The 57525-nt window shown below is 73.3% G+C and carries 48 protein-coding genes, 1 rRNA gene and 2 riboswitches (1 of these 51 only partly in view); of the genes, 21 read left to right on the top strand and 28 right to left on the bottom strand.

Features of this window, described 5'->3' with window-relative positions; genetic code table 11:
- Nucleotides 1-373 carry the start of a pseudouridine-5'-phosphate glycosidase gene (locus ACIRD3_RS17935; protein ID WP_402217194.1) on the bottom strand. It extends 635 nt beyond the left edge of the window, so only the first 373 of its 1008 coding nucleotides appear in the window; its start codon is at nt 371-373; its stop codon lies off the left edge, out of view.
- A 148-nt stretch (nt 374-521) separates the two neighbouring features.
- Between ACIRD3_RS17935 and ACIRD3_RS17930 the strand changes: the two genes are divergently transcribed.
- The 5 genes from ACIRD3_RS17930 to ACIRD3_RS17910 all read left to right on the top strand — a co-directional run bounded on the left by ACIRD3_RS17930 (nt 522) and on the right by ACIRD3_RS17910 (nt 7546).
- Entirely contained in the window at nt 522-1424 is a 903-nt protein-coding gene (locus ACIRD3_RS17930; protein ID WP_402217192.1) for a LysR family transcriptional regulator, read from the top strand.
- Between the two features lie 183 nt (nt 1425-1607).
- Nucleotides 1608-3269 carry a peptide-N4-asparagine amidase gene (locus ACIRD3_RS17925; RefSeq protein WP_402217189.1) on the top strand — a complete coding sequence of 554 codons (1662 nt, stop codon included), beginning with the start codon at nt 1608-1610 and terminating at the stop codon, nt 3267-3269.
- A 686-nt stretch (nt 3270-3955) separates the two neighbouring features.
- Nucleotides 3956-5551 (top strand): purple acid phosphatase family protein, encoded by a 1596-nt coding sequence (locus tag ACIRD3_RS17920; RefSeq protein ID WP_402217187.1) that lies wholly within the window; start codon nt 3956-3958, stop codon nt 5549-5551.
- A gap of 307 nt (nt 5552-5858) precedes the next feature.
- On the top strand, nt 5859-6455 hold the full coding sequence (locus ACIRD3_RS17915) for a hypothetical protein (protein WP_402217185.1): 597 nt from the start codon (nt 5859-5861) through the stop codon (nt 6453-6455).
- A gap of 356 nt (nt 6456-6811) precedes the next feature.
- On the top strand, nt 6812-7546 hold the full coding sequence (locus ACIRD3_RS17910; protein WP_402217182.1) for a (2Fe-2S)-binding protein: 735 nt from the start codon (nt 6812-6814) through the stop codon (nt 7544-7546).
- A 123-nt stretch (nt 7547-7669) separates the two neighbouring features.
- Here ACIRD3_RS17910 and ACIRD3_RS17905 read toward each other — a convergent pair whose 3' ends face one another.
- From ACIRD3_RS17905 to ACIRD3_RS17885, 5 genes are all read right to left on the bottom strand, one after another.
- Nucleotides 7670-8722: a hypothetical protein gene (locus ACIRD3_RS17905; RefSeq protein WP_402217180.1), complete on the bottom strand. Its 1053-nt coding sequence runs from the start codon at nt 8720-8722 to the stop codon at nt 7670-7672.
- Nucleotides 8723-8880: 158 nt separating this feature from the next.
- Nucleotides 8881-10497 carry an alpha-amylase family glycosyl hydrolase gene (locus ACIRD3_RS17900; protein WP_402217177.1) on the bottom strand — a complete coding sequence of 539 codons (1617 nt, stop codon included), beginning with the start codon at nt 10495-10497 and terminating at the stop codon, nt 8881-8883.
- Nucleotides 10498-10733: 236 nt separating this feature from the next.
- Nucleotides 10734-11354 (bottom strand): bifunctional 4-hydroxy-2-oxoglutarate aldolase/2-dehydro-3-deoxy-phosphogluconate aldolase, encoded by a 621-nt coding sequence (locus tag ACIRD3_RS17895; RefSeq protein ID WP_402217175.1) that lies wholly within the window; start codon nt 11352-11354, stop codon nt 10734-10736.
- Nucleotides 11351-13114, bottom strand: coding sequence for an amidohydrolase family protein (locus ACIRD3_RS17890; RefSeq protein ID WP_402217172.1), 1764 nt, complete (start codon nt 13112-13114; stop codon nt 11351-11353). Before ACIRD3_RS17890 ends, ACIRD3_RS17895 begins: the two co-directional genes overlap by 4 nt.
- Nucleotides 13114-14415, bottom strand: coding sequence for an amino acid deaminase (locus ACIRD3_RS17885; RefSeq protein ID WP_402217170.1), 1302 nt, complete (start codon nt 14413-14415; stop codon nt 13114-13116). The genes ACIRD3_RS17890 and ACIRD3_RS17885 overlap by 1 nt, the downstream gene beginning before the upstream one ends.
- A gap of 293 nt (nt 14416-14708) precedes the next feature.
- Between ACIRD3_RS17885 and ACIRD3_RS17880 the strand changes: the two genes are divergently transcribed.
- The 4 genes from ACIRD3_RS17880 to ACIRD3_RS17865 all read left to right on the top strand — a co-directional run bounded on the left by ACIRD3_RS17880 (nt 14709) and on the right by ACIRD3_RS17865 (nt 17992).
- Nucleotides 14709-15860, top strand: a complete 1152-nt coding sequence (locus ACIRD3_RS17880; RefSeq protein ID WP_402217167.1) for a sugar kinase — start codon at nt 14709-14711, stop codon at nt 15858-15860.
- On the top strand, nt 15857-16606 hold the full coding sequence (locus tag ACIRD3_RS17875; protein ID WP_402217164.1) for an IclR family transcriptional regulator: 750 nt from the start codon (nt 15857-15859) through the stop codon (nt 16604-16606). The genes ACIRD3_RS17880 and ACIRD3_RS17875 overlap by 4 nt, the downstream gene beginning before the upstream one ends.
- A gap of 26 nt (nt 16607-16632) precedes the next feature.
- The gene (locus tag ACIRD3_RS17870; protein WP_402217162.1) at nt 16633-17061 is read left to right on the top strand and encodes a RidA family protein; all 429 of its coding nucleotides are present in this window, start codon (nt 16633-16635) and stop codon (nt 17059-17061) included.
- Between the two features lie 211 nt (nt 17062-17272).
- Entirely contained in the window at nt 17273-17992 is a 720-nt protein-coding gene (locus ACIRD3_RS17865; RefSeq protein WP_402217161.1) for a DUF2470 domain-containing protein, read from the top strand.
- Nucleotides 17993-18460: 468 nt separating this feature from the next.
- Here the strand turns inward: ACIRD3_RS17865 and ACIRD3_RS17860 are convergent, their stop codons facing one another.
- Entirely contained in the window at nt 18461-19411 is a 951-nt protein-coding gene (locus tag ACIRD3_RS17860; protein ID WP_402217159.1) for a peptidoglycan DD-metalloendopeptidase family protein, read from the bottom strand.
- A gap of 2 nt (nt 19412-19413) precedes the next feature.
- A riboswitch (cyclic di-AMP (ydaO/yuaA leader) is annotated at nt 19414-19594 on the bottom strand.
- 396 nt (nt 19595-19990) lie between these two features.
- Between ACIRD3_RS17860 and ACIRD3_RS17855 the strand changes: the two genes are divergently transcribed.
- Complete coding sequence (locus ACIRD3_RS17855) at nt 19991-21445, top strand: MFS transporter (protein ID WP_402217706.1); 1455 nt, start codon at nt 19991-19993, stop codon at nt 21443-21445.
- A gap of 41 nt (nt 21446-21486) precedes the next feature.
- On the opposite strand, the gene purB is transcribed toward ACIRD3_RS17855, so the two are convergent.
- The 4 genes from purB to ACIRD3_RS17835 form a co-directional block, all read right to left on the bottom strand.
- Complete coding sequence (purB, locus tag ACIRD3_RS17850; RefSeq protein ID WP_402217156.1) at nt 21487-22917, bottom strand: adenylosuccinate lyase; 1431 nt, start codon at nt 22915-22917, stop codon at nt 21487-21489.
- 95 nt (nt 22918-23012) lie between these two features.
- Nucleotides 23013-23468 carry a MarR family winged helix-turn-helix transcriptional regulator gene (locus ACIRD3_RS17845; protein ID WP_402217153.1) on the bottom strand — a complete coding sequence of 152 codons (456 nt, stop codon included), beginning with the start codon at nt 23466-23468 and terminating at the stop codon, nt 23013-23015.
- Between the two features lie 102 nt (nt 23469-23570).
- Complete coding sequence (locus ACIRD3_RS17840; protein WP_402217150.1) at nt 23571-23987, bottom strand: DUF3037 domain-containing protein; 417 nt, start codon at nt 23985-23987, stop codon at nt 23571-23573.
- A complete protein-coding gene (locus tag ACIRD3_RS17835) occupies nt 23984-24739 on the bottom strand; it encodes a HipA family kinase (RefSeq protein WP_402217148.1) in 756 nt (251 codons plus the stop codon). Before ACIRD3_RS17835 ends, ACIRD3_RS17840 begins: the two co-directional genes overlap by 4 nt.
- Nucleotides 24740-25020: 281 nt before the next feature.
- Here ACIRD3_RS17835 and ACIRD3_RS17830 point away from each other — a divergent pair, with 281 nt between their 5' ends.
- The gene (locus ACIRD3_RS17830; RefSeq protein WP_402217146.1) at nt 25021-26379 is read left to right on the top strand and encodes an NAD(P)/FAD-dependent oxidoreductase; all 1359 of its coding nucleotides are present in this window, start codon (nt 25021-25023) and stop codon (nt 26377-26379) included.
- A 139-nt stretch (nt 26380-26518) separates the two neighbouring features.
- On the opposite strand, the gene ACIRD3_RS17825 is transcribed toward ACIRD3_RS17830, so the two are convergent.
- A complete protein-coding gene (locus ACIRD3_RS17825) occupies nt 26519-27721 on the bottom strand; it encodes a GDSL-type esterase/lipase family protein (protein WP_402217143.1) in 1203 nt (400 codons plus the stop codon).
- A gap of 311 nt (nt 27722-28032) precedes the next feature.
- Nucleotides 28033-29370, bottom strand: a complete 1338-nt coding sequence (locus ACIRD3_RS17820) for an aminotransferase class I/II-fold pyridoxal phosphate-dependent enzyme (RefSeq protein WP_402217140.1) — start codon at nt 29368-29370, stop codon at nt 28033-28035.
- Nucleotides 29371-29404: 34 nt separating this feature from the next.
- Here ACIRD3_RS17820 and ACIRD3_RS17815 point away from each other — a divergent pair, with 34 nt between their 5' ends.
- The 6 genes from ACIRD3_RS17815 to ACIRD3_RS17790 all read left to right on the top strand — a co-directional run bounded on the left by ACIRD3_RS17815 (nt 29405) and on the right by ACIRD3_RS17790 (nt 35050).
- Nucleotides 29405-30076 carry a pyridoxamine 5'-phosphate oxidase family protein gene (locus ACIRD3_RS17815; protein WP_402217137.1) on the top strand — a complete coding sequence of 224 codons (672 nt, stop codon included), beginning with the start codon at nt 29405-29407 and terminating at the stop codon, nt 30074-30076.
- A 12-nt stretch (nt 30077-30088) separates the two neighbouring features.
- Complete coding sequence (locus ACIRD3_RS17810) at nt 30089-30748, top strand: FMN-binding negative transcriptional regulator (protein ID WP_402217134.1); 660 nt, start codon at nt 30089-30091, stop codon at nt 30746-30748.
- Between the two features lie 160 nt (nt 30749-30908).
- On the top strand, nt 30909-32321 hold the full coding sequence (locus tag ACIRD3_RS17805) for a sugar porter family MFS transporter (protein ID WP_402217131.1): 1413 nt from the start codon (nt 30909-30911) through the stop codon (nt 32319-32321).
- Between the two features lie 57 nt (nt 32322-32378).
- Nucleotides 32379-33080 carry a dienelactone hydrolase family protein gene (locus tag ACIRD3_RS17800; RefSeq protein WP_402217128.1) on the top strand — a complete coding sequence of 234 codons (702 nt, stop codon included), beginning with the start codon at nt 32379-32381 and terminating at the stop codon, nt 33078-33080.
- A 65-nt stretch (nt 33081-33145) separates the two neighbouring features.
- Entirely contained in the window at nt 33146-34414 is a 1269-nt protein-coding gene (locus ACIRD3_RS17795; protein ID WP_402217125.1) for an MFS transporter, read from the top strand.
- A gap of 99 nt (nt 34415-34513) precedes the next feature.
- Complete coding sequence (locus tag ACIRD3_RS17790) at nt 34514-35050, top strand: HAD domain-containing protein (RefSeq protein ID WP_402217122.1); 537 nt, start codon at nt 34514-34516, stop codon at nt 35048-35050.
- Here the strand turns inward: ACIRD3_RS17790 and ACIRD3_RS17785 are convergent.
- Together ACIRD3_RS17785 and ACIRD3_RS17780 are read right to left on the bottom strand one after the other, a co-directional pair.
- The gene (locus ACIRD3_RS17785) at nt 35028-35816 is read right to left on the bottom strand and encodes a CPBP family intramembrane glutamic endopeptidase (RefSeq protein ID WP_402217119.1); all 789 of its coding nucleotides are present in this window, start codon (nt 35814-35816) and stop codon (nt 35028-35030) included. The genes ACIRD3_RS17790 and ACIRD3_RS17785 overlap by 23 nt on opposite strands.
- Nucleotides 35817-35926: 110 nt before the next feature.
- On the bottom strand, nt 35927-37432 hold the full coding sequence (locus ACIRD3_RS17780) for a glutamate--cysteine ligase (protein ID WP_402217117.1): 1506 nt from the start codon (nt 37430-37432) through the stop codon (nt 35927-35929).
- A 379-nt stretch (nt 37433-37811) separates the two neighbouring features.
- On the opposite strand from ACIRD3_RS17780, the gene ACIRD3_RS17775 reads away from it, so the two are divergent.
- Both ACIRD3_RS17775 and ACIRD3_RS17770 read left to right on the top strand, forming a co-directional pair.
- A complete protein-coding gene (locus tag ACIRD3_RS17775) occupies nt 37812-38384 on the top strand; it encodes a hypothetical protein (protein ID WP_402217114.1) in 573 nt (190 codons plus the stop codon).
- Between the two features lie 416 nt (nt 38385-38800).
- Nucleotides 38801-38992, top strand: a complete 192-nt coding sequence (locus tag ACIRD3_RS17770) for a DUF5999 family protein (RefSeq protein ID WP_402217112.1) — start codon at nt 38801-38803, stop codon at nt 38990-38992.
- Nucleotides 38993-39163: 171 nt separating this feature from the next.
- Here ACIRD3_RS17770 and gcvP read toward each other — a convergent pair whose 3' ends face one another.
- On the bottom strand, nt 39164-42064 hold the full coding sequence (gene gcvP, locus ACIRD3_RS17765; RefSeq protein WP_402217110.1) for an aminomethyl-transferring glycine dehydrogenase: 2901 nt from the start codon (nt 42062-42064) through the stop codon (nt 39164-39166).
- Between the two features lie 236 nt (nt 42065-42300).
- Nucleotides 42301-42404: riboswitch (glycine riboswitch) on the bottom strand.
- Between the two features lie 168 nt (nt 42405-42572).
- Between gcvP and ACIRD3_RS17760 the strand changes: the two genes are divergently transcribed.
- The gene (locus ACIRD3_RS17760) at nt 42573-43667 is read left to right on the top strand and encodes a PRC and DUF2382 domain-containing protein (protein ID WP_402217107.1); all 1095 of its coding nucleotides are present in this window, start codon (nt 42573-42575) and stop codon (nt 43665-43667) included.
- Between the two features lie 200 nt (nt 43668-43867).
- A complete protein-coding gene (locus ACIRD3_RS17755; protein WP_402217104.1) occupies nt 43868-45364 on the top strand; it encodes an MFS transporter in 1497 nt (498 codons plus the stop codon).
- A gap of 146 nt (nt 45365-45510) precedes the next feature.
- Here ACIRD3_RS17755 and ACIRD3_RS17750 read toward each other — a convergent pair whose 3' ends face one another.
- From ACIRD3_RS17750 to rrf, 12 genes are all read right to left on the bottom strand, one after another.
- Nucleotides 45511-46953: a DNA polymerase IV gene (locus tag ACIRD3_RS17750; RefSeq protein ID WP_402217101.1), complete on the bottom strand. Its 1443-nt coding sequence runs from the start codon at nt 46951-46953 to the stop codon at nt 45511-45513.
- 98 nt (nt 46954-47051) lie between these two features.
- Entirely contained in the window at nt 47052-47774 is a 723-nt protein-coding gene (locus tag ACIRD3_RS17745) for a vancomycin high temperature exclusion protein (RefSeq protein WP_402217098.1), read from the bottom strand.
- Between the two features lie 93 nt (nt 47775-47867).
- Nucleotides 47868-48512, bottom strand: coding sequence for a MerR family transcriptional regulator (locus ACIRD3_RS17740; RefSeq protein ID WP_402217095.1), 645 nt, complete (start codon nt 48510-48512; stop codon nt 47868-47870).
- A 258-nt stretch (nt 48513-48770) separates the two neighbouring features.
- A complete protein-coding gene (locus ACIRD3_RS17735; protein WP_030062493.1) occupies nt 48771-49247 on the bottom strand; it encodes a bifunctional nuclease family protein in 477 nt (158 codons plus the stop codon).
- Nucleotides 49248-49344: 97 nt separating this feature from the next.
- Nucleotides 49345-50040 carry a MerR family transcriptional regulator gene (locus tag ACIRD3_RS17730; RefSeq protein WP_402217704.1) on the bottom strand — a complete coding sequence of 232 codons (696 nt, stop codon included), beginning with the start codon at nt 50038-50040 and terminating at the stop codon, nt 49345-49347.
- A gap of 179 nt (nt 50041-50219) precedes the next feature.
- Nucleotides 50220-50762 carry an FHA domain-containing protein gene (locus tag ACIRD3_RS17725; RefSeq protein ID WP_402217092.1) on the bottom strand — a complete coding sequence of 181 codons (543 nt, stop codon included), beginning with the start codon at nt 50760-50762 and terminating at the stop codon, nt 50220-50222.
- A 565-nt stretch (nt 50763-51327) separates the two neighbouring features.
- Nucleotides 51328-52509: a DUF881 domain-containing protein gene (locus tag ACIRD3_RS17720; protein ID WP_402217089.1), complete on the bottom strand. Its 1182-nt coding sequence runs from the start codon at nt 52507-52509 to the stop codon at nt 51328-51330.
- The gene (locus tag ACIRD3_RS17715) at nt 52502-52834 is read right to left on the bottom strand and encodes a small basic family protein (RefSeq protein WP_030062488.1); all 333 of its coding nucleotides are present in this window, start codon (nt 52832-52834) and stop codon (nt 52502-52504) included. The genes ACIRD3_RS17720 and ACIRD3_RS17715 overlap by 8 nt, the downstream gene beginning before the upstream one ends.
- Entirely contained in the window at nt 52831-53916 is a 1086-nt protein-coding gene (locus ACIRD3_RS17710; protein WP_402217085.1) for a DUF881 domain-containing protein, read from the bottom strand. Before ACIRD3_RS17710 ends, ACIRD3_RS17715 begins: the two co-directional genes overlap by 4 nt.
- Before the next feature lie 178 nt (nt 53917-54094).
- Nucleotides 54095-56590: a sugar phosphate nucleotidyltransferase gene (locus ACIRD3_RS17705; RefSeq protein WP_402217082.1), complete on the bottom strand. Its 2496-nt coding sequence runs from the start codon at nt 56588-56590 to the stop codon at nt 54095-54097.
- A gap of 124 nt (nt 56591-56714) precedes the next feature.
- Nucleotides 56715-57335, bottom strand: a complete 621-nt coding sequence (gene pgsA / locus ACIRD3_RS17700; RefSeq protein WP_402217079.1) for a CDP-diacylglycerol--glycerol-3-phosphate 3-phosphatidyltransferase — start codon at nt 57333-57335, stop codon at nt 56715-56717.
- Between the two features lie 98 nt (nt 57336-57433).
- A 5S ribosomal RNA gene (gene rrf / locus ACIRD3_RS17695) occupies nt 57434-57525 on the bottom strand; the annotation flags it as partial.

Raw genomic sequence — 57525 nt, 5'->3', positions numbered from 1 at the left:
TGGTGCCGCCGTGCCGGCCGAGCGCGGCGACCACCGGCAGGTCGCGCAGGCTGACCTTGTCCAGGCCGTCGGTGCCGGCGAGTCCGGTGATCTGCTCGGTGCTCAGACCGACCGTCGGCACCCCGGCGTGCACGCCGATGGTGGCCGGGACGACGCCCGCCTCCCGCAGCCGCGCCTCGGCCTCCAGCGCGACGGCCAGGTTGCGCGGACGCGGCAGGCCGTGGGTGAAGATGGTCGACTCCAGCGCGACCACGGGCCGGCCCGCGGCGAGGGCCGCCACGACCTCCTCGGCGACGCGGATCCCGGACGCGGCAGGGCGGCCGGAGGCGGCGGGCGCGGAGGCGGCGGAGGCGCTGGGGGGAAGTCCGGTCATGATGCGAACTCTCTGTGAGATGCCACTGCGGTGGGGCAACGCGCTGATCAGCGTAGGGACGGCTCGCATCGGAAACCAGAATGAGTCCTGGGGCTTCCGATAGGCCGTCACCTATGGGTTCGTCCACCCTTCGTCTACCCTGACGGGCATGGGTCTCACCTTGCGTCAGCTGGAGGTCTTCCTGACCGTCGCCGAGACGCTGCACTTCGGCCGGGCCGCCGAACGGCTGCACATCTCGCAGCCGACGGTCAGCCAGGAGGTCGCCCGGCTGGAGCGGACCGTCGGTGTCGAGCTGTTCGACCGCAGCCGCCGATCCGTCGCGCTCACCGAGGCCGGCGAGGTGATGGCCGCCGAGAGCGCGCGCCTGCTCGGGCAGGCCGAGGCACTGCTGACCCGGGTCCGGCTGCACGAGGAGTCCCGGCTGGGCACGGCCCGGATCGTCGCCTCGCCGAGCGTGGTCAACCGGCTGCTGCCCGCCGTGGTCAGCCGGGCCGAGCAGGAGCTGCCCGCACTCGACACCACCGAACTCGCCGTGGACACCGGCCAGGTCTCCACCACGCTCGCCGCCGAACTCGCCGACGTCGGCCTCGGCCGATTCCTGGACGAGGTGGGCGGCTACCGGCTGGAGCGGATCGCCGACGAGCCGGTGCTGGTCGCGCTCGGCCGGGACCACCCGCTGGCCGGCCGGAGCAGCCTGCACCTGGCCGAACTGCGGGACCTGCCCCTGCTGTTGTGGCCGCGCGAGCAGCACCCCCGCTACTACGACCACGTGCTCGGCCTCTGCGGCGACCACGGCGTGGACCCGCCGGTGCTGGTCAGCCCGCCGCGGATCGTCGGCTCCCGGCTCTACCTGCTCGCCCGCAACCGCGCCTTCTCACTGGTGCCCGGGTCGATGACCGGCCACCTCACCGAGGACGTAACCACCGTACGGCTGGAGGGGCGGGCCACCCTGCCGCTGGAGATGCAGTGGCGGCTGGACGACCGCCGTCCCCGGCTGGCCAGCCTGCGCGACCTCATCCGCCAGGAGGCGGCGGCGCTCGAAGAGCCGTAGGCCGGCAGCGCTCGAAGAGCCGCCGCCCCGCGACGCCCGCACAGCCGTAGCGCTCCCCTTCGGCCGGTACCCGTCCCCGCGCCACCACCGCCCTTGACGCTGGCATGCCACCGCCGGAAGGATGCCGGATCATCCCTCCGGCCCGCGGCAGCGCCACGGGCCGCCCGACCCCGGGGATCCGCCTTGGCCCTACGCCCGCTGCTCCGCCGCGCCGCCGGCTTACTCGGTGCCGCCGTCCTCACCCTGGCCGGCACCCTCACCGCCGCCGGCCCCGCCCGCGCCGACTTCGGCACCGACTACCACGACCCGGTCACCGCCACCCGGCCGCTGACCCGCCCGGACACCCGCTCCTGCACCGTCGAGGCGATGCACCGGCGCGAGTTCCGCAACGGGTACGGCAACCCGCCCGACACCCCGTACACCGCCGCCCTCACCCCGCCCGCCGACTGCGCGGGCCCGTGGTCCGCGGTGGTCCTGGACCTCCACGGGCAGGTCGCCGGGCGGCAGTTCGACCGGATCTTCAGCGTCCGGGTCGGCGGCGTCCAGGTGCTGCTCTCCTCCACCCCCGAGCCGTCCAAGGACGGCATCGAGTGGAACGTCGAGCGCGACGTCACCCGCTACGCCCCGCTGTTCACGGGCGGGCCGCAGGAGTTCTCCTTCGACCTCGCCAACGTCACCGACGCCACCTACACCGGCGTCTTCACGGTCAGCGCGAGCCTCACCTTCTACACCGCGAACGACCGCTGGCCCGCCGCCCGGGGCGCCGACCGGCTGCTCACCACCGGGCCGTTCGGGCTCACCCAGGCCGCCCCCGCCGCCGGGCGCGAACTCACCTTCCCGCAGAACCTCGAACGCCTCACCGCCGAGGTGTACACCCGGGGCGGCGGCGCCTGCGAGGAGTTCGCGTACGCCTCCGCGCCGGACGCCTTCGTCGCCGCCAACCCCGGTCTCGGCCTCTGCGGCAAGGGCCCGTTCCGCGAACTGCGGCTCACCGTGGACGGCCGGGTGGCCGGCGCGGTCTGGCCCTACCCGGTGATCTACACCGGCGGCTGGGACCCGCTGCTCTGGCGGCCCGTCCCCGGGATCTTCGCCTTCGACCTGCCCGCCTACCGACTCGACCTCACGCCGTACGTCGGCCTGCTGCTGGACGGCCGCCCGCACACCGTCGGCGTCACGGTGAACGCGGCCGAGGCGCAGAGCAACGACCTGTGGACCGGCCAGGTCAACCTGTTCGCCGAGGTCGACCACGGCAGCGCCCGCACCACCGGGCAGCTCACCGACCACCGGGTCGCCCCCGAGGCCTCCGTCGGCACCGCGCTCGCCGACCACGGCGGCGGCAGCGGTGATTGGACGGTCACCGCCGCCCGGCACGACCTCGCCAGGGGCTGGGTGCAGACCTCGCACGGCCGGATCACCACCGAGGTGCGCGACGACCTCTCGTTCCGCTCCGGCCAGCAACTGCGCGACAGCGGCAACGACGTGACCCTGCACAACGGCACCGACCTCACCCGCACCACCTCGACCTGGGGCGGCGGACCGCACCGCACCACCACCGTCCACGAGGGCGAACCGCTCGACGTGAGCTACCGGGTGAGCCACGACCCGGCCGGCAACACCGACCAGACCACCGCCATGGACCTCGGCTACCACCGCGAGACCACGGCGGCGACCGGCGGCCACGTCACCGAGCGTTCCACCGTCGACCACACCCTGCACCCGACCGCCCGGCGCCACGACGGCGACCGCACCGTCCGCACCGGCAGCAGCACGGAGGACTACCGCAGCACCGGGCCCCAGGGGCCGTACCACCGGACGCTGAGCTTCGTGGACGGGTGGCCGCAGTGACCGCAGTGGCCGCAATGACCGCACTGGCCGGAGTGGCCGAAGTGGCCGCTTCGGCCCCGCCCCGCGCCCCGGCGACCGACGCGGGTGATCGACTTGCGAAAATTGCCCGAATTCGTGCCGTTCACCCCTGGTGCACCGGACCTACGAGGCGCATCATGGGAGATGGACCTGCGAGGTAGCTGAAGGAAGTTCGACCGCAGGAGGCAGTGGCGACAGATCGAGACGGATCAGGGTCTGCCGCTGGTTTTCTACCTCGGTCGACGATCGAACTACCGGCCGGAGGACGTCAAGTCCGGAGGCCGCCCCCACCTCGCAGGTTCCGCGCGTCCACGGAACGTCCCCTCGGTTCCGTGGACGCGCTGTCCATGTCGGCTTCCCGCACCGGCCACTCGGGCCCGACCCCGGCCGTCCCGGGCCGCTCCGTCCTCGGCCTGCCCGACCGCCTCGATGCCCGCCTGGGCCTCCAGGATCCGCCGCACACCGCGCCGTACGGCCTCCTGGTCGTCCGCGATCAGGGTGCGGATCACCCGCGGGGACTCACCGTTCGCACCCGCCGCACCCGCGCTCGCACTCGTCACCCCGGCAGTCTGACACGCACCCCGCGGGTGCCCCCGCCCGTCGCCCCGGCGGGAAAGTTCACGCGCCGGCCCCGACGCGGTTCACCTCCGTGCGGTGAGCTGACCGCCATGAACGCTTCCCGTGGACGACTCCCCGTCAGCCGGCGCGGACTCCTGGCCGGCGCCTCCGGTCTCGGGCTCGGCAGCGCCGTGTCCCTCTCCGGCCTCGCGGCCACCCCGGCGGCCGCCGATCCCGCCGCCTCCCCGCTGCTGTGGCAGCGGCCCGGTCGTTCCGGCGCGCCTCGGGTCGCCGGTCTGCACCTCCAGTTCGGCTCGGACGCCTCCCGCGAGGTGGCGGTGTCCTGGCACACCACCCGGTCCGTCGCCAACCCCCGGGTGACGTACGGTACTTCGAACGGCGGCTTCGGCCGCACCGTGCAGGCGGCTACCCGCACCTACCGGGACGCCGCCTCCGGCACCGAGGTCCAGGCGCACCACGCCCGGCTGACCGGCCTGCACCCGGACACGGACTACGTCTACGCCGCCCTCCACGACGGCGCCACCCCCGAGCTGGGCACCGTCCGCACCGCCCCGCGCGGCCGCTCCGCGTTCACCTTCACCAGCTTCGGCGACCAGGGCACGCCCACCCTCGGCAAGAAGACCGCCAACGGCTACGCCAACGACAACCTCGGCAGCCCCGCCGCCGGCGACACCACCGCCGGGGTCGAGCGGATCGCCCCGCTGTTCCACCTGCTCAACGGCGACCTCTGCTACGCGAACATCTCCACCGACCGGGTCCGCACCTGGTCCGACTGGTTCGAGAACAACACCCGCTCCGCCCGCCACCGCCCGTGGATGCCCGCGGCCGGCAACCACGAGAACGAGAAGGGCAACGGCCCGATCGGCTACGGCGCGTACCAGGCCTACTTCGAGCTCCCGGCGTCCGGCTCGGACGACGAACTGCACGGCCTCTGGTACGCGTTCACGGCCGGCCCGGTGCGCGTCATCAGCCTCAACAACGACGACGTGGCCCTCCAGGACGGCGGCAACTCCTACGTCCACGGCTACTCCGGCGGCGCCCAGCAGCGCTGGCTGGAGCGGGAGTTGGCGGCCGCCGACGCCGACCCGGGAATCGACTGGATCGTGGTCTGCATGCACCAGGTGGTGATCTCCACCGCCGACAGGTTCAACGGCGCCGACCTCGGCATCCGCGAGGCCTGGGTACCGCTGTTCGACAGGTACGGCGTGGACCTGGTGGTCTGCGGCCACGAGCACCACTACGAGCGCTCCCACCCGATCCGCGGCCAGCAGCCGACCGACACCCGCACGCCGATCCCGGTCGCCACCGGCACGCGGACCATCGACACCACCAAGGGCACCGTCCACATGGTGATCGGCGGCGGCGGCACCTCCGTCCCGTCCAACCAGCTCTTCTTCGACCCCCCGAAGGCCCGCGTCATCACCGGCGTCGGCGCCGTCGACCCGGCCACGGGCAAACGCCCGCCGGTGTACGTGGTCGAGGACGCCCCCTGGTCCGCCTTCCGCGACGCCGACAACCCCTACGGCTTCGCGTCCTTCGACGTCAACCCGGGCGAACGCGGCGGGCAGACCACGATCGACGTCACCTACTACTCCGTCAGCGGACCGTACGGCGACCTCGTCCCCGTCGACCGCTTCACCCTCACCCGTCCGCGTGGCGCCCGCGGCGGCGGCCGGGGCCGCTGATCCCCTGATGCCCCCCTGATCCGGGGCCCGCCGCTCCCCGGCGGATTCGCGCGCCCGCCCCGGCGGGGCGGGGATTCGGTGCGCGCCCGGCCGAGCCTACGGGCAGCCCCGGCGGGGCGGTCGCCGCTCGGGCAACCCCGGCGGAGGGATCCGGTTCCTCGGGCAGCTCTGCCGGGGGAGGCCGGGCTCCTCCCTCCGGGGGAGCGGGTCGCGGCCGACTCCCCTCCCCAGCGGGAGGCCCGCCCGGGGCCGTCCGGAGCAGACTCGTAGCCGTCGGAACGACCACCTCGAAGGAGAACGAACCGCCATGAACCGTCGCCTCGCCACCGTCGCGGCCTCGCTCCTCCTGCTGGCCGCGACGGTCGCCACCGCCGTTCCGGCCTCCGCCGCCGAACCGGCCGCTGCCGAACCGGCCACTGCCAACCCGGCCTTGGGCGCCGAACGGGCCGCCGCCGCAGGAGACTTCGGGGCGGTGAGCGTGCGCGGCACCGCGGACACCGTCCTCACCTCCGCCTTCCGCGACTTCGCCGGCGACCCGGTCCGGATCTCGGTCGACGCCCGCGCCGCCACCAACACCGACCCGGGCGGCACCCGCGGCCACTTCCGCGTCCGCCACGTGCACAACGACGGACGGCTGGTCGCCGAGTTCGAGGGGGACATCACCTGCCTCGGCGCCGGCGGGCGGGAGGCGATCGCCACCGGCGTGATCACCAAGGGCGAGGCGCCCTGGTTCCCGGGCCTGGAGGTGGTCGGCCAGAAGGTCTCGATCTCCGTGGAGGACAACGGCCGGCGCGGGGACCGGCTCGGCTGGGTCTGGGGGGCGCTCGGCCAGCCGGTGCCGGACTGCCAGGGCACGGTACCGTTCATCCGCACGACCGGTGGCGACTTCACCGTGCGCGGCTGACACCCGCCCGACCAGGGTTCTCCGGGCCTCCAGGGGTCCGTACGGAGGTGGCGGCGCCACGGGGTCGCGCGTCACGGGGACTGCGCGCCACGCGGGTGCGCGCCGGCGCCCGGCCGCCGCCGCCCCGAGCACCCGGACCCCCTGGAGGCCCCGATGTCACCCGCCCGCCCGACCGCCCGACCGCTGCCCGGCCATCCGGACGAGGCCCACCCGCGCCGGGGCCGTCAGAACGAGGGCCACCCGAACCAGGGCGCGGGGTCCAACGGCCCCACAGGGGAGGGCCGTTGAACCCCGCGCCCGATCCTCGCCCGTCCGCGGGCGAGGCCACGGGCAAGGACACGGACGGAGCCACGGGCGTGGCCGCAGCCGACGAGCCGCAGCCGCCCGACTACGGCCGACTCGCCGCCGTCGGACCGTACTTCGCGCTGGACACCGGCCCCGGCGGCACCCCGCCCGAGGGCTTCCGCCCGTTGCCCGAGCTGTACGCCACCGGCCCGGACGCGCCGCTGGCCGCCCGCCTGCGCGTGGTGGCCCGGCGGCTCGGCACCGCCGAACCCCGGGTCGCCGCCTCGATCCTGCACCTGGGGCTGGCCGCCCGCTTCTGGTCGGTGGGCCTCGGCTCGGCCGTCCTGCTGGGGACGGTCCCCACGCTGGAACACGCCTGGGCGCGGATCCCGGACCAGGGCCCGCTCGACCTGTGGACGCCTCCGGAGCCGGCCAACCTCTCCTCCGTGCCGCTCGCCGACCAGCTCCACGCGGCCGTCCTGGTGGGCCGCTTGGAGCCGCTGGCGGCCGCCGTCCGGGCCGCCGCCCCGCTCTCCCCGCGCCTGCTGCTCGGCAACGCCGCCTCCGCGCTGGCCGGCACGCTCCGGGTGCTGGACGCCCACGCACCGGGCCGCGCACGGGCGTTGGTCGCGGAGCTGCTGGACCGTCCGCCGCTGGCGGGGGCCGGCACACTGCGCATCGGCCCTCGCGGCACCGCGTTCCGACGGAACAGCTGCTGTCTCTACTACCGGCTCGGGCCGGGCGCCGGGCTCTGCGGGGACTGCTGCTTCACCGAGCCGCCCACCCGCGCCGAGCGCACCGACTGAGGCGGCCGCGTTCCGGCTCGCGTTCCGGCCCGCGTCCGGCTTGTCCAGGGCCGGGCGCGGGCCGCCGATCCCCGCCCGGTGCCGATGCCCGCGGCACCGGGCGGAGTCTTCCCGTGGGGGCGGTCAGACCGCGACCGCCTCCTCCATCTCCTCCTCGGCCTCCGCCGGCGTCTCCACCGGGCGGCGCCCGCGGCCCTCGTACACCGTCGCGGCCAGGACGGCCGCCCCGCCGAGCAGCAGCCAGACCAGCAGGGTCACGACGTGCCCGCCGAGGCCCGCGCCGCCGTCGAAGTAGAGCAGGCTGCGCGCTCCCTCCAGGAAGCCGGCGCCGGTCCAGAACCCGTGCAGGGCGCCGAAGAAGCCGTTCTGCAGCTCGGGGCGGTAGATGCCGCCGGAGGAGGTGAAGTTGAGCATCACGAACAGGACCATCATCGTCAGCGTGGTCCACTTCTTCAGGAAGCTGTGCAGGCCGATGCCGATCAGCAGGATGCCCGCCGAGTAGAGCCAGCCGAGCGCCCAGACCGCGGTGAGGTCGTGGTCGACGACGTGGAACACCGGCCCGGCGGTGACGATCCCGATCAGGCTGACCGCCAGCGAGACCGCCGCCCCGACCAGCACCCGGAGCCTCATGCTCAGCGCGGCTCCGGCGGCGCCGATGACCGCGACGCTCGCGTACGAGCCGATGCTCAATGCGACCAGCAGGAAGAACAGGCCCTGGCCGGTCGGATCGCCCTCGGCCGGAGTGGTCAGGTCGGTGACGCGCAGCGGGACGCCCTGCTGGTCGGTGACGTTGGTGAACACCGCCGTGGCGGCGACCACCGAGGTGTCCGAGTTCCCCTTGGCGACGATCAGCTCGGGACTCCGGGCGTCCGGCACGAAGGCGCCGACCAGGTCGCGGTCGCGCAGCTGCCGTTCGGCGGCGGCGCGGTCGTCGAGGATGCGGACGTCGAGCGCGTCCCCGGCCTTCTGCCGGATCGCCTGCGCCAGTCCGTGCGCCTGCGGCGTGGTGCCGACCACGGCGACCTCGAGGTGGCGCGGCTCCGGCTGGTGGAAGGCGCCCTGGTAGGCGAGCGCCATGCCGAGGCACATCAGCAGCGGGGTGATCAGGTGGACGGCGAGGTGCTTGAGCGAGTGCCCCGGCGTGGGCGCCGCGGCGGGGTTCTGGGGTGTGCTCATGGCGTTCGTACCGTCCTCCGGTGGTGTCTCATCCGCTTCGTAAAGATGGCAAATACAACCAATATGGATGGTAAATGCAACCGTTTACGTATGTAGCTTACAACCATCCTGCGGGCGCGGGGAAGCCGGCCCTGACCGACCGGCCTCCCCGTCCGCGTTCAGACCAGCTCGAACACCCCGTACGAGAACCCGTCCGCCCGCAGCTCCCCGTCCGCCACCCGCACGCCCTGCACCTCCAGCGGCCGCACCTCCAGCGGCCGCGCCCGCTCCGGCCGCACCTGCTCCGGCAAGCCGGACAGGCTCACGGCGCCCGGCTCACGGCGCGGGTTGACCGCCACCAGGTACCGCCCGGCCCGGGTGTACACCAGCGGGTACCCGGCGTTCCGGACCTCCACCCCGCCCCCGGAGCCCAGCCCCGGGTGGGCCCGGCGCAGCGCGATCAGCCGGCGCACGGCGTGCAGCAGCGAGGTCGGGTCCGCCCGCTGGGAGAGCACGTCCGGGCGGTGCGGGTCCGGGTCCACCGGCAGGTACAGCCGCTCGGGCGGCGCGCTGGAGAACCCGGCCGTGGCGCCGGGAGCCCACTGCATCGGCGTGCGCGAACCGGCCCGGTTGAAGCGCGGGCCGAGCGCGCTGCCCTCGGTGTCGGGCAGGCCGGGCAGGTAGCGCATGCCGATCTCGTCGCCGTAGTAGACGGCCGGGAGGGTGGGCCAGGTGAGCAGGAAGGCGAAGGCGGGGGCGAGTTGCTCGGCGGTGCGCGGGCCCGCGGCCAGCCGGGAGAAGTCGTGGTTCGCGGTCGGCAGCACGATGTGCCCGCTGCCCTCGGTGAGTTCGGCGGCCGAGCGCCAGGCGTCCAGGAAGTACTGCGGGGTGCCCCGGCCCTCGGCCTCGAAGTAGCACGCCTCCTGGTGCCAGAACTCCTCGACCGTACCGCCGTTGTTGTTCCAGAGGGAGCGCAGCGGGAGGCCCTGGTCCGCGCCGCCGAAGTGCAGGAAGAAGTCCGCGTGGAAGCCGGCCGCGACGGCGGCGGAGGGATCCCCCCACTCGGCGAGCAGCGCCGCCTGGGGATGGGTGCGGTCCAGCCAGTCGCGCAGCTCGGTCCAGAGCTTGGCCGTCTCGACCTTGCCCGGGTCGTCCTTGACCAGCGAGTAGGCCATGTCCACCCGGAAGCCGGACACGCCGAGGCCGAGCCAGTGCGCCATGATCCCGCGCAGCGCCGCCCGGTTGGCGCGCGGGCCCTCGGCGTCCACCGGCTGGCGCCAGGGCTCGTCCGAACGGCTGCGCGCGTAGCCGAAGTTGAGTGCGGGCTGACAGTCGAAGAAGTTCGGCCGGTACCAGCCGGGGCGGCTGCCGGGCGAGGCCACGAAGCCGTCCACCCGCCGGTCGGACCAGATGTAGCGGTGGTCGGCCGGGTCCTCGGCGGCGGCCAGGAACCACGGGTGGCGGTCCGAGGTGTGCCCGGCGACCAGGTCCAGCAGGATCCGGATGCCCTTGCCGCGGGCGGCCTCGACCAGCGCGACCAGGTCCTCGGTGCTGCCGTAGCGCGGGGCGGGGGTGAGGTAGTCGGTGATGTCGTAGCCGGCGTCGCGGAACGGCGAGGCGAAGCAGGGGTTGAGCCACACCGTGTCGACGCCGAGCCAGGCGAGGTGGTCGAGGTGGTCGGTGATGCCGGCGAAGTCTCCGATGCCGTCGCCGTCGGAGTCGGCGAAGGTCTGCGGGTAGATCTGGTAGAGGACGGCGTCGGCGAGCCAGTCGGGGCCGGGGCGGGTCGAGGTCATGGGCGGGTCCTCCTGCCGGGTCCGGGGCCCGGGGTGCACCGGGCGGGGCTGAGCCGGGCCGGACTCGGCCGGGGCCGAGCCGGGTGCCACCGATTCTCGTCCAATCCCGGCCGTCCCGACAGCCCCCGCCTCGCCCCCCTCACCGCTTCTCCCCGGACGGGCCGCTCGGTCCGGCCGCGTGCCGCTCGACCCGGCCGCGCTCCGTGCGCCCCGGCCGTGCTCCGTGCGTCCCGGCCTCACGCGCTCCCGCAGGCCGCCGTGAACACCCTGGCCCGCCGGGTGATCTCCGCCCAGTCCCCCGCCGCGACCGCCTCCGGCGGCACCACGTCGGTGCCCGCGCAGACCGCGAGCGCGCCCTGCTCCAGGAACTCGGCGGCGTTGCCCGCGTTCACCCCGCCCGAGGCCACCAGCGGGACGTCGGGGTACGGGCCGCGCAGGTCCTTGAAGTAGCCGGGGCCGAACGCCCGGGACGGGAAGATCTTGACGGCGGCGGCGCCGAGGTCGACGGCATGGGCCACCTCGGTCGGGGTGAGCGCACCGAGCACCACCGGCACCCCGGCGGCCTGCGCGGCCTGCGCGACCTCGGGCCGGCAGCCGGGCGTGACCAGGAAGGACGCCCCGACCGCGACCCCGCGCTCGGCCTGGTCCGCGGTCAGCACGGTGCCGACGCCGACCCGGTACCCGGCTTGCGCCGCACTTCGCAGATGCTTCGTCACATCAGGTGTGGTGTACGTGAATTCGGTCCAGCGGATGCCACCGGCGGCGAGCGCGGCGCACAGCGCCGGGGCGTCCGGGATCCGCGGCGCACGGACCACCGCGATCACCCGGTCGCGCCGCAGGGCGGGGAGGGAGTTCATACGGCGCGGACTCCTCGGCCGACGGCCCGGACCCCGCGGTCGGCGGGGCGGATTCCCCGGTCGACGGCCCGGGTTCCCCGGTCGGTGCGGCGCAGCGCGCGTCCGGGCCGGGCGCCGGTGGTGTGGCCCCGCCGGAGGACGGCGACGCCGTTGACGTACACGTCCTCGATGCCCTCGGCCGGCCGCCGGGGGTCCTCGAAGGTGGCGCTGTCCCGGATCCGCTCGGGATCGAACAGCACCAGGTCGGCGTGGTGGCCGGGGGCGATCCGGCCGCGCCGGTGCAGGCCCAGCCGGGCGGCGGGCCGTCCGGTCATCCGGGCGACGGTCTCCTCCAGCGTCAGCACACCCAACTCCCGGCTGTAGTGGCCGAGGTAGCGCGCGAAGGTGCCCCAGGCGCGCGGGTGCGGCCGGGCGCCGACCAGCAGCCCGTCGCTGCCGACGGTGTGCGCCCGGTGGCGCATGATCGCCCGGACGTTCTCCTCGTGCCCGACGTGCTGGAGGATCGTGGTGCCCAACTCGTCCCGGCGCAGTAGGTCCAGGAAGACCTCCGTGCCGGTCCGCCGCTCCTCGAGGGCGAGTTCGGCGACGGTCCGGCCGACGGCGGGTGCCAGTCCGGCCGACCGCACGCCGGAGATCTGGACCGTCGCCCAGTCGGTGACCACGCCGTGGCAGCCGTCGCTGCCCTTCTCCTCCATCTCGTACCGGATCCGGGCGCACTGCGCCGGGTCGGCGAGCCTGGCCAGCGTCGCCGTCGGCCCGCCCTCGGTGGCCCAACTCGGCAGCAGAGCAGCCAGGGTGGTGGAGCCGGGCAGGTAGGGGTAGCTGTCCAGGGTGAGGTCCACGCCGTCCGCGAGCGCCCGGTCGAGCAGGTTCAGCAACTCGCCGGCCCGGCCCCGGTTGACCCCGAAGTTCATCGTGGCGTGGGTCAGGTGCAGCCCGCAGCCGCTCCGCCGGGAGATCTCCACCATCTCCGCGTAGCCCTCCAACGCCCCTTCCCCGTAGGAGCGCTGGTGCGGAGCGTGGAAGCCCCCGTAGGCCGCGACCACGGTGCACAGCTCGACCAGTTCGGCGGTGTCCGCGTACGTCCCGGGGGTGTAGCTGAGTCCGCTGGACATGCCGACCGCGCCGTCCAGCAGGTTCCGCGCCAACACCTGCCGCATCCGGTCGAGTTCGGCCGGGGTGGGCGGGCGGTCGGCCCAGCCCAGGACGAGCGCACGGAGCGTGCCGTGCGGCACGAGGTAGCAGGCGTTGACGGCGACTCCGGTGCGGTCGATCCGGTCCAGGTAGCCGGCGGCGTCGCGCCAGTCCCAGTCGAGGTCGGCCGGATCGCCGTTCCAGCCCGCGAGTTGGCGGCGCAGCTCGGGCAGGGTGGTGTCGTCCACCGGGGCGTAGGACAGACCGTCCTGGCCGAGGACCTCACAGGTGACGCCCTGGGTGACCTTGGCCGGGTGGTCGGGTTCGAGCAGCAGGGCGAGGTCGGAGTGGGCGTGCATGTCGATGAAGCCGGGGGCCAGGACCAGCCCGTCGGCGTCGACCGCCTCGGGGGCGGTGAGGCGGTCGCCGATCTCGGTGATCAGGCCGCCGGCGATCCGCACGTCCGCCCGGTAGCGCTCGGCGCCGGTGCCGTCCACGACGGTGGCGCCCCGGAAGACCGTCGCACCCGTCCCGCCCGCACCTCCGCCCGGAGCGCCCGCACCCGCCCCGACCGCGCCTCCGCCCGGAACGCCCGCACCCGCCCCGCCCGCACCTGCCCCAGCCATCAGAAGAAGGTCCTGACGAGCCCGGTGACCTTCGGTTCGGCCGCGTCCGCCGAGTCCAGCACCGGGATCGCCGTCCACTTGTCGAAGGCCGTGCACGGGTGCGACACCCCCAACCGCAGCACCGCGCCGATCGGCGCCAGGTCGCCCGCGTCCCGCAGGAAGGCGTGCTGGTCGTTGAGCGCGGTGATCCGGGCCGCCGTACCGGTCAACTCCGCACCTCCGCGCACCCGTTGCGGCTCGGGCAGGCCCTCGTCGAAGGGCAGGTCGCGCTTCCCGGCGTCCAGCAGCGCGAGCTGCGGCTCGGGCCGGGAGATCACCCGGGCCCAGCCGTGCAGCGCACCACGGAACGGCGCCTCGCCGCCGGCCCGGGCGAGCGGTGAGATGCCCCGGTAGAAGCCGTCGTCGTGGGCGATGTACGCACCCGAGCGCAGCACCACCAGGGCGTCCGGCAGGTCCGTCAACTCCTCGACCACCAGGTCGAAGTAGGCGCTGCCACCGGCCGTGACCACCGGCGGCGCGTCGTCCGGGTAGGCGCTCGCGAGCCGGCCGTGCAGCCGGGCCAGCGCCCGGAGGTACTCGCGGACGGTGGCCAGTCCGCCGGCCGTGGCGTCGTGCGCGAGCGCGCCCTCGTACCCGCCGACGCCCGCGAGCCGCAGGGTGGGGGCGCGCAGCACGGCGGCCGCGACCTCGACGGCGGCGTCCACTCCGCGGGCGCCGGTCCGCCCGCGCGGGCCACCGAGTTCGACCAGCACCTCGACCGGCCGCGCGGCTCCGGCGGCGCGCAGCGCCTCGTCCATCAGCCGCACGCTCTCGGCGGAGTCGACCCAGGAGAGGAAGGCGAAGGACGGGTCCGCGGCCAACTCGCCGGCGAGCCAGGCGAGTCCGGCCGGGTCGAGCAGGGTGTTGGCGAGCAGGATCCGCTGCACCCCGAAGGCCCGGGCGACCCGCACCTGGGGCAGGTTGGCGAGGGTGATGCCGTGGCTTCCGGCGTCGAGCTGGGCCTGCCAGAGGGCGGGCGCCATGGTGGTCTTGCCGTGCGGGGCGAGCGCGACACCCGCCTTGGCGCACCAGTCGGCCATGGTGCGGACGTTGTGCTCGACCGCGGCACCGTCCAGGGTGAGCAGCGGGGTGCCGAGCGAGGAGAGGGTCGGACCGTCGGCCAGCCACTGCCGTACGGTGCGGCCCCATGACTCCGGCGGCGCGGCCTTGAACCGCCAGTCCAGCGGTTCGTCGGCCAGGGCCGCCACCGCGCCGCGGGCGATGCCCGGCCCGGTGCCACCGCTCGCGAAGGTCTGCTCCACCGTCTTCCTCCATCCACCGTGTTGCAACATGCGCAACGAGGGTTGCACATGCTGGCAGCACGGTTCTAGCATCGGCGCCGGATCACGGTCAACGGAACCGGCTCACACCGAACGGACCCGGCGAGCCCCGACCCGGACCCACCGAACACCGCCCCGGACCCACCGAACCCCGACCCGCCCCGGCCCCGACCCGGCCCCGCCCCGGCCCCAGGCCGGACCGCCCGGAACCGACGCACGCTCGACCGACCGGCCCCCGCACTCGACGGCCCGGCCGCAGACGAGGAGCCCCGCCCATGCCGCGACAGGACACCCAGGGCCCGCTCCGCCCGGGCCCACCCCCCGCAGCCGTGTGCGTGGGCGAGTCGATGGCCGTGCTGCTCCCGGACCGCCCGGGCCCGCTGGAGTCGGTGGAGCACTTCCGGCTCTCCGTCGGCGGCGCCGAGTCCAACGTGGCCGGTACGCTGGCCGCGCTCGGTGTGCCGACCGCCTGGATCAGCCGGGTCGGCGACGACGGCTTCGGCCGCCGGCTGCTCGCCGAGGTCGCGGCGCGCGGCGTGGACGTCTCGGCCGTCAGGGTCGACCCGCACCGCCCGACCGGCCTCTACCTCAAGGAGGTCGGTGGCACCACCGGCCACGACCACGACCTCGGCCCCGGCCGCAGCCGGCTGCACTACCACCGGCGCGGCTCCGCGGCCGCCGCGCTCTCCCCCGCCCTGCTCGCCGACCCGGCTGCCGCCGCCCTGCTGGCCGGCGCCCGCCTGCTGCACCTGTCCGGCATCACCGCCGCGCTCTCCGACGACTGCCTCGCCCTGCTGCGCGCCCTGCTCGCCGACCACCGTCCGGGCCGCTCCGTCAGCTTCGACCTCAACTGGCGCCCCTCGCTGTGGCGGGACCGCGATCCGGCCGTACTGCCGCCCCTGCTGGACGCCGCCGACCTGCTGCTGCTCGGCGCCGACGAGGCGCAGGCCGCCTTCGGCACCGGCCACCCGGCCGCCCTGCGCCGCCGCTTCCCGTCCCCCGCCACCCTGGTGGTCAAGGACGCGGACCGGTACGTCACCGCCGTGGAGCGGGACGGCACGGCGGTCACCGAACCGGCCCTCGCCGTGGAGGTGGTCGAGGCCACGGGCGCGGGGGACGCCTTCGCCGCCGGCTACCTGGCCGGCACCGTCCGCGGCCTGGACCAGCGCCGTCGGCTGCGGCTCGGCCACCTGAGCGCCGCCTGCGCACTGACCTCCCACGGCGACCAGGCCGAACTGCCGCCCGCCGCCGTGGTGTCGGCGCTGCTCGACGCCTCCCCCGACGACTGGGCCGCCACCCGGATCACCGCCGACGGCATCACCGGCCCGGCCCTGCCCACCGGCCGCGCGGCGCCCGCCGCCCCGGGCCGGCCCGGCCGCCCGAACACCATCAGCACGGACCCCAGTCCCCGGAGCGGAGCACGATGAGCCAGACCGTCACCCGCGCCCTGCGCATCCTCGCCGAGCTCGGCGAGGGCGAACGTTCCCTCGACCAGCTCGCCGAGGTGCTCGGCGTCCACAAGACGACCGTGCTCCGGCTGCTCCAGAGCCTCGAAGAGGAGCGGTTCGTCTACCGCGACGCGGCCTACCGCTACCACCTCGGCGCCGGCCTCTTCGCGCTCTCCGGCCTGGCCCTGGAGCAGCGCGGCGTCCGCCGGATCGCCGGCCCGCACCTGGCCGAGCTGAACGCCGCCACCGGCCAGACCGTGCACCTGGCCGCGTACGAGGGCGGCGAGGTGGTCTACATCGACAAGTTCGACTCCCGCCACCCGGTCCGCATGTACTCCCGGATCGGCCTGCGTGCCGCGCTGCACAGCGCCGCCGTCTCCAAGGTGCTGCTGGCCGACCTGCCGCTGCCCGAGCGCCGCCGGGTGGTGGCCGGGATCGACTTCGTCCGGCACACCGAGCGCACCCTCACCACCCCCGAGGCCCTGCTCGCCGAGCTGGAGAAGGTCGCCGCCCAGGGCTGGGCGCAGGACCACGCCGAGCACGAGGCCTTCATCAACTGCGTGGCCGCGCCGATCCGGGACGCCAGCGGACGGGTCGTCGCCGCCGCGTCCATCTCCGTCCCGGACGTCGTCCTCCCGTACGAAGAGGTGCTGGACCTCCTCCCGCAGTTGCTCGCCACCGCTCGCGCCGTCTCGGCCGACTGCGGCCGCCCCGACCACACCTGACGATCCGTCACACCCCAAGGAGATCCATGTCCGCCGAGCACGCCCCGACCGCCGGGAAGACCGAGATCCGCACCGACGGGGCCCCCGCCCCCGCCTGGGTGTTCTCCCAGGGCGTCCGCAAGGGCCCGATCCTCCAGGTCTCCGGCCAGGGCCCGCAGGACCCGGCGACCGGCGAGTACCTCCACCACGGCGACGTGAGGGCGCAGACCCGGCGCACCCTGGAGAACGTCAAGGCCGTCGTCGAGGCCGGCGGAGCGACCATCGAGGACGTGGTGATGTTCCGCGTCTACCTCACCAAGCGCGCCGACTTCCCGCTGATGAACGAGGTCTACGCGGAGTTCATCGAGGAGAACATCGAGCCCGGCGGCGTGAAGCCCTGCCGCACCACCGTCTTCGTCGAGCTCCCGCAGGAGCCGATGCTGGTCGAGATCGACGCCCAGGCCGTCATCGCCTGACGCCGCCCCACCCTCCAGGGCCCGGACGCCTCCCCTCGATGAACCCGCGTCCGGGCCCTCGGCACACCCGGGCTCCCGCCGCGCATCCCCGCCCGCCACACGCCCGCCCGCCGCCCCCTTGCCGGCCACGCCCCTGCCGGCCCCACCCCTGCTTGCCACACCCCACCGCCAACGTTAGGTTAGGCTCACCTAACCAACTGGAGGTCCGTCCATGAGCCTGCCCACCGGCGACACCGAGGTCCCCGAGCCCACCACCGCCGAACGGATCCTCAGCCTGCTCAGCACGACCTCCTCGCTCACCGTCCGCGCCCTGGGCGAGCGGCACGACCTGGACACCCCGGTCTCCGTCCACCGCTCCCGCCTGCGGATGCGCGCCCCGCTGGACGCGCCGCTCACCACGGCCCTCGCCCGCGCCGCCGAGGGCCTCGCCGTCGTCCTCGACGTCACCGACGTCTCCCCCGTCGCCGTCCGCGACCGCGTCCGCGCCCGCCTCACCCTGGCCGGCCGGCTGCGCTTGGCCCACCTCGCCGACGACGGCCTCAGCGTCCACCTGCACGTGGACGTCGCCCACGCCGTCCTCGCCACCCCGTACGGCACCGGCGCGGTCACCGCCGCCGAGCTCGCCCTCGCCGCCCCCGACCCGATGGCCCGCCACGAGGCCGCGATGCTCACCCACGTCGCCGACGAGCACCCCGACGCGCTCGACGCCCTCACCCGGCTGCTCGACCCGGCCCTGCTAGCCCGCAACCCCGACGTCCGCCCGCTCGCCCTGGACCGCCACGGCCTGGTGCTGCGCCTGGACCACCCGGACGGCCACCGCGACGTCCGCCTGGTCTTCCCCGAACCGGCCCGCGACACCGAGGACTTCGGCCGGCGGATGCACGAGCTGCTGTCCGCCGCCCGGTACGGCCTCCCGGCCCACCACAACTGAACCGCCCGGACCAACCGCGCCCCCTTCCCGCCCCCGCGGACGCACCGCTCGACCGCGTCCTCCAGTGCGATCCGACTCCCGCGGACCGCTCGCCGATCGCCACACCACCCCCGGACGGCCATCCGGCCCCCTCGTCTGCCCCGACGCTCCCGCCCGGACGGGCGCTGTCCCGCGACAGCAGCGGAGGCCGCGACCGCCCCGCGCAACGAGCCGACCATCCGACAACCGGCCACCGACCGAGCGAAGTTGACGCCCGCACCCGAAGGCCCCGAGGGCCCGGCACCCCGGAAACGGCAGCGGCCGGCCCGGCTCGCGAGGGAGGTTGGTCCCACGAGCCGGGCCGGCCTGGGCGTGTCCCGCGCCCATGTCCACTGTGCGGCGATCACCCGGTCGAGCGGTCACCCGACATGACCATCCCGGAGGATCGATTCGCTCCGCAGCAGCGGTGGTTCTGAAACCCCGGCAGGGTCAGAGCGCGACGCCGTGCGCGCGCAGGTAGGCGACCGGGTCGATGTCCGAGCCGTACTCCGAACCGGTGCGGATCTCGAAGTGCAGGTGCGGGCCGGTCACGTTGCCGGTGGCGCCGGAGAGGCCGATCTGCTGGCCGACGGTCACGGTCTGACCGATCGACACGCCGATCACGGAGAGGTGCGCGTACTCGGCGTAGTGGCCGTCGGCGAGCTTGATCTCGACCTCGTTGCCGTAGGCGCCGCCGTTGCCGGCCTTGACCACGACACCGTTGGCGACGGCGCGCAGCGGGGTGCCGGTGGAGGCGACGAAGTCCTGGCCGGTGTGGTGGCCGGAGGCCCACATCGAGCCGGCCACGCCGTAGGCGGTGCCGAGCTTCGGGTTGGCCAGCGGCGCGACGTAGCCGGAGGTCGCGGCGACCGGAGCGGCGGTCACGGCCGGGGCCGGAGCGGCGGTCTGAACCTGGGTCTGCACCGGGGCGGACGGCTTGGCGGCCTCGGTCTTGACCTGGACCTTCGCCTGCGGCTTGGGGGCGGGGGCCTGGGTGGCCGGAGCGGCCGGGGCGGCGGCGTGGCCGGTGAGCGCGAGCTGCTGACCCGGGAAGATCAGGTTCGGGTTGGCACCGACGACCGAGCGGTTCTGCTCGTACAGCGCGTGCCAGCCGCCCTCGACGTTCTTGGCGTCGGCGATCTTGGACAGGGTGTCGCCGCTGACGACGCGGTAGCTCTCGGCGGCCTTGGCCGCAGCGGCCGGCTTGGCCTCGGCGGCGGAGTCCGCGGCGGCGGCAGCGCTGGAGGCGGCGACCGGGGCGACCGGGGCGACCGGGGCGGTGTGGGCCTGGGCGCTCATCGCGGTGACGAGCGGAAGGGCGAAGGAAACGCCGGTGACGGCGGTGGCGATGCCGATGCGGGCGGCGCGGGGCAGGGCGATACGACGAGCCTGAGCAGGCATGGAAGTTTCCTCTCCGACGCCTGCGAGGTGAGCTGTCGGGTTCGGGCTGGAGTTGCCCGGCCGCATGCGCGGCTTCACCCCGAGCCGGCCCTGGACGCCCGCGCCTTGAGGCGCGAACTCCGGTCCGGCGACTTACCTGTGGGTCCCCCGCTCCTGCCGTACAGAGTTCAGTTCGAACCTCCGGGCAGCGGCAGGACTCGGCGTTCCACCCGGTGGATCCGTCCGGACTGGCCGGGCGGTCGCTGAACTAAAACCCATCCGTTCGGGTGAAGCAATGTCGATCTCTTGAATCGGCAACGACCCCCCGGCGGACGGTGACCCTCCGAATGGTCCGCTGCACGGTGTGTACACAATCCATTCACCCCGCGCCACTGATCCACGACCCTGCGCCGACGTCGGCGACACCGTGCGACCGTCCGGGCACGGACCGCTCAGCACCAACACGCCCTCCGGTGACCCTTGTCACGTGCGCCCCGCAGGACGCAGGATCGGGCCGTGGCCACCTCCGAAGCCGGCACCCTGCGCCTGGGCAGCGCGCAGGGTCGCTGGGTACTCCTGGCAACCGTGCTCGGCTCCAGCATGGCGATGCTCGACGGCACCGTGGTGAACGTCGCCCTGCCCCGGATCGGCGCCGACCTGGGCGCCTCCCTGGCGTCCCTGCAATGGACGCTGAACGCCTATCTGCTCACCCTGGCGGGCCTGATCCTGCTCGGCGGCGCGCTCGGCGACCGGTACGGGCGGCGCCGGGTCTTCCTGATCGGCGTGGTCTGGTTCGCCGTCGCCTCGGCCGCCTGCGCCGCCGCGCCGAACATCCAGGTGCTGATCGCCGCCCGCGCCGTCCAGGGCATCGGCGGGGCACTGCTCACCCCCGGCTCGCTCGCCATGCTCCAGGCGGTGTTCCACCCTGACGACCGCTCGGCCGCGGTCGGGCTGTGGTCCGGCCTCGGTGGGGTGTCGGCCGCGGTCGGCCCCTTCCTCGGCGGCTGGCTGGTGGACGGCCCCGGCTGGCGCTGGATCTTCCTGCTGAACCTGCCGCTCGCCGCGGCCGTGATCGCGGTCACCACCCGGTCCGTACCGGAGAGCCGGGACGAGAGCGCCACCGGCCGCTTCGACGTGCTCGGCGCGGCGCTCGCCGCCCTCGCCCTCGGCGCGATCACCTACGCGCTGACCGCGGCCGGCGAGGGCGTGTCCCCCGCGGTCTGGGTCAGCGGGGTGATCGGCGTGCTGCTCGGGGTCGCCTTCGTCACCGTCGAACGCCGGGCGCCCGAACCGATGCTGCCGCTCGGCCTGTTCTCCTCCCGGCTGTTCACCGCCGTGAACCTGGTCACCCTCTGCGTGTACGCGGCGTTCAGCGGCGTGTTCTTCCTGCTGGTGGTGCAGCTGCAGATCGTCGCCGGCTTCTCGCCGCTGGTCTCCGGCTTCGCGCTGGTGCCGATCACCATCCTGATGCTGCTGCTGTCGGCGCGGGCCGGACGCCTCGGCAAGCGGATCGGCCCGCGGATCCCGCTCACCGTGGGCCCGATGGTGTGCGCGGTCGGGGTGCTGCTGATGCTCCGCACCGGCCCGGGCTCCTCCTACTGGACGGACGTGCTGCCCGCCGTCACGGTGATGGGCTGCGGGATGACCCTGCTGGTCGCGCCGCTGACGGCCACCGTGCTGGCCGCCGTCGAGGTCCGGCACGCGGGCATCGCCAGCGGGGTCAACAACGCCGCCGCCCGCGCGGCCGGCCTGCTCGCGGTGGCGGCGCTCCCGGCGCTGGCCGGACTGAGCGGCGACGACTACCGGGTGCCGTCCGCCGTCGACTCCGCCTTCCACACCGCGATGCTGATCTGTGCGGGGCTGCTGGCGGGCGGGGGGCTGATCGCCTTCGCCACCGTCCGGGGCAACGTGCTGGCGCCCGAGGAGCAGCCGGTCGCCGAGCCGAACTGCGACTGGCCCTGCGGCACCACCACCCCGCCGTACGACCCGGGCCACGTCCAGACGCGCGAGGGCCCCGCCACCGGTTCGGCGGCGGGGCCCTCGCCCGACAACTGACGCGACGTCACCTCACGGACGCCGCAGGGGAGACCGACCTCTCAGAGGATGTCGCCCGGCGCGTACTTGGCGGCCTCCGGGTAGGCGGCCGCGACGGCCTCCACCTGGCGGACCACCTCGGCGACCTGGGCGCCGGCCGCACCGGTGAAGGAGAGCCGGTCGGCCAGCAGCGCGTCCAGGGCGGCCCGGTCCAGCGGGATCCGCTCGTCGGCGGCCAGGCGGTCCAGCAGCTCGTTCTCCCGGGCGCCCGCGCGCATCGCCAGCGCGGAGGCGACGGCGTGCTCCTTGATGACCTCGTGCCCGGTCTCCCGGCCGACGCCCGCGCGCACCGCGCCCATCAGCACCTTGGTGGTGGCGAGGAACGGCAGGTACCGGTCCAGCTCGGCCTCGACCACGGCGGGGAAGGCACCGAACTCGTCGAGGACGGTCAGGAAGGTCTCCAGCAGGCCGTCGAAGGCGAAGAAGGCGTCCGGCAGCGCGACCCGGCGCACCACCGAGCAGGAGACGTCGCCCTCGTTCCACTGGTCGCCGGCCAGCTCGCCGGTCATCGAGGCGTAGCCCCGCAGGATGACGGCCAGGCCGTTGACGCGCTCGCAGGAGCGGGTGTTCATCTTGTGCGGCATCGCGGAGGAGCCGACCTGGCCCTCCTTGAAGCCCTCCGTGACCAGCTCGTGGCCGGCCATCAGGCGGATGGTCTTGGCCAGGCTGGACGGCGCGGCGGCCAGCTGGACGAGGGCGGTGAGCACCTCGAAGTCCAGCGAGCGCGGGTAGACCTGGCCGACGCTGGTCAGCACGTGGTCGAAACCGAGGTGCCCGGCGACCCGGCGCTCCAGCTCGGCCAGCTTCTCGGTGTCGCCACCGAGCAGGTCCAGCATGTCCTGGGCGGTGCCGACCGGGCCCTTGATCCCGCGCAGCGGGTAGCGGGCGATCAGCTCCTCCAGGCGGCGGAAGGCGACCAGCAGCTCGTCGGCGATCGAGGCGAAGCGCTTGCCCAGGGTGGTGGCCTGCGCGGCCACGTTGTGCGAGCGGCCGGCCATGACCAGCTCGGAGTGCTGGGCGGCCAGCTTGGCCAGGCGGACCAGCACGGCCACCGTACGGTCGCGCACGTGCTCCAGCGACTGGCGGATCTGCAGCTGCTCGACGTTCTCGGTCAGATCCCGGGAGGTCATGCCCTTGTGGATCTGCTCGTGGCCGGCGAGCTCGCTGAACTCCTCGATCCGGGCCTTCACGTCGTGGCGGGTGACCCGCTCACGGGCGGCGATCGAGCCGAGGTCGACCTGGTCGATCACCCGCTCGTAGTCGGCGACGGCGTCCGCCGGAACCTCGACACCGAGGTCCTGCTGGGCCTTCAGGACGGCGAGCCACAGGTGGCGCTCGAGGACCACCTTGTGCTCGGGGGACCACAGCTGGGCCAGGGTCGCCGAGGCGTACCGGGAGGCCAGGACATTGGGGATCTGGGGCTTCGCGCTCACGCTTCGCAAGCCTAACAGCCGAGGTCACGCCGCCTGCAGCCGCCAACGCGCTACGCCCGTAGAGTCTTGGCGCTACTGCGCGCCGGCCGTGCGGGCTACTGCGCGCCGACCGTGCGGCCCGCCAGCACCGGCAGCACCTGCGTGCAGATCGAGTGCAGGGCGATCCGCTGCTCGTCGGTCATCGCCTCGAAGGCCTGGTGGGTGCGGCCCATCTCGCTGCGGATGCGGCTCAGGATCTCCCGGCCCTCGGCCGTGATCACCACGATCTTCACCCGGCGGTCACCGGCCGCCGCCTCCCGGTTGGCCAGGCCCAGCGACTCCAGCCGGTCCACGATCCCGGTGACGTTCGACGCGTCGCAGCCCAGCCGTCCGGCCAGCGCGCGCATCGGCACCGGCTCCTGCACCGCGCCCAGCGCCTTGGCCTGCGAGGAGGAGAGCCCGTGCCGGGCCGCGGCCGCCGCGAAGTCCTGGAAGTACGCGGCGCCGACGGCGGCCAACGCCTCCATCAGCTCGGCGTTGGTCGGTACGGTCGTCGTCGCTGTCGAACCCATGGGCTCAGGGTACGACCAGGTGCTTCAGCAACTCAAGCTTTGACCGGGGCAACCGTCCGCGAGCCGCCTCACGCCGCCGCTCCGGCCGCTTCCCCGTTCGACTCAGAGCACCAGCTGGTCGAACAGCCGCCGCAGCTCCGCGTCCGGGTCCGCGGTCAGCCCGGTGTGCACCGGCCCCGGCTGGACGATCGCACTCCGCGGCGCGGTCAGCCAGCGGAACCGCTGCCCGGGGCTGTCCCCCGCCGCCGGCCCGGCCTGCGGACCGCCCAGGCAGACCGCCTCGATCCCGTGCAGCGCCCGCCGCACCCCCTGCACGTCCACCACCGGGTCCAGCGCCAGCAGCCGCGCCTGGTCCAGGTGGGTGCGCGCCGCCAGCTGCGAACTCTGCCGGCAGTACAGCAGCACCCCGACGTTGACGCACTCCCCGCGCTCGACCCTCGGCACCGCGCGGATCACGGCGTACTCGTAGTCGTGCAGCTCGACCACGGCCGGCAGCGCGGACCTCGACGACTCGCTCATACGGGCACCTCCGGCAGCCAGTCACGCGGACCGGCCAGTCGCTCGGTCAGCTGGGCACGGTACGCGGCGCGCACCTCGTCCGGCGAGTCGAAGCCGAACTCGTCCGCCAGCCAGACCTCGGGGATCTCCGCCACGGCCGCCTCGACCGCCGCCTCCGCGAGGGGCGCGAGCGCCTTGTCGGCGGCGGCCAGGTCCGGCTGGGCGCGCAGCAGCGCGTGGTCGGAGGCGTCGTACGGGCGGCGCACCCAGGCGGCGGCACCCGGCCAGTTGTGGTGGAAGATCAGGCTCGCACCGTGGTCGATCAGCCGCAGCCCGCCGGTCGCCACCAGCAGGTTGGGGTTGCGCCAGGACCGGTCGACGTTGCCGATCAGCGCGTCGAACCAGAGCACCTGGCCGGCGAGTTCGGGATCCACCTCGAAGCAGAGCGGGTCGAAGTTGAGCGCCCCGCTGACGAAGGCCATCCCGAGGTTGGTCCCGCCGCTGGCCCGCATCTGGTCCTGGATCTGGTGGTCCGGCTCGCTGCGCGCGAGCACCGGGTCCAGGTCGACGGTCACCAGCTCCGGCACCGGCAGCCCGAGCCGCCGGCCCAGCTCCCCGGCCAGCACCTCCGCGACCAGCGCCTTGCGCCCCTGCGCCGCACCGACCCATTTCAGCGCGTACAGCCGCCGATCATCGGCCTCGACCAGGCCCGGCATCGAGCCGCCTTCTCGCAGTGGCGTCACGTACCGGATCGCCGTCACCTCGGGTAGCACGCCCCCACCCTATCGGTGCCGCTCCTCCCCTTCCTCCCTCATCCGCCCCACCCCAGTGGCAGCCCCCGGCTGCCCCCACCCACCCCACCCCCCTCATCCGCCCCACCCCAGTGGCAGCCCCCAGCTGCCCCCACCCACCCCACACTCCCCACCCCCCTCATCCACCCCACCCCACCCCCACTCCCCCTCTCCCTCATCCGCCCCACCCCAGTGGCAGCCCCCGCTGCTCCGTGCGAGTGTGGCGGACAGTAATGGGGACCTTCACGGCAAAGGGATGAGCGATGGAACGACCTCGGATCCTGATCGTGGGCGGTGGCTTCGCCGGCCTGGAGTGCGCCCGCCGCCTCGAACGCAAGCTGTCACCCTCGGAGGCCGAGATCTCGCTGGTCACGCCGTTCAGCTACCAGCTCTACCTCCCCCTCCTCCCCCACGTCGCCGCCGGCGTCCTCACCCCGCAGTCCGTCGCCGTCTCCCTGCGCCGCTCCCTGCGCCGCACCCACATCGTCCCCGGCGGTGCCATCGGCGTGGACCCGGCGTCCAAGGTGTGCGTCGTCCGCAAGATCACCGACGAGGTGGTCGCGCAGCGGTACGACTACCTGGTGCTGGCCCCCGGCAGCGTCACCCGCACCTTCGACATCCCCGGTCTCACCGACTACGCCCGCGGCATGAAGACGCTCGCCGAGGCGGCCTACGTCCGAGACCACGTGATCGCCCAACTCGACCTCGCCTCGGCCACCCTGGACCAGCGGGAGCGCGAGTCCCGGCTGCAGTTCGTGGTGGTCGGCGGCGGCTACGCGGGCACCGAGACGGCCGCCTGCCTGCAGCGCCTGACCACGGCCGCCGCCCACCGCTACCCGCGGCTGGACGCCCGGCAGATCAAGTGGCACCTGATCGACATCGCCCCGAAGCTGATGCCGGAGCTCGGCGACCCGCTCGGCGAGGCCGCCCTGGAGGTGCTGCGGGGCCGCGGCATCGAGGTGTCGCTGGGGGTCTCGGTGGCCGAAGTCGGTGCCGAGTCGGTCAAGTTCACCGACGGCCGGGTGCTCCCCTGCCGCACGCTGATCTGGACGGCCGGGGTGGCGGCGAGCCCGCTGATCGGCACCCTGGACGCCGAGACGGTCCGCGGCCGGCTGGCCGTGACGGCGGAGATGCGGGTGCCGCAGTTCGAGGGCGTGTTCGCGCTCGGTGACGCCGCCGCCGTGCCGGACCTCGCCAAGGGGGACGGCGCGGTCTGCCCGCCGACCGCCCAGCACTCCGCCCGGCAGGGCCGCGCCGTGGCGAACAACGTGATGGCGTCGCTCCGCAACCAGCCCCTGGAGCCTTACTACCACAAGGACTTGGGCCTGGTGGTGGACCTCGGCGGCAAGGACGCGGTCTCCAAGCCGGTCGGCGTGGAGCTGCGCGGGGTGCCCGCCCAGCTGGTCGCCCGCGGCTACCACCTGATGGCGATGCGCACCAATGTGGCCAAGTTCCGGGTGGGCGCCAACTGGCTGCTCAACGCGACCGCCGGGGACGACTTCGTCCGCACCGGCTTCCTCGCCCGCCAGCCCGCCCGGCTGCAGGACTTCGAGTACACCGACGCCTATCTGACGAAGGATCAGGTGCGGGCGCACGCCCAGTCCCTGCTCGCCAAGGGCTGACCTCCGCCCCCCGGCTTCGGCGCCCCCGCAGCCAGGCTGCGGGGGCGCCGAAGCACGTGCACATACGAACTCAGTACGAACCCATGACGCACTCAGTGCGAACTCACGGAAACCGTCCGCACCTTGGTCACCGGAGCGATCACCGCGCGGTCAGGTACATCCCGCTCGCGTCCTGCCCCGCCGTGTTGTGGCAGGCGTAGTCGCCGCTCGACCGGCCCCAGAGCAGCGTCAGACAGCGCCCGACCGCCTGCTGGCCGTAGTAGTTGGGGTGCATCGACTCCTGCAGCGCGCCCTGGGTGGAGTTGAGCCCGCCGTCCAGGAAGCGCGCCCACTCGCTGGTGGTCGCGGACGGGCCGGTGGTCGCGGTGGGCTGCCTGGTGGCCGTCGAGCAGACCTCGCGGCCCTGCAGCATGTCCGACAGGTCGAGGAACTGCGCGCCCTTGGCGGCGGCGACACCCGCCAGCGCCTGGGAGATCTGCGGCACCATCGTGTCGCGGGCCCAGTCGGCGTCCCCGTCCCAGAACGGGCAGCCACCGGTGTTGGACCGGGTCCAGCCGCTCTCCGGGTACCGCATCTCGGCGCCGCGCGGGATCGGCGACGGGTAGGACTGCAGCACCAGGCGGTAGTCCGACTGCCCGTAGCCGGCGTCGGACATCACCGCGCGGATCTCGTCGATCGCCTTGCCGACGCCGGCCATCGCGGCGGGCATCTTGCCGTCGATCTGGGCCTGCGCGTCGTCGTGGCAGTAGGAGTACCAGATCAGGTAGTCCTTCACGCAGCCGGCGATGATGTCGGAGAAGCCGAGGTCGTTGCCGCCGATCGACAGGGTGATCAGCTTGACGTTGTTCTGCCGTGCCACGGTGGCCAGTTGGTCGGCCTGCGGGGCTTCGCCCTTGAAGGACTGACCGCCGTTGGAGGCGCGGAAGACGTTGTCGGTGACGGCGCCGGAGCAGGCCAGGTTGATCTCGTTCTGGGCCCCGGTCGAGGCGCTGACCACCTCGGCGACGTCGGAGCGGTCGCAGCCGCTGGAGGCGGTGGCGCCGTAGACCCGCGAGGGGTCGTACGAACTGCCGTTCCAGGCGCGGTCGCTGCCGTTGCGACTGCCGCTGGTACCGGCGGAGTTGCCCTTCCAGCGGCCGGCCTCGCCGGAGATGTAGCTGTCGCCGAGCGTGACGCTGGCGGTGGGGCCGGAGGGAACGGCGGCCGTCGCGGCCGGGGCGGCGGAGGCCGGCGTGGCGACGGCGAGGCCCGCGAGGGCGAGCGGGAGGGCGGAGGCTGCGGTGAGCAGCCGTCGTCCGAGTGGAGGCGCGCTGCGGGTGATGCTCGAACTGTTTTCGGGCACGGCGGAACTCCTGCGGCTCGGTCTCCCCGTGTGATGGGGACGGGAAGACGCGTAGGTGAGGGTGGGCCGCCGGCCGGTGGCGCGATGAAGATGACATGCCCCCGCTTGTTACCGCTAGGTATCTGCAGCAGGTTTCCGCATTCGTTACCGCCGGGTTCAGACCAGGTCGGCGGACGATGACGGGAGGCCGCCCGTGGTTCACGCCCGCCACACTTGTCCAGCCAACCTCCGGTCCTCACCTCCGGTCCCCGCCGCCGGTCCTCACCTCCGGTCCCCGCCGCCGATCCCCACCTCCGGCCCCGCCCCGGACCTCACACCAGCCGGGAGCCGCCCTCCCCCGCCCCGAGCACCGCCGCCAGGTCCTCCGCCAACTCCCTGGCCTGCGAGGCCTCCATCCGGGCCACCGTGAACCGCAGCCCGGGCGGCGACTGGATCCGGTACCGCGCACCGGGCGCCGCGACCCAGCCGCGCTGCACCAGTGCCGCCAGCGCCGAGGTCTCGTCCGGCACCGGCACCCAGACGTTCAGCCCGCTCTCCCCGTGCGCCTCGATCCCGCGCGCCGCCAGTTCGGTGAGCAGCGCGTCCCGCCGGGCCCGGTAGGCGGCGGCCACCCGCGCGGCCGGCGCCGCGTCGCTGCGCCACAGTTCGGCGACGGTGCGCTGCAGCAGGTGGCTGACCCAGCCGGCGCCGAGCCGCAGCCGCCCGGCGACCCGTCCGATGGTCTCCGCGTCGCCGACCGCCACCGAGACCCGGAGGTCCGGCCCGTACGCCTTGGCCGCCGAGCGCACCACCGCCCAGTGCCGCGACCCGGCGCCGACCAGCGGGTGGTACGCCTGGTCGACCATGCCGTGCCCGTGGTCGTCCTCGATCAGCAGCACCCCCGGGTGCCCGGCCAGGACGGCCCTCAGCTCCTCGGCCCGGCGCGCGCCGACGGCCGCGCCGGTCGGGTTCTGCGCCCGGCTGGTGACCACGACGGCCTTGGCGCCCTCGGTCAGCGCCGCCGCGAGCGCGTCGGGCAACGGGCCCTCGTCGTCCAGCCGGACGGGCAGGTGCTTCAGACCCATCGCGGGCAGCAGGTCGAACAGGCTGCCCCAGCCCGGGTCCTCGACGGCCACCGCGTCGCCGGGGCGCAGCCGGGCGCCGAGGATGCGTTCGATGGCGTCGAGCGAGCCGGAGGCGACGACGACCGGGCCGCCGGGCAGGCCGTCGGCCTCGAAGGAGGCGCGGGCGAGGGCGAGCAGTTCCGGGTCGACGGCCGCGTGCCCGTACAGCACCGGCTCGGCCCGGGCGGCCTCGGCGGCGGCCGCGAGGGCCGGGCCGAGGTCGGGCAGCAGCGCCGGATCGGGGTTGCCGGCGGAGAGGTCCCGGGCGTGCGGGGGCACCGGGATGCGGATCTGGTCGCGCGGGGTGAGCGCGGGCCGGGGGAGGATCCGGCTGCCCTTGCGGCCGGCCGTCTCGATCACGCCCCGGTCGCGCAGCAGCCGGTAGGCGGCGGCGACGGTGTTGGGGTTGACGCCCAGTTCGGCGGCGAGGTCGCGCAGCGGGGGCAGCGCGGTTCCGGGGGCGAGCAGTCCGCTGCTCACGCCCTGTTCGATGTGGGCCGCGATTTCGCTGGCGCGTCGCCCTTTCAGCGGATAGTCTCCTAGCACAAAGCAAATTATGCACTAGTACATAGAGGATGTCATGTCAGACACCACGGAAGGGTCGCCGACCTACTCCCGCACCCCCAGGACCACCCCCACCCGCTACAAGGACCGGGCCACCTGGGAGCAGGACGCGATCCACGCCATCCTCGACAGCGCGTACATCTGCCACCTCGGCTTCGTCGCCGACGGCGCCCCGGTGGTCCTGCCGACGATCTACGCCCGGGTCGGCAGCCGGCTCTACGTCCACGGCTCCACCGGCAGCCGCCCGATGCGCGGCGCCTCCGGCGGGCAGGGCATGCCGGTGTGCGTCACGGTCACCCAGGTCGACGCGCTGGTGCTGACCAAGTCCGCGTTCAACCACTCGGTCAACTTCCGCTCGGTCGTCGCCCACGGCACGGCGTACCAGGTCACCGACCCCGAGGAGCTGGACGTCGCACTGGCCGCCCTGGTCGACCACGCGATCCCCGGCCGCTCCGCCGAGGTGCGCCCGGCCAACCCCAAGGAACTCGCCGCCACCGCCGTCCTGCGGCTGGAGCTGGACGAGGTCTCGGCCAAGACCCGTGAGGACGACGCCGCCGACGACCCCGAGGACGCCGACCTGCCGCACTGGTCCGGCCTGATCCCGGTCACCACCGTGCACGGCGCCCCCGTGCCGCACCCCGGCACCGCCGTCCCGCTTCCCGCGCACCTGCGCGGCTACCCCCGCTGACGAGGAACCCCCATGCTGATCAGGTCCTGGGACCGCGGCGACGAGGACGAGTGGCGCACCTGGCTGGCCGAGGGCCGCGACTTCGGCCTGCTCGCCGCCAACGGCGCCCCGGGCGAGGGCCCGGTGCTCGTCCCGACGCACTTCCTGCTGGACGCGGAGCGCGGCGAGATCCTGCTCCACCTCGCCGCGCCCAACCCGCTGCTGGCCGCCGTGCGGGCCGACCCGAAGGTCACCCTCGCGGTCACCGACGGCTACGCCTTCGCCCCCGGCCACTGGCGCGGCGCACCGGGCACGCCCACCAGCTACTACGCCTCGGTCCACTTCCACTGCACCGCCGAGGTGGTGGAGTCCGCCGCCGGCAAGGCGGAGATCCTCAACCGCCAGCTGGCGCACTTCCAGCCCGAGACGCCGGAGGTCCGAGTGGTGCCCGGCGAGGGCGAGTTGGCCCGGCAGCTGCCCGGCCTGCGCGCGCTCCGGCTCACCGTCGACGAGGTGCGGGCCAAGTTCAAGTACGACGACAAGAAGCCCGCCGAGGCGCAGTACGCGATCGCCGAGCGCCTCGCGGAGCGCGCGGACGGCCGCGGGCGCGGCCGCGACCAGTACGCCGCCGCCCGTACCCAGTTGCTCCGCCGTCACCGGCGGCGCGGCGCCGGGCCGGCCGACGCCTCCTGACGGCCGACCGCACGCGGCCCGGCACCGCGGCGCCGGAGGCTGACCCCGCGTCACCCGATCGGCCCTGAACACGCGCGGGCCGGCCCCGCCCCTGCTCGAATGTGAGGCGAGCCCTGCCCACTCGGCGTCAGGGCGGGCCCGTCCACCCCCGGGAGCGCGCTTGTCCACCGTCAACAGCCAACGGGCGTCCGGCGAGGCCCACCTGGGCCACGTGGTGTTCATCTCGGCGGCCGCCGCCATGGGCGGCTTCCTGTTCGGCTACGACAGCGCGGTGATCAACGGCGCGGTGACGGGCATCCAGAAGCACTTCGCGGTGGGCCACGGCACCACCGCCTTCGTGGTGGCCATCGCCCTGCTGGGCTCGGCGGCCGGCGCGGTGATCGCCGGCCGCCTCGCCGACCACCTCGGCCGGGTGCGCACGATGCTGCTGGCCGCCGCGCTGTTCGCGGCCAGCGGCATCGGCTCGATGTTCCCGCCGAACATCGAGACCCTCGCCACCTGGCGGGTGATCGGCGGCATCGCGATCGGCATCGCCTCGGTGATCGCGCCCACCTACATCGCCGAGGTCGCGCCGACCGCCTACCGCGGCCGGCTCGCCTCCTTCCAGCAGATGGCGATCGTGCTCGGCATCACCGTCTCCCAGCTCGCCAACTGGGCGCTCAACCAGGCCGCCGGCGGCGAGTCCACCAACCACCTCGGCGGCATCCAGGCCTGGCAGTGGATGCTCGGCGTGGAGGCGATCCCGGCCCTGGTGTACGGGCTGATGGCGCTGGCCATCCCGGAGTCGCCGCGTTTCCTGATCGCCGACCACCGCGAGGAGCAGGCCCGCAAGGTGCTGGTCGAGGTCGAGGGCGAGGGCGTGGACCTGGACGCCCGGGTGGCGGAGATCCGCGCGGTGCTCGAGTCCACCCACAAGCCCCGGCCGAAGGACCTGCTCGGCGGCCGCTTCGGTCTGCTGCCGATCGTCTGGGTCGGCATCGGCGCCTCGGTGTTCCAGCAGTTCGTCGGCATCAACGTGATCTTCTACTACTCGTCCCTGCTCTGGCAGTCGGTCGGCATCAACGAGTCCAACTCGCTGCTGATCAGCCTCTCCACCTCGATCATCAACGTGATCGGCACGGTGATCGCGATGGTCCTGGTGGACCGGATCGGCCGCAAGCCGCTCGCCCTGGCCGGATCGGTGGGCATGGCGGCCGCGCTGTCCACCGCCGCCTGGGCGTTCTCCTACCGGCACGGCACCGGCGACACCGCCACCCTGGACAACTCCCACGCCACCGTCGCCCTGGTCGCCGCGCACGTCTTCGTGCTCTGCTTCGCGTTCTCCTGGGGCGTCGTCGTCTGGGTGCTGCTCGGCGAGATGTTCCCCAACCGGATCCGCGCGCTCGCCCTGTCCGTCGCCGCCTCCGCCCAGTGGATCGCCAACTGGGCGATCACCGTCAGCTTCCCGGACCTCGCCGACTGGAACCTCTCGGCGACGTACGTCATCTACGCGGCGTTCGCCCTGCTCTCCGTCCCGTTCGTGGTCTTCTGCATCAAGGAGACCAAGGGCCGTGCCCTGGAGGAGATGGGCTGACCCCGCCCGCGTCACCGTACCCCCGCCGCACGCGGCCCGACCCACCGAGAGGAAGCCATGCCTGACCAGGGCGGCTCCCGGCAGAACGTCACCTTCCCGAGCAACGGCCGTACCGCGCACGGGTACCTGGCCCGTCCGCCGCAGGGCACCGGGCCCGGCCTGGTGGTGGTGCAGGAGTGGTGGGGTCTCACCTCGCACGTCGCCACCATGGCCGACCGCTTCGCCGCCGAGGGCTTCACCGTCCTCGCCCCGGACCTGTTCGGCGGCGCCACCACCCACGACCGCACCGAGGCGGCCCGCTTCAAGCGCGAACTCCCCGTCGAGCGGGCCGTCGAGGACCTCGCCGGGGCCGTCGACCACCTGCTCTCGCTGGACGGCGTGGTCGGCGACGCCGTCGGGGTGGTCGGCTTCTGCATGGGCGGCGGCTTCGCCCTGCTGCTGGCCGCCCGGGCCGGCGACCGGGTGGCCGCCGTGGTGCCGTTCTACGGCCTCCCGCCCGACCCGGACTTCGACTACCGCGGCCTGACCGCCCACGTCCTCGGCCACTTCGGCGAGTTGGACGGCTCGATCCCGGCGGCCGCGGTGGACGAGGCCGCGATCCGGATCGGCGAGGCCACCGACGTCCGCCCCGAGTTCCACTTCTACCCGGCCGGCCACGCCTTCATGAACGACGAGAACCTGCTCGGCACCTACGACCCGCTGCAGGCCCGGATCGCCTGGCGCCGCACCCTCAGCTTCCTCTGGGGCCACCTCGGCTGACGGACCGCGCCGACAGGCCCGAAAACCGGATGGACACCTGTACGAACTCCGGTCATAGTCACCGGGTGCCGACCCCACCCCCGCACCCCCGTCGCTTCGCCTGGGCGAGCCGCAACTTCCGCATCCAGGGCGCCGCCACCGTGATCAGTGGCCTGGGCAACGCCGGCGCCCCGATCGCCACCGCCTTCGCCGTCCTCGGCAGCGGCGGCACCACCACCGAGGTCGGCTACGTCACCGCCGCCCGCCTGCTGCCCACCGTGCTGCTCCTGGTGCTCGGCGGCGCGCTCGCCGACCGCCTGCCGCGGCACCGGATCATGGTCGCCGCCAACCTGTTCAGCGGCGCCTCCCAGGCCGTCCTTGCCGCGCTGGTCCTCACCGGGGCGGCGCAGCTCTGGCACCTGCTCCTGCTCTCCGCCGCCGGCGGCGCCGGCTACGCGCTCTACTCGCCCGCCTCCGGCGGCATGATCATGCAGGCCGTCCCGCAGGAGCACGCCGCCCGTGCCTTCTCGGTCTTCCGGATGGGCCAGAACGCCTCCCAGATCGGCGGCGCCGCCCTCGGCGGGGCGCTCACCGCCGCCTTCGGCCCCGGCTGGGTGCTCGCCCTGGACGCCCTCTGCTTCCTGATCGCCGCCGCGCTGCGCTTCTTCCTGGAGCCCGAGCGCGCCCCCGCCCCCTCCGGCGGCGGCATGCTGCGCGACCTGCGCGAGGGCTGGCGGGAGTTCGCCTCCCGCCGCTGGCTCTGGGTGGTCGTGGCGCAGTTCTCCGTCCTGGTCGCCTGCGTCGGCGCGGTCGAGTCGGTGTACGGGCCGGCCGTCGCCAAGGAGCGGCTCGGCGGCGCGGGCGCCTGGGGCCTGGCGATGTCCGCGTACGGCGCGGGCCTGGTGGCCGCCGGTCTGCTGATGGCGCGCTGGCGGCCCCGGCGGATCCTGCTGGCCGGCAACTGGGGCGTGTTCCTGTTCGGGGTGCCCGCGCTCGCCCTCGCCGCCGCCGTACCGCTGCCACTGCTGATCGCCGCGATGTTCCTCTCCGGCGCCGGCGTCACCGTCTTCGGCGTCAACTGGATGGTCGCGCTGCGGCAGGAGATCCCGGAGGAGGTGTTCTCCCGGGTCTCCGCGTACGACGAGCTGGGCTCCTTCTCGCTCGCCCCGGTCGGCACCGCGCTGGCCGGCCCGGCCGCCGTGGCCCTCGGCCTCGACGGGGCGCTGTGGACGTGCGCCGTCGTCTGCCTGGTGCTCAGCGCGGCGGTCCTGCTCGACCCCCAGGTGCGCCGGCTCGGCCGCCGTGGCACGACCGACGCACCGGAGCCCGCCGCCACGCCCGTGTCCACGTCGTGAGCGCCTCGTGCGCCCCGCGTGCGCCCACCGGCGAGCAACCGGCGGTACGGGTGATTCGTCCGAACAGGTGGCAAGCGCGAGCGATCTGGGAGGCCACCGGTGCCGAAGCCCCTGCTGTTCCTGGACGTCGACGGCGTCCTGAACCCCGTCTGCCCGCATCCGGACGCCGGGTTCGACACCCACACCCTGTTCGGTTACGCCGTCCTGCTGTCCGCCCGGCACGGCGCGTGGCTGCGCGAGCTCGCCGACGGGTACGAACTCGTCTGGGCCACCACCTGGGAGGAGCACGCCAACACCCACGTCGCCCCGGCGCTCGGCCTGGACCCGCTCCCGGTGGTCCGCCTCAGCGGCTACGTCCCGCGGCCCGGCGATCCGCGCGTCCCGCTGATGGAGCTGTTCTCCGCCCAGAAGTGGGCCCCGCTGCTGCGCTACGCCGGGGGCCGTCCGTTCGCCTGGGTGGACGACGTCATCCCCGGCCGGCTGCTGCGCAAGTCGCTCTGGCGACGCGACCGCCTGCTGCTGCGGATCGACCCCGGCCAGGGCCTGGAGCGGTGGCACGTGGACCGGCTGCTGGCCCGCCCGCCACGAGCCCACGCCCTCACGGGCAGGGCGCTCAGGGGGTCGGCAGCCAGCTGACGTGTCCGGCGAGCAGGGCGTACCCGACGAAGGCGACCGTGTCGATCAGCGCGTGCGCCACCACCAGCGGCATCACCCGCCCCCAACGCCGGTACAGCAGGCAGAACACCGCCCCCATCACCATGTTGCCGACCAGCCCGCCGACCCCCTGGTACAGGTGGTACGAACCGCGCAGCACCGAGCTGGCCACCACCGCGGCCGGCCAGGACCACCCCCACTGCCGCACCCGCCGCAGCAGGTAGCCGAGCACGACGACCTCTTCGAGAACGGCGTTCTGCCAGGCCGACAGCACCAGCACCGGCACCCGCCACCAGACGTCCGGCAACCCCGAGGGCGCCACCGTCAGGTTGTACCCGGCCGCCTGCGAGGCCAGGTACAGCACCAGCCCCGACCCGCCGATCGCGGCCGCGACGGCGGCACCCCGGCCGAGGTCGCGCAGCTTCTGCCCGAGGTCGAAGCCCAGCACCCGCAGCGTGACGCCCTCGCGCACCAGCAGGTAGCCGACCAGCACCACCGGCATCAGACCGCGCCCGATGTAGTACAGCTGCCACACCAGGTCCAGCCAGGGCCGCCCGGGCGCGCGCGAACCGTTCAGCGTGGCGACCTGCTGGCCGAGCTTGATCGGCTCGGTGAGCGAGCCCGCGAAGCTGATCAGCGCGCTGATCCCGCTGGCCCCGAGCGAGAGGCCGAGGACGATCAGCAACTCCGCCCCGAGCAGCCGCCGGGTGGGCTGCTCGGTCTCCGGCGCGGTCGGGACGGTGGTCACGGGGGCTCCAGCGAACGGACGGTCGCTCCGGCCGTCGGCCGACCGCCGGAGCGATCATCCTGACACAGCGCCCCGTTCGGCCCGCCGGCCGGGTGCGCGGCGTCCCGTCCCTAACCGACCGGCCAGGTGTGCACCGGCTCCCCACCGCGCATGTGCTCGGCGTAGCGCCGGGTCATCGCCGCGAGCGCGGCCGGACGGTCCATCCGGTACTGCTCGCGCAGCCGGTGGAAGGTCGCGCTCTGCCAGGACGCGCCGTTGGTGCGGCGCAGGCAGCGCTGCTCGATGATGCCCAGGTAGCGGTCCCGGTCGGCGGGCTCCACGCCCCATTCGTCGAGGCCCTGGTAGGCCATCGGCAGCAGCTCGCCCAGCACCAGGTCGACGGCGGAGATCGTCTGCAGCCCGCCGCCGCGTCCGGCGCGTCCGGGGCGCGGCCACTGGAACACCGCGTCGATGCCGTACCGGGCGCCCTGCCGGAAGTTCTCGTCCGCCCGCTCGAACGGCAGCCGGGTCCACACCGGCCGGGGCTGCTCGGCGAGCACCCGCACCAGCCCGTAGTAGAAGGCGGCGTTGGCCAGTGTGTCGGCCACCGTCGGCCCGGCCGGCAGCGCCCGGTTCTCCACCCGCAGGTGCGCCACCCCGCCCGCGACGTCGTAGATCGGCCGGTTCCAGCGGTAGATGGTGCCGTTGTGCAGCCGCATCTCGGCGAGCTTGGGCGCGCCCCCGGAGGCGAGCACCTTCAGCGGGTCCTCGTCGTCGCAGATCGGCAGCAGCGCGGGGAAGTACCGCAGGTTCTCCTCGAACAGGTCGTAGGCCGAGTCCACCCAGCGCTCGCCGAACCAGGTGATGGGGCGCACGCCCTGCGCCTTGAGCTCGGCCGAACGGGTGTCACAGGCCTGCTGGAACAGCACCGGCCGGGTCTCCCGCCACAGCTCCCGTCCGAACAGGAACGGGGAGTTCGCGCCCAGCGCGAGCTGCGGCCCGCAGAGCGCCTGGGCGGCGTTCCACACCGAGGAGAAGCGCTCCGGGGTCACCTGGAGGTGCAGCTGCAGCGAGGTCGCGGCGGCCTCGGCGACCATGGTGATGGATTCCAGCTGGAGGTGCTCGACACCTTCGATGTCGAGCGCGATCTCCTCCCCGCGCGCGGCCAGGATCTGGTCGCTGAGCAGGGAGTACCGCTGGTTGTGGCTCATCGCGTCCAGCCCGGTGTGGGCGTGTTCCAGGGTCGGCAGGATGCCCACCATGACGATCCGCGCCCCGGCCGCGGCGGCCCGCCGGTCGGCGTAGCGCAGCCCGGTGTCGATCTCCTCGCGCAGCTCCTCGAAGACGTGCCCGCACAGCCGGTGCGGCGTGATGTTGACCTCGATGTTGAACTTGCCCAGCTCGGTCTGGAAGTCGCTGGAGCCGATCTCGCTCAGCACCCGGGCGTTGTTCATGGCCGGCAGGCCCTGCTCGTCGGCCAGGTTGAGCTCGATCTCCAGGCCCATCACCGCCCGCGGCCGGTCGAAGCGCTCCTCCCGCAGCATCCGCCCGAGCGCCTCCTGACAGGCCTGGAGCTTGCGCCGGTACAGCTGCCGGTCCGCCAGATCCGCCCGAGTCGCGACGACCTTCTCGCCCACGGTCCCCTCCTCCTGAGACACCCCGTTGAGCCACCGGCCGACCGACCGTGCAAGCATCATGCCCACCTCGAAGATCGATACCCGAATGCTTGTACTGGCTTGCATTGCAAGGCATCTGACGGAAATTCAGACCATGTGCAGACTTGCTCGGCGCCACCGCCTGTGATAAACAGATCACCCTGCGCATCTGTTCGATGGAATTCGCACAGCGCTCCGGCCGGTCCGTTCCCGCCCCGAACCCCTCGTCGACGGCGACGACCGCGCCGGCACCGCGATCCTGCACAACCGGACACGGCCGGGCCCCGTCAGCGAAGACGCGCCAGCCATGCCGGTATGCCGCACTCGCACGCCGATCTCGCTTGGAGAGGCGGTCCCCGCCATGACTCTGCAGACCCCCCAGCCCCCACCGAGCGCGCTGCGCGCGGTCCTGGGCGCACTCGACTCGGAGACCGCGCTGCGTCAGCCCGCCGCCGCAGCGCTGCGCCATCCGGCCGGCCCACTGGTCCCCGCCCATCCGCTCGCGGTGCACGTCCTGGACGGCCCGCGCCCCGAACTGCCCGCCGCCCGCCGCACCGGCTGGCGCTTCCTGATCAAGGACGGCGCCGACGTCGCCGCCGCGGCCGAAGTGGTGCAGGGCGTCGAGGGGCACACCTTCTCCCACTTCACCGCGGGCCCCTACCTGGACTCGACGGTCCGGGCGCTGCGCGAGGCCTGGCAGCTCGCCCAGGCCTCCCGGATCCGCCAGCAGCCCCGGCTGCTGACCTTCCCCGGCCAGTACGCGACGGCCCTCTGGCTGCACAGCCCCGACACCGGCCCGGCCGCCGACCTGCTGATCCCGCTCGCCCCGGCCCCGCTCGGCGTCACCGCCCACCGGGCCTACCCGGCCGCCGAACTGCTCCCGCTGCTCGCCCGCGCCCCGCTGGCCCGGCCGCTGCTGCTCGGCACCTCCTGAACCACCCGCATCCGCGCGGGCCGCCGGACCACCCGCCCGGCGGCCCTCCGTCGTGCCCGCGCGCCCGGCACCGGGGCGCGCCACCCGAACGGCGACCACCTGGACGAAGCACCCGCCATGGCCCGATCGGGCCATCCCCCGCCTGGCCCACCGGTGCGCGATTTCCCCCCGGCCCCACCTGAACGGGTGATCTCTTCCCGGGAGTTGTGGCGCATGTCACGAAATCCCTGCGAGCACGTCCGCAGATGCCGACACTGGGAACCAGCGTGGAAGGACCACCTGTCCTACCCACTTGAACGCCGGTCAACACCTGGTCGGCGTGCGGACAGGATCCGACTACCGCGGCGGCCCCGGAGGGCACGACCTCCGGCGACCGCACCACGGGGAGGATCGCAGAGCGAAGCGAGGGTACGCGTATGTGCCAGCACCGTCCTGAGTGCCCGTCGGCCGAGTCCGAGGACCGCGAGGCGGCCGTCTCGGTGGCCTGCCACCCGGAGCAGGGCTGGAGCCTGCTCTGCAACGGCGTCCTGCTCTTCGAGGACACCGGAGAGCTGCTGCCCGACGGCCGGGTCATCGCCCCGCGCCGCCCCGTCGCCCACGCGGCCTGACCGCACGGCCTGACCGCACGGCCTGACCGCACGGTCCGGCCGTCCGGCGGGGGGCAGCCGCCACAGGGAGAACGAGACGGGCGAAGGGCTGGGCCCCGGCGGAACGTTCCGCCGGGGCCCAGCCCTTCGCCCGAACTACCTGACTACCCGACTACCTGACGAGCGGGTCCGTCAGACGCCGTACTCGTCCAGCGGCGGGCAGGAGCAGACGAGGTTGCGGTCGCCGTACGCCCCGTCGATCCGGCTCACCGGCGGCCAGTACTTGTCCGCCGGGTTCACGCCCGCCGGGAAGACGGCCTCCTGCCGCGAGTAGCCGTGCGCCCAGTCGCCGGCCAGCGCGGCGGCGGTGTGCGGGGCGTTGCGCAGCGGGTTGTCCTCGGCCGCCCACTCGCCCGAGCCGACCTTGTCGATCTCGGCCCGGATCGCGATCATCGTGTCGCAGAACCGGTCGATCTCGTGCAGGTCCTCGGACTCGGTCGGCTCGATCATCAGCGTGCCGGCCACCGGGAAGGACATCGTCGGCGCGTGGAAGCCGTAGTCGATCAGGCGCTTGGCGATGTCGTCCACCGTCACGCCCGTCTCCTTGGTCAGCGGACGCAGGTCGATGATGCACTCGTGCGCGACCAGCCCGCCCGGACCGGTGTAGAGCACCGGGAAGTGCGGCGCCAGGCGCTTGGCGATGTAGTTGGCGTTCAGCACCGCGACCTGGGTCGCGTGCTTGAGGCCCTCGCCGCCCATCAGCCGGACGTACGCCCAGGAGATCGGCAGGATCGCCGCCGAGCCCCACGGCGCGGCCGAGATCGGGCCGACACCGGTGGCCGGGCCGGCCTCCGCCTGCAGCGGGTGGTTCGGCAGGTACGGCGCCAGGTGGGCGCGCACCGCGACCGGGCCGACGCCCGGGCCGCCACCGCCGTGCGGGATGCAGAAGGTCTTGTGCAGGTTCAGGTGCGAGACGTCCGCACCGAACTTGCCCGGCTTGGCGAGGCCGACCAGGGCGTTCAGGTTGGCGCCGTCCACGTACACCTGGCCGCCGGCCTCGTGCACCAGGGCGCAGATCTCGGTGATCTGGGTCTCGTACACGCCGTGGGTCGACGGGTAGGTGACCATCAGCACCGACAGGCTGTCACGGTGCTGCTCGATCTTGGCCTTCAGGTCCTCGACGTCCACGTCGCCGTCGACCAGGGTCTTCACCACGACGACGCGCATGCCGGCCATCACCGCGGAGGCGGCGTTGGTGCCGTGCGCGGAGGACGGGATCAGGCAGACGTCGCGCTGGGTGTCGCCATTGGCGTGGTGGTAGGCGCGGACGGCCAGCAGGCCGGCCAGCTCGCCCTGCGAGCCCGCGTTCGGCTGGATCGACACGGCGTCGTAGCCGGTCACCTCGACGAGCTGCTGCTCCAGCTGGCGGATCAGCGTCAGGTAGCCCTGGGCCTGGTCGATCGGGGCGAAGGGGTGCAGCTGGCCGAACTCCGGCCAGGTCACGGCCTCCATCTCGGTGGTCGCGTTGAGCTTCATGGTGCAGGAGCCCAGCGGGATCATGCCGCGGTCCAGCGCGTAGTCCCGGTCCGACAGGCGGCGCAGGTAGCGCAGCATGGCGGTCTCGGAGCGGTGGCTGTGGAAGACCGGGTGGGTCAGGTACTCGTCGTCGCGCAGCAGCGCGGCGGGCAGCGCGTCGGCGGTCTCGGCGGCCTCGGCCGCCTCGACGCCGAACGCGGCCCAGACACCGGCCAGGTGCTCGCGGGTGGTGGTCTCGTCGGTGGAGATCGAGATCCGGTCCGCGCCGTCCTGGTGGACGTTGATGCCGTTGGCGCGGGCGGCGGCGGCGATCTCGGCGGCGCGGCCCGGCACCACGGCGGTGACGGTGTCGAAGAACTCGCCGTGCAGCAGTTCGACGCCACCGGCCCGCAGGCCCTCGGCGAGGGCGGCGGCGTAGCGGTGGGTGCGGCGGGCGATGTCGGCCAGGCCGTCCGGACCGTGGTACACGGCGTACATCGAGGCCATCACGGCCAGCAGCACCTGGGCGGTGCAGATGTTGCTGGTGGCCTTCTCGCGGCGGATGTGCTGCTCACGGGTCTGCAGGGCCAGGCGGTAGGCGCGGTTGCCCTCGGTGTCGACGGAGACGCCGACCAGACGGCCGGGCAGCGAGCGGGCGTACTCGGCGCGCACCGCGAGGTAGCCGGCGTGCGGGCCGCCGAAGCCCATCGGCACGCCGAAGCGCTGCGAGGTGCCGCAGGCGATGTCGGCGCCCAGCGCGCCGGGGGACTTGAGCAGGGTCAGCGCCAGCAGGTCGGCGGCGACGGCGACGATCGCGCCGAGGCCGTGCGCCTGCTCGATGACCGGGGCGAGGTCGCGGACCACACCGGTGGCGCCCGGGTACTGCAGCAGCACGCCGAAGACGCCGCGCTCGGCGATCTCGGCCGGGATGCCCTCGGACAGGTCGGCGACGACGACCTCGACGCCGGTCGGCACCGCACGGGTGTTGATCACCGCGATGGTCTGCGGGAGGGTCTCGGCGTCGACCAGGAAGACGCCGCCCTTGACCTTGGTGACGCGGCGGGCCAGCGCCATCGCCTCGGCGGCCGCGGTGCCCTCGTCGAGCAGCGAGGAGCCGGAGGTCGGCAGACCGGTCAGGTCGGAGACCAGGGTCTGGAAGTTGAGCAGCGCCTCCAGGCGGCCCTGCGAGATCTCCGGCTGGTACGGGGTGTACGCGGTGTACCAGGCCGGGTTCTCCATGACGTTGCGCAGGATCACCGGCGGGGTGAAGGTGCCGTAGTAGCCCAGGCCGATCATCGGCTGGAGCACCTGGTTGCGGCCGGCCAGCTCGCGCAGCTCGGCGAGGACCTGGGCCTCGGTCCGGCCGGCCGGCAGGTCCAGGCCGGTGATGGAGCGGATCGCCTCGGGCACGGCGGTCGCGGCGAGCTCGTCCAGCGAGCCGTAGCCGACGGACGCCAGCATCTTCTCCTGCGCGGCGGCGTCGGGGCCGATGTGGCGGTTCTCGAAGGGACTGGCCAGCTCAAGCTCGGTGAGGGTCGAGGCGCCGGTGGGGCGTCCCGCGTTCGGCTGGGCGTTCATGGTGGTCGAGGCCTCCTGGTCACGGACCGGCGGGGGTACGCACGCCGACCGGCCTTCCGCTGCGGACAGCGACTCAGCGATGGCGGGCGGACCCGACAGGCCTCCCCCTCTGTCATCGGGACCTGAGAGCTTCGCCCGCACGGCGCGCTGTGGGCGCTCCGCCGGCTTGCACCGTCGGTGAGGGTGGTGATCGCCGGCTTCCGTGCCGACACTCCTGCCCTGCTTTCCAGAGTGACCTACCCCACACGGTACGGATGCCTGAGAGATTCCGGGGAGGAGTTGCTCCTTCGGCGCTCCGACCAGCGGTTTTCGCGGTCGGAGACTCTCCCGAGCGGGCTCTGCGGTCGCCGCCCAGGGTACCAGCGGGAGGCCTTCCGATCACGGGTGCTTCCGGTCACCCCGGGTCTACGCGCGTCCCCCGGACGGCCCAGCGCGCAGCCCGTCCGGCGCACCCCGGTCGCGCACGTCCGATTCATGGCATTTGGTTGGGAACTGGCGGACAGGACGGGTGCTCCGGCCGCCGACCCTGCGGGAGTTCCGCAGGCTCAGCGCACTGGAGGAAAGAGTGCAGACCGACATCGACCCCCGCGACCTCATCGGCCACAAGGCGGTCGACCGCAACGGAGACAAGATCGGCACGGTCGACGAGGTGTACCTCGACGATGCCACCGGCCAGCCCGAGTGGGCCGCCGTCCGGACCGGCATCTTCGGCCGGGACGCCTTCGTCCCGCTCACCACGAGCGAGTTCTCCGGCGACGAGCTCCGGGTTCCGTACGACAAATCGCTGGTCAAGGAGTCCCCGGACTTCGGCGTGGGCCAGCACCTGTCCCCCGCCCAGGAGCTCCAGCTCTACCGCTACTACGGCCTCGACACCCCGGCGGACGACCCCTCGGCCGACGAGAACCACGAGCGGGCCGCACAGCCCGACCTCGACTTCGGAACCACCCCGGCCGCCGTCGCGGTCGCCGCCCCACCGCATGCCCTCCACTCCTCGGAGTCCGGCACCACCACCTCGACCACCACCAGAACCGCCATGGAGGCCAACATGCGGACCCTGACCACCCCCGTCGCCGCCGAGACCTCCCCCGCACCCAGCATGGAGGCGAAGCTGCATCCGGCACCGGTGGCGCCGTCCGCCCCGGTGCACTCCGCCGCCGCCGACTCGTCCGCGCCCAGCAGCCCGATCGAGATCACCTGCAGCGAGGAACGGCTGGAGGTCACCACGGAGTGGCACAACGTGGGCACCGCGAAGCTGCGCAAGTACGTGACGACCGAGCAGGTCGAGCGCCGCGTCCCGGTGGTCCGCGAGCGCGTCCGGGTCGAGCGGATGCCGGTCAGCGACGCCGAGCGCGCCTCCCTCACCGAGAAGGAGATCGCCGAGGCCGTCGAGGAGGTCACCCTCCGCGAGGAGCGCCCGGCGGTCCGCAAGTACCTCGCGCCCATCGAGCGCGTCCGGCTGGTCGTCGAGCGCTACACGGACGAGGAGGTGATCCGGGAGGAACTCCGCCGCGAACACGTCGAGATCCACGACGACACCGCCCCCACGTCCCCCACCCCCACCCCGGAAGCCGCCCGCCCGAGCTCCCTCCGCCCCCTCGCCTGACTCCCACCCCCCCAAGGGCCCCGACTCCCAGAGCCGTGGCCCTTCCCCATGCCCCACCCCCGCAGCCCGCCGCAAGCGCCCGCCCCGGCCCCACCGCCCCTCCCCCTTTGCCAAAGCTTAACCACTCGATATTTGACACTCTGAAGTATCTCCCTGCATGGTTACTTCAGTTCATTCACTATGTACGGGAGGAAGCAACCGTGAGTGAGGCACCCCAGCCCACCACCGCGGCCGAGAAGCAGAGCAGCGCCCGGGTCCTGCCGGCCCTCATCCTGGCGATGCTGTCGTTCAGCGTGGTGCAGACCGCGGTCGTCCCGATCCTGCCCTCGCTGGCCAAGGAACTGAGCGTCTCGGCCTCCAGCATCGCCTGGCTGATGACCGCCAACCTGCTCTCCGCCGCTGTGCTGACTCCCCTCCTGGGCCGCTTCGGCGACCTCCGGGGCCGTAAGCCGATGCTGCTGATCTCGCTGGCCGGCCTGGTCGCCGGTTCGGCGCTGGCGGTCAGCACCCACTCCTTCACCTGGCTGATCGTCGCCCGCGTCCTGCAGGGCGCCGGCGGTGGCGTCATGCCGCTGGCGATCAGCATCGTCCGCGACGAGCTGCCCAAGCAGAAGGTGACCGGCGGCGTCGCCGCCATCAGCGCCTCGATGGGCGTCGGCTCCGGCCTCGGCCTGGTCGCCACCGGTGTCCTGCTGGAGCACTGGAACTACAAGTCGATCTTCTGGATGGGCCTGGTCTTCGGCCTGATCGCGGTGGCCCTGGTCGCCTTCCGCGTCCCGTCCGACCCGGTCACCGACAAGGACGGCGGCGCCGACCCGCTCGGCGCGATCACCCTGGCCGGCTGGCTCTCCGCGCTGCTGGTCGCGGTCAGCCAGGGCAACCACTGGGGCTGGACCTCCACCAAGACCCTCGGCCTGTTCGCCGTCGCCGCCGTGGTCGCCCTGGTCTGGGGCATCATCGAGACCAAGGTCGCGCACCCCCTGGTGGACATGAAGATGATGTCCCGCCCGGCCGTGGCCTTCACCAACATGGCGGGCCTGCTCATCGGCTTCGGCATGTACGGCTCCTTCATGGTCATCAGCAACTTCGCCCAGACCCCGGAGAAGCTGACCCACTACGGCTTCACCGCCACCGTCCTGCACGCCGGCGTCATGCTGCTGCCGTCCGCGATCGGCTCGATGGTCGCCGCCCCGGTCGGCGCCCTGCTGATCGCCCGCCGCGGCCCCCGTCTGCCGCTGGTCCTCGGTGGCGTCCTCGGCGCCGTCGCGATGGCCTACCTCGCCGTGCGGCACAGCCACGAGGGCGACATCTACACCGCCTCGGCGATCTTCGGCCTCGGTGTGGGCCTCGCGTTCGCCGCGATGCCGGCCTACATCAACGGCGCCGTCCCGGTCGAGCAGAGCGGTATCGCCAACGGCATGAACTCGGTGCTGCGCACCGTCGGTGGCGCCATCGGCACCGCCGTCATGGCCGCCATCCTGACCGGCGACACCATGAAGCTGCCGCCGCAGATCCCGCTCTCGCTGCCCACCCTGGACGCGTACAAGCACGCGTTCTGGACCGCGGCCGTGGTCTGCATCATCGCCGGTGCCGTCCCGTTCCTGATCCGCACCGTCAAGCCGGCCGCCCCGTCGGCCGTCGTCGACGGCGCGGCCCGGCAGGACTCCAGCGACAAGCTGGTGAAGACCGACGCCTGACGAGGCGTCCGGCCCCCGCGCTCAGGGACAGGGCGCGGGGCCCCGGTCTCCCGTACGTCGCGAGGGCATCACGAACGTGCGGGGACCGGCACGGTGATACGGCCCCACCCGGTACTCCCCCCACCGGGTGGGGCCGTCTTCGTGTCTCAGCCCCCGTCCTGCGGCCGGTCCTCCACGCCGGCCTCCGCCCCACCACCGGCATCCCCGTCCCCGTCCCCTTCCCCTTCCTCGCGGCGGCGCAGCGGCAGCGGCGGGGCCGGTTCGAGCGCCGGGTCGTCCACCGCGAAGGTCCGCACCCGCCCGGGCCCGCTCCAGGGCGTCTCGAACCGCACGGTGACCCTCCCGACGCCACTGCCCTGCACCCACCCGGGCCCGAACTCCTCGTGCCGGACGTCCTGTCCGGGCATCCAGCGCCGCACCACCGCCTCCGGCTCCTCCTCCGCCTCCTCGGCCTCGGCCGCCGCCTCCGCGTGCTCCGCCGCCTCCTCCCGCAGGGCCTGCGCGAACAGGTCCTCCTGGGTGTAGTCGGCGAGCTGGGCGACGCCCACGCCGAGCAGCCGGACCCCGCCGGTGATGTCCACCTGCTCGGCCAGCCGACGCGCGGTCGCGGTGATCACCGCCTCGTCGTCCGTGGGGCCGCCGAGCGTCTCCGAGCGGGTCAGCGTCGAGAAGTCGAAGCGGCGGACCTTGAGGACCACCGTCCGCCCCGAGCGCCCGGCCCCCCGCAGCCGCCGCACGCACCGGGCTGCCAGCGCCTCCACCTCGCGCAGCACCCGGTCCCGGTCGGCCAGGTCGACCTCGTAGGTGTCCTCCACCGAGACGGACTTGGCGTCCTGGTCGGCCACCACCGGCCGTTCGTCCAGCCCTATCGCCATGTGGTGGATCCCGGCGCCGTGCGCCCGCCCGAGCAGCGCCACCAGCTCCGCCTCGCCCGCGTCGGCGAGATCGGCCACGGTGCTCAGTCCGGCGCGCCGCAGCACCTGTTCGGTGGCCGGCCCGATCCCGGGCAGCGCCCGGACCGGCATCGGTCCGAGCACGGCCCGCTCCTGCCCGGGTTCGATCAGTACCAGACCGTCCGGCTTGGCCTGCTCGGAGGCGATCTTCGCCATCAGCTTCGACCCGGCCGCCCCCACCGAGCCGGTCAGCCCGGTCCGCCGCTGGATGTCCGCCCGCAGGTCCTCCGCCAGGGCGAGCACCAGCCGCTCACCGGTCTCGTGGTCCGTCTCGGCCAGCACCGGGCCGTACGGGCCGGCCTCCAGGTCCACGAAGGCCTCGTCCAGGCTCAATGGCTGCACCAGCGGCGACAGCTCCCGCAGCAGGCCCATCACGATCTCGCTGACCTGCCGGTAGGCCTCGAAACGTCCGGACAGGAAGGCCGCGTTGGGGCAGAGCCGCCGCGCCTGTGCCATCGGCATCGCCGAATGCACCCCGAACTTCCGCGCCTCGTACGAGGCCGTGGAGACCACCCCGCGCCCGCCGAGCCCTCCGACGATCACCGGCTTGCCGCGCAGGCTCGGCTTGGCCGCCTGCTCCACCGCCGCGAAGAAGGCGTCCATGTCGAGGTGGATGATGCTCGGCAGTGATCGCACCCGCCGATCATCGCGCACGGGTCCGACAGTGCGTACGAACCCGGCCGGGCGCCCGCCGGCTGGCGAGCGCGGCGGGTGACGACCACCGGCCCCCGCCGCTACTTCTTCGCCGCCTCCGCCAGCGCCTTCGGGATGCCGTCCTCCTTGGGCCCGAGGAACACCGGGTCCGGCCGCAGCAAGGCGTTGACCGCCGCCTTGCCCGCCCCGGCGACCTCGCGCAGCCCGCCGTACAGCCAGGTCTCGTCGTGCAGCTCCGGCACCCCGACGGCGTACGACCGGATGCCCGCCGCCTCGCACAGCGCCAGCGCCCGCCGGACGTGGAAGTCCTGGCTGACCAGCACCGCCCGGTCCACCCCGAAGACCCGGTGCGCCCGGGTGCAGGAGTCCCAGGTGTCGAAGCCCGCGTAGTCCCGGACGACCCGCTCCGCCGGCACCCCGTGCTCGGTCAGGTACGTGTACATCGCGTCGGGCTCGTCGTACTCGACCCGCCCGTTGTCCCCGGTCACCAGGATCGCCCGCACCTTGCCCTCCCGGTACAGGTCCACCGCGGCGACCAACCGGTGCTCCAGGTACGGCGAGGGCTTGCCCTGGTCCAGCCCGGCGCCGAAGACCATCGCGACCGGCGCCGAGGGCGCGCTCTCCACGGTGCCCACCCGGTCCCCCGCCGAGAGCCACAGCCAGGCACTCGGCACCAGCGCCAGCGAGCAGAGCAGCGTCCCGGCCTGGAACACCCTGCGCTGCGTCCGGCGCTGCCGCAGCCGCGCCCGCGCCTGTCCGGCCCTGCGCCGCAACAACCCCGCCGTCCCCGTGCCGACCCCCATGTGCCCCTCCCTCGATCGTCCGCCAGGCAACACGACGAGGCCGCGGGTCCGAACGGTTCCCCGTCCGGGCCCGCGGCCTCGTCGAACGCCTGCTCAGACCGCCCGGTTGCGCCGCTGGGCGAGCTCGTCGGCCGGGTCCTGCCCGACCAGGGTCTCGCCGGTGTCCGTGCGCTCCGCGTGCAGCCGCCCGAGGGTGAGCTCCAGCTCCTGCCAGACCGCTCCCACCGCGATGCCGAAGACTCCCTGACCGCCCTTCAGCAGATCCACCACCTGCTGCGGCGTGGTGCACTCGTACACCGTCGCGCCGTCGCACATCAGCGTCATCCCGGCCAGGTCCGCCTGCTCGGCGGCCTGCAGATGGGCGACGGCCACCCGGATGTTCTGCAGCGAGACGCCCGCGTCGAGCAGCCGCTTCACGATCTTGAGCAGCAGGACGTCGCGGAAGCTGTAGAGCCGCTGGCTGGTCGCCGGGTACGCCGTCCGGACGCTGGGCTCCAGCAGCCCGGTGCGGGCCCAGTAGTCCAGCTGGCGGTAGGTGATACCCGCGGCGGCGCAGGCCGTCGGGCCGCGGAAGCCGATCAGTTCGGAGGTCGGGGCCAGCCGCTCGATGGCCGGCTGCCCCGGCTGCACGGCCGGGAACCGGGTCATCCGGGGCAGGTCCGCGACAGGGCGAGCGGTGCGCGGCACGTGCACGGCGCACAGGCCTCCCACAACCGCGTCATCGCCGGTGCTGCTCATGCCTGCCTCCGTCCACTTGTGCTGCGGGCAACCCGACTGCGGGCATCGGCCACCCGGACAGCCACTCCTGACGGTAGGCAGTCCCCTATGACCCGTCAACGATCGCCACGCCGGGCCGGACAAGCCACATCACTCAGGAGAGTGGTTTTTCGTGCCCCTAGTGTGGGTAGACGGACGGTTTTTGGCAAAACGGCGAGCCGCAGGGTCAACGGGCCCGTGAACGACTCCCTCGGACGGGACCTCGACCGCCCGTCCGCGCTACTGCGGGCCGCCGCCCCCGAAGTCCTCGGGCGAGACCTGGTCCAGGAACTCCCGGAACTTCTCGACCTCGTCCTCCTGCTCGTCCGGGATCGCGATGCCCGCCTCGGCGAGCACCTCCTCGCTCCCGTAGATCGGCGTGCCGGTCCGCAGCGCCAGCGCTATCGCGTCGGACGGCCGGGCACTGACCTCGACCCCGCCGGCGAACACCAGCTCGGCGTAGAACACGCCCTCCCGCAGATCGGTGATCCGCACCTCGGTGAGCTGCTGGCCGAGCGCCTCCAGGACGTCCTTGAACAGGTCGTGCGTCAGCGGGCGCACCGGAGTCATGCCCTGCTGGGCGAAGGCGATCGCGGTCGCCTCGCCGGGGCCGATCCAGATCGGCAGGTAGCGATCTCCCCCGACCTCCCGCAGCAGCACGATCGGCTGGTTGGAAGGCATCTCCACTCGGACACCCACGACGTCGAGCTCATTCACACAGGCAACCCTATGGCTCCGGTCCCGGATATGAAAGCGCAGAGCCGACGCCGCTGGTCAGCGCCGTGCACCCACCGTCCGGAGGCCGCCCCGGCGGCTACCCGCGGGTTCGCAGACCGGCCTGGACCATGGCCGCGTGCAGCCGTACGGACAGCGTCGCGAGCTCCCGCGCGGTCGCCTCGGCATGCGCCCTGGTCTGCGGGTTCCGGTGCCGGCGCAGCGGCGCCACGACCTGTTCGACCAGCGCGACCTCGCGGTCCGCCGCCGCCTTCATGGCCCTCAGGTGCCGCGGCTCCAGACCGTACCGGCCGAGCTCGGCGACCAGCCGGGCCACCTGCAGCGCCTCCCCGTCGTACCCGCCGTCCGGGCCCGGCGCGACCAGCCCGTACGACTCCCACTCGGCGAGCTCCCGCTCCCCGGCCTCGGCGGCCGCCAGCAGTTCGGCGCGCCCCAGCCGGACCCCGGACGGGACGTCCCCGGCGGCCACCAGCTCGCGGTCCGCCTCCTCCATCGGCCCGGGCCGGGCGTCGGCGGCGGGGGGCAGCGCGGGAGGGCTCTCACCGCGCTCGATGGCGTCCAGGTGCTCGCGGATCACCCGCAGCGGCAGGTAGTGGTCCCGCTGCATCCGCAGGACGTAGGCCAGCCGGTCGACGTCGGCCGGGCTGAACTTGCGGTACCCCGAGGGCGTGCGCTGCGGCTCGACCAGCCCCTCCGCCTCCAGGAAGCGGATCTTCGAGATGGTCACCTCGGGGAAGTCGTCACGCAGGAAGGCCAGGACCGCGCCGATGCTCAGCAGTTCGTCGCCGCCGCGCCGCCGCCCGGCGGGCCGCTCCGTGCGGCCCGGCTGCCTGGGGCCCGCGACCACCCCGCGCCCGCCGCGGTCCGCCTGCGGACCGGACGACGCTGGGGTGGCCGCCCCGAGAGAAGAGGAAGGGGTATTCGTATTCACTCGGGCTCCCGCCGACGTTGGTTTCAGTACCCCCGGTTGTGGCCGGCGAAGAACACCAGCCGGTACTTCCCGATCTGGACCTCGTCGCCGTTGTTCAGCGCGACCTCGTCGATCCGCTCCCGGTTCACGTAGGTGCCGTTGAGGCTGCCCACGTCGGCGACGCTGAAGCCGGCCGGGGTGCGGCGGAACTCCACGTGGCGGCGCGAGACCGTGACGTCGTCCAGGAAGATGTCACCCTGCGGGTGACGCCCCGCCGTGGTGACGTCGGAGTCGAGCAGGAAGCGGCTGCCCGAGTTGGGGCCGCGCTGCACGATCAGCAGGGCCGAGCCCGGCGGGAGCGCGTCGATCGCCGACAGCACCTCGGCCGACAGGGCCGGCGTGGCACCAGTGCCGGTCGTGGTGTTGGGGTCGTACGACTCCAGGCCGGAGATGGAGATGGTCGACGTGGTCTCCGCCGCCCCCTCCGGGAGCAGACCGCCGCGCAGCGCCGTACCGCAGTTGGAACAGAACCGGGCCGCGGCCGGGTTCTGGTTGCCGCACCTGGGGCACGGAGAGGGGCCAGCCATGTTCACAGCCTCCTGGCGCGGCACACCCGACGGGTTGTGCCCGGCGTACGGGTCCGGGGCAAACCCTCCACCAGAGGTTGAGGGTGCTGACGGGAAACCTATGCGCGGGTCGCCGGAGGGGTCAACCGACGCGCCGTAGCCCGCCGGATTCCCCGCGTACTGGGCGCCACCGTCCCGGAACATCTGCTGGCCGGCGTACGGCGCGGCCTCGGGGGCGGGTCGCATGCCCGGCACGGCGGGCTCGTCCTCCGGCCGGCGGTGCCGCGCGGTCGGCGCCTCGACGACGGCCGCGTCACGGTCCTTGTTACGACCGAACAACTTCGAGAAGAAACTCACGGGCGAATCCCCTTGCGTGTGACAGACCCGCCCGCGGGGCAGGGTGAGAACCTCGGACAGGCCGCGAGCCCGGTTGCGGCTCGGGCCCGCTGGAGTGGTACTCCGACAGTTGGTGCTGCTGCGGTTGTTGCTCCGGAGCGTACTGGTGCGAACCAGTCTCGCCCACGTGACGGCGGCGGCCCGCAGCGGGTTCCGCCGGCCCGTGACGGGCCGTTCGTCGGGCGCCCCGTCACTTCGAGGCCGGCTTGGCGTACTGCGGCGTCTTCAGATCCACGAGGGCGTCGACGACCACCTTCTGCTGCTGGCTGATCGTCGCCCGCGCCTGGTGGCTCTCCAGCGTGCGGACGACACCACCCGGGATGTTCAGCGCGGGCGTCAGGTCCTGCGGGTTCCCCACGACGGTGAACCGATAGGGCTGCGAGGCCTTCTTCCCGTCGATCTGCACCCCGCCGCCCGACAGGTCGGTGAAGTAGGTGTTGACCACCACGCGCACATCGTTGATCTGAATCGCCTCCGCCCCCGCCGCTCGAAGTTCCTGCAGGGTGTCCAGCAGCATATCTGCCTTCACCTGCCCTTGGGGATCATCGACCGTGAGTACGATGCCCGGACCAGTGGCTTTGACGGTACCCGCGAGAACACCGAGTTCCGTCACCTTCTTCCTGGTCTGCTCCTGGGCCTCCTTGGCCTGGTTGGAGCTGTTCTCCAGCTTCGCCAGGGACTGCTCCAGCTCCGCCTTCTCCTGCTGGAGACGCTGCTGACGGCTGTCCAGTTCGTCGAGGATCCGGACCAGGTCCTCCTGGCGGGCCCCGCGCAACTGGCTGTGGTGGTCGTTGGTCGACCGCACCTGGATCGCCAGCCCGAGTCCGAGCGAGAACAGCAACAGCGCCACCACGAGCTGACCGCGCGACAGCCGCGGCGGCCACAGCGCGGCCTTGAGGCGGCGCCGTCCGGCGCCCCGGTCCATGGCGGCCGGCGGCTCCACGGTCTCCTCTGCCGGAGGCTCGGGCGCGGGCTCGGGCTCGACCTTCGCGGCGGGCTCCGGGACGGGCTCCGCGTCCACGGTCGGCGTGCGCGCCGGCTCGGGCTCGGGCTCGGGCTCGGGCCGGACGGCCTTCACCAGCCGGAGCGTCGGTTCCGGCGTCGAGTCGGCCTCAAGCTCAGCCTTGGCGTCGGACTTCTCCTCCGCCGCGTCCCGGTCCGCCTCGGCCCCGGTCGCCGGGACGCCCGCTGCGGCTTCCTCGGCGGCTTCGTCGGCCTCCGAGGCCACGTCCGGCTCGGGTGCCCCGGCCACCGCCTCGGCAGCCTCCTGGGCCGCCTCCTCAGCAGCCTTCCCGGCGGCCTCACCGATCGGCTTCTCGGCGGTCCGCTCCTGCTGCTCCTCCACCGCCTCCTCGCGGCCCGACTCAGGCACGGAAGACATGGCGCCGGATCGCTGCCGCGTTGGAGAAGATGCGGATGCCGAGGACGACGACCACACCCGTGGACAGCTGCGAGCCCACGCCCAGCTGGTCACCGAGGAAGACGATCAGTGCCGCGACCACCACGTTCGACAGGAACGAGACGATGAACACCTTGTCGTTGAAGATGCCGTCGAGCATCGCCCGGACACCACCGAAGACCGCGTCCAGCGCCGCGACCACCGCGATCGGCAGGTAGGGCACGACGGCGTCCGGCACCTCGGGTTGGACGAAGAGGCCGACGACCACCCCGATCACAAGACCCAGTACGGCAATCACGGTCTGGCTGCTCCTGTCGAGGTCTTGGCGGATCCGGTCGACGGACGCCGCTTGGGGGTCGCACCACCGCTGGTCGCGGATGGTGAAGCGCTTGGTGTGGCCGGCTGTGGGACGGACGCGCTCGGGCTCTCCGAGGTTCCGGGGCCCGCCGGGGGCGATCCGCTCGGCGTGGTCGAGGCCGAGGCGGTCGCCGTCGGCGAGGGCTCGGGCGTGGCCGGTTGCGCGGTCCGCAGCGTGACGCCCACCGCCGCCGGCAGGGTCAGGCTCTTCTGCGTGGAGAGCGTCGACTTGATGCCGTACTTCTCCTGGAGCAGCCGCAGGTACTGGCCGGCCATGTCGTTCTCGAAGGCGGTGAGGAGCTTCGGTCCGTCCCCGATCGCCTGGATGTTGTACGGCGGCACCAGCGGTCGGTTGTCCACCAGCACCGCCTCGCCGGCGGCTCGGATCGCGGAGAGCGCGGTCAGCCGCTGGCCGTTGATCGCCACGGCCTCGGCCCCCGACCCCCACAGACCGTTCACCACGAGTTGCAGGTCGCGGTCCCGCAGCCGGCCGCTGTTGGAGAAGCCCTGCCCCGCCCGCGGGTCGACGTTGCCCCCCAGGCCCGTCCCCGCGGCGTCCTCCAGGACCAGCTTCACGCCGGGCCCGGTGACCTCCCCCAGGCCCACCGTCCCGGTCAGGCCTCCGGCGTCGCCGTCCCCCGAGGCGAGCGCCTGCTGCTGCGTGCTGTCGACCTTGCGCCGCAGTTCCTGCACCTGCTTCTGCAGGCGGTCGGCCGACGTGTTGCTGTCGTTGATCCGCTGGATCAACGCGTCCCGCTCCTTGGCCAGCGTCGGCTCGGCCTTGTGCGCGTTCACCGCGCCCACCGTCACCACCGCTCCGACCAGTGCCAGCCCGGCACCGAGCGTGAGCAGGCCCCGGAGCGTGCCGGGTATCCGGCTGTCGCGGGCGCCACCGCGTGCCTCGGCCGCCTCGGCGTAACCCTCGTCGAGGCTGTGGTCCATCACATTGGTCAGCAGGGACATCGAGGCGTCCGGGCGGTTGTACCGCCCGTTCGGGGCACTCGGTGTCGGCGTCGCTGGCATGGAGACCATCGTCCCATGGCCGCGAGGGGGCCCGTGCACGGCCCCTGAGCTGCACACACGCTGCACACATGACGGAAGCGACGGACCATCCCTAATGAGGTGAAAACAGACAGAGGGGCGCACGAAGCATGCCGTGCGCCCCTCTGATCAGGGACGTTCCGCCCTCAGGCTCCCGTCGTCACCGCCCGGCGCCCTCGACCACCGCCGCCCACTCGTCCAGCAGCGCCTCGGTGGCCTCGTCGTCCGGGCCCTCCGCCCACAGATGGGTGACCGCCTCCGCCGGGTCCGGCAGCACCAGCGTCCACCGCCCGTCCGCCTCGACCACCCGGACACCGTCGGTGGTGTCCAGCCGACGGCTGCCGGCCGCCTCCACCACCGAGCGCATGACCATGCCCTTGGCCGCCCACGGCGTCGCGATGTCCCGGCGCCGGATGTGCGCCTGCGGGATCCGCGCGTCGATCTGGCTCAGCGTGAGCTGGGTCCGCGCCACCAGACCGACCAGCCGGACGAAGGCCGCGGCCCCGTCCAGCACCCCGCTGAACTCGGGCACCACGAAGCCGCCGCGCCCGTCCCCGCCGAACACCGTGCCCTCGGCGGAGGCCGCCTTCGCGAGGTCGTCCGGCGTCGTCGTGGTCCAGATGACCTGGGTGCCGTGGTACGCGGCGACCTGCTCGGCGATCCGGGTCGTGGTCACCGGCAGCGCCACCTGCCCGCTGCGCCGCTCGGCCGCCACCAGGTCCAGCAGGACCAGCAGCGCCCGGTCGTCGTCGATCACCCGGCCGAGCTCGTCCACGAACGCCACACGCTCGCCGACCGGGTCGAACCGGACCCCGAAGGCCGCCCGGGAGGAGGCCACCAGCTCGCCGAGTCTGGCCAGCCCGGCCCGCCGGGTCTCCGCGTCCTCGGTCGGCCGCGCCTCGTCGAGCCCGCTGGAGACGGTGAGCGCCTCCACGCCGAGCCGGCCGAGGATGCTCGGCAGGACGAGCCCCGCGCTGCCGTGCGCGGTGTCCACGACCACCTTCAGCCCGGCCTCCCGGACCCCGGTGGTGTCGACGGTCCGCAGCAGGTTGCCCGCGTAGGAGTCGAAGACGCTGGACGGGAAGGTCAGGTCCCCGATCTCGCCGGGGAAGGCCCGCCGGTACTCCTGGCGCGCGTAGACGCGGTCGAGCTTGCGCTGTCCGGCCTGCGAGAGGTCCGCACCGCGCTCGTCGAAGAACAGGATGTCCAGCGAGTCGGGCACCCCCGGCGTGGTCCGCAGGAAGATCCCGCCCGCGCTCCCCCGCGCCGTGTGCTGCCGGGCCACCGGCATCGGCACGTTCTCCAGGTCGCGGACGTCAATGGCGGAGGTCTGCAGCCCCGAGATCATCGCCCGTTTGAGCGCACGCGCACCACGCGAGTGGTCACGCGCGATGGTGACGGTGGCGCCCTTCTTCAGCGTCGTCGCGTAGGCGCCGGCCAGCCGGACGGCGAGCTCCGGGGTGATCTCCACGTTCAGGATCCCGGACACGCCTCGCAGACCGAAGAGGTGCTCCTGGCCGCGCGACTCCCAGATCACCGAGGTGTTGACGACGGCGCCGGCCTCGATGGTCTTGAACGGGTACACACGGACGTTCGCCCCGATGATCGACTCCTCGCCGACCAGGCACTCGTCCCCGATCACCGCGCCGTCCTCGATCCGCGCGGCCCGCATCACATCGGTGTTCTTGCCGACCACGCAGCCCCGCAGATTGCTCTGCGGCCCGACGTACACGTTGTCGTGCACCACCGCCTTGTGCAGGAACGCGCCGCGCTTGACGACCACGTTGCTGCCCAGCACGGTGTGCTCGCGGATCTCGACGCCGGCCTCGACCTTGGCGTAGTCCCCGATGTAAAGCGGCCCGCGGAGCACCGCCTCGGGGTCCACCTCGGCCCCCTCCGCGACCCAGACGCCGGGCGAGATCTCGAACCCGTCCAGCTCGACCTCGACCTTGCCCTCCAGGACGTCCGCCTGGGCCTTGCCGTAGCTCTCGTGGGTGCCCACGTCCTCCCAGTAGCCCTCGGCGACGTACCCGTAGACCCGCTTGCCCTCCTTCAACAGCTGCGGGAAGACGTCACTCGACCAGTCGACGGACTCACCCGCCGCGACGTAGTCGAAGACCTCGGGTTCCATCACGTAGATACCGGTGTTCACCGTGTCGGAGAAGACCTGCCCCCAGGTCGGCTTCTCCAGGAAGCGTTCGACCCTGCCCTCCTCGTCGGTGATCGTGATCCCGAACTCCAGGGGATTGGGCACCCTCGTGAGACACACGGTGACCAGGGCGTTCTTGCTGCGGTGAAAGTCGATCAATTCGGAGAGGTTGAAGTCTGTCAGCGCGTCACCGGAGATCACCAGAAAGGAGTCGTCCTTGAGCGCGTCCTCGGCGTTCTTGACACTCCCCGCAGTGCCGAGAGGCGTCTCCTCGTGGGCATAGGTCAGATGCATGCCCAGCTCTTCGCCGTCACCGAAGTAGTTCTTGACCAGTGACGCCAAGAACTGGACCGTGACGACGGTGTCGGAGAGGCCGTGCCGCTTCAGCAGCCGAAGCACGTGCTCCATGATCGGCCTATTGGCGACCGGAAGCAGGGGCTTCGGCATGCTGGAGGTCATCGGGCGGAGTCGAGTGCCCTCGCCCCCTGCCATTACAACGGCTTTCATTACGGGTGCGTCCTCCTTCGCGGTGGTGGACCAGCAGGTCCATCAAACCGTTCCAGAGGGTTCTCTACCCGGAAGGTATCGTCCGACGCACCGATGGAGCGTGGGGCTTCTCTCAGATCGCGTCTCAGACTGCGGACGCCGAGCCCGCGGCACTCCCCTTGACGATCTGCCGCACCTGAACCGCGTAGAGGATGGCGGCCCACCAGTAGAGCACGGTCCCCCACCAGATGAAGGCCCAGCTCACCACCTCGGCCGGCCGCGCGATCCAGCTGTCCACGCTGCCGAGCAGCAGAAGCGGAAACGCGTACATCAGATTGAAGGTCGCGGCCTTCCCCAGGAAACTCACCTGCAGCGGCCCGTAACCGTGCTTGTTCAAAATGGGCAGCAGCGCGGCGATAAACAGCTCCCGGGCCAGCAGAATCGCCGTCAGCCACCACGGCAGAATCTCACGCCAGGTCAATCCGACCAGCGTGGACAGGACATACAGCCGGTCGGCCAGCGGATCCAGCAGCTGCCCCACCCGACTGATCTGCCCCCACCGCCTGGCCAGCTTTCCGTCCAGGTAGTCACTGACACCACTCAGCGCCAGGATCAGCAGCGCCCAGCCGTCATTGTTGGGCCCGTCGAACACCGGCCACAGAATGAGCCAGAGAAACAGCGGAACACCGACCAGCCGGCCCATGCTCAGCATGTTGGGGATGGTGAGGACGCGATCGGTCTGGACCCGCGTCTCCTGGACCTCCACCCGGGGGCCTCCTGTACCGTGTGAGGACAATGCACGTTGACCTTACAACAGAGAAGCCCCCGTCCGGTTCACCCGGCGGGGGCTTCTCTCGAAGAATTGTTCGGCGGCGTCCTACTCTCCCACAGGGTCCCCCCTGCAGTACCATCGGCGCTGTGAGGCTTAGCTTCCGGGTTCGGAATGTAACCGGGCG

Source organism: Kitasatospora sp. NPDC093550 (genome assembly GCF_044764985.1).
Lineage (GTDB): Bacteria > Actinomycetota > Actinomycetes > Streptomycetales > Streptomycetaceae > Kitasatospora.
This window is presented reverse-complemented; position numbering and strand designations above follow the sequence as displayed.

Excerpts from the sequence above, each read along its gene's own strand:
- ACIRD3_RS17930 (WP_402217192.1), top strand. The coding sequence starts at position 522 with ATGGGTCTCACCTTGCGTCAGCTGGAGGTCTTCCTGACCGTCGCCGAG.
- ACIRD3_RS17920 (WP_402217187.1), top strand. The coding sequence starts at position 3,956 with ATGAACGCTTCCCGTGGACGACTCCCCGTCAGCCGGCGCGGACTCCTG.
- ACIRD3_RS17915 (WP_402217185.1), top strand. The coding sequence starts at position 5,859 with ATGAACCGTCGCCTCGCCACCGTCGCGGCCTCGCTCCTCCTGCTGGCC.
- ACIRD3_RS17905 (WP_402217180.1), bottom strand. The coding sequence starts at position 8,722 with ATGAGCACACCCCAGAACCCCGCCGCGGCGCCCACGCCGGGGCACTCG.
- ACIRD3_RS17900 (WP_402217177.1), bottom strand. The coding sequence starts at position 10,497 with ATGACCTCGACCCGCCCCGGCCCCGACTGGCTCGCCGACGCCGTCCTC.
- ACIRD3_RS17895 (WP_402217175.1), bottom strand. The coding sequence starts at position 11,354 with ATGAACTCCCTCCCCGCCCTGCGGCGCGACCGGGTGATCGCGGTGGTC.
- ACIRD3_RS17890 (WP_402217172.1), bottom strand. The coding sequence starts at position 13,114 with ATGGCTGGGGCAGGTGCGGGCGGGGCGGGTGCGGGCGTTCCGGGCGGA.
- ACIRD3_RS17880 (WP_402217167.1), top strand. The coding sequence starts at position 14,709 with ATGCCGCGACAGGACACCCAGGGCCCGCTCCGCCCGGGCCCACCCCCC.
- ACIRD3_RS17875 (WP_402217164.1), top strand. The coding sequence starts at position 15,857 with ATGAGCCAGACCGTCACCCGCGCCCTGCGCATCCTCGCCGAGCTCGGC.
- ACIRD3_RS17870 (WP_402217162.1), top strand. The coding sequence starts at position 16,633 with ATGTCCGCCGAGCACGCCCCGACCGCCGGGAAGACCGAGATCCGCACC.
- ACIRD3_RS17865 (WP_402217161.1), top strand. The coding sequence starts at position 17,273 with ATGAGCCTGCCCACCGGCGACACCGAGGTCCCCGAGCCCACCACCGCC.
- ACIRD3_RS17860 (WP_402217159.1), bottom strand. The coding sequence starts at position 19,411 with ATGCCTGCTCAGGCTCGTCGTATCGCCCTGCCCCGCGCCGCCCGCATC.
- ACIRD3_RS17855 (WP_402217706.1), top strand. The coding sequence starts at position 19,991 with ATGGCGATGCTCGACGGCACCGTGGTGAACGTCGCCCTGCCCCGGATC.
- ACIRD3_RS17845 (WP_402217153.1), bottom strand. The coding sequence starts at position 23,468 with ATGGGTTCGACAGCGACGACGACCGTACCGACCAACGCCGAGCTGATG.
- ACIRD3_RS17840 (WP_402217150.1), bottom strand. The coding sequence starts at position 23,987 with ATGAGCGAGTCGTCGAGGTCCGCGCTGCCGGCCGTGGTCGAGCTGCAC.
- ACIRD3_RS17830 (WP_402217146.1), top strand. The coding sequence starts at position 25,021 with ATGGAACGACCTCGGATCCTGATCGTGGGCGGTGGCTTCGCCGGCCTG.
- ACIRD3_RS17815 (WP_402217137.1), top strand. The coding sequence starts at position 29,405 with ATGTCAGACACCACGGAAGGGTCGCCGACCTACTCCCGCACCCCCAGG.
- ACIRD3_RS17810 (WP_402217134.1), top strand. The coding sequence starts at position 30,089 with ATGCTGATCAGGTCCTGGGACCGCGGCGACGAGGACGAGTGGCGCACC.
- ACIRD3_RS17800 (WP_402217128.1), top strand. The coding sequence starts at position 32,379 with ATGCCTGACCAGGGCGGCTCCCGGCAGAACGTCACCTTCCCGAGCAAC.
- ACIRD3_RS17775 (WP_402217114.1), top strand. The coding sequence starts at position 37,812 with ATGACTCTGCAGACCCCCCAGCCCCCACCGAGCGCGCTGCGCGCGGTC.
- ACIRD3_RS17770 (WP_402217112.1), top strand. The coding sequence starts at position 38,801 with ATGTGCCAGCACCGTCCTGAGTGCCCGTCGGCCGAGTCCGAGGACCGC.
- gcvP (WP_402217110.1), bottom strand. The coding sequence starts at position 42,064 with ATGAACGCCCAGCCGAACGCGGGACGCCCCACCGGCGCCTCGACCCTC.
- ACIRD3_RS17745 (WP_402217098.1), bottom strand. The coding sequence starts at position 47,774 with ATGGGGGTCGGCACGGGGACGGCGGGGTTGTTGCGGCGCAGGGCCGGA.
- ACIRD3_RS17740 (WP_402217095.1), bottom strand. The coding sequence starts at position 48,512 with ATGAGCAGCACCGGCGATGACGCGGTTGTGGGAGGCCTGTGCGCCGTG.
- ACIRD3_RS17725 (WP_402217092.1), bottom strand. The coding sequence starts at position 50,762 with ATGGCTGGCCCCTCTCCGTGCCCCAGGTGCGGCAACCAGAACCCGGCC.
- ACIRD3_RS17710 (WP_402217085.1), bottom strand. The coding sequence starts at position 53,916 with ATGCCAGCGACGCCGACACCGAGTGCCCCGAACGGGCGGTACAACCGC.
- ACIRD3_RS17705 (WP_402217082.1), bottom strand. The coding sequence starts at position 56,590 with ATGAAAGCCGTTGTAATGGCAGGGGGCGAGGGCACTCGACTCCGCCCG.